General features: G+C 54.5%; 59 protein-coding genes, 1 tRNA gene and 1 pseudogene (1 of these 61 running past the window's edge). 18 read left to right on the top strand and 43 right to left on the bottom strand.

What is annotated here, in order from left to right:
• Window positions 1-434 carry the start of a tRNA (adenosine(37)-N6)-threonylcarbamoyltransferase complex transferase subunit TsaD gene (gene tsaD / locus ABLU88_RS10160; RefSeq protein WP_025105907.1) on the bottom strand. It extends 580 nt beyond the left edge of the window, so 434 of the gene's 1014 nt are visible here — the first part of the coding sequence; it begins with the start codon at window positions 432-434; its stop codon lies off the left edge, out of view.
• Window positions 435-797: 363 nt separating this feature from the next.
• Here tsaD and rpsU point away from each other — a divergent pair, with 363 nt between their 5' ends.
• The 4 genes from rpsU to ABLU88_RS10140 all read left to right on the top strand — a co-directional run bounded on the left by rpsU (window position 798) and on the right by ABLU88_RS10140 (window position 6017).
• On the top strand, window positions 798-1013 hold the full coding sequence (rpsU, locus tag ABLU88_RS10155; protein WP_001144069.1) for a 30S ribosomal protein S21: 216 nt from the start codon (window positions 798-800) through the stop codon (window positions 1011-1013).
• Between the two features lie 233 nt (window positions 1014-1246).
• Window positions 1247-2992: a DNA primase gene (gene dnaG, locus ABLU88_RS10150; RefSeq protein WP_014226898.1), complete on the top strand. Its 1746-nt coding sequence runs from the start codon at window positions 1247-1249 to the stop codon at window positions 2990-2992.
• 273 nt (window positions 2993-3265) lie between these two features.
• The gene (rpoD, locus tag ABLU88_RS10145) at window positions 3266-5110 is read left to right on the top strand and encodes an RNA polymerase sigma factor RpoD (RefSeq protein ID WP_004105908.1); all 1845 of its coding nucleotides are present in this window, start codon (window positions 3266-3268) and stop codon (window positions 5108-5110) included.
• A gap of 244 nt (window positions 5111-5354) precedes the next feature.
• Entirely contained in the window at window positions 5355-6017 is a 663-nt protein-coding gene (locus ABLU88_RS10140) for a TetR/AcrR family transcriptional regulator (RefSeq protein ID WP_064358278.1), read from the top strand.
• Window positions 6018-6086: 69 nt separating this feature from the next.
• Here the strand turns inward: ABLU88_RS10140 and mug are convergent, their stop codons facing one another.
• Window positions 6087-6593 carry a G/U mismatch-specific DNA glycosylase gene (mug, locus tag ABLU88_RS10135; RefSeq protein WP_009651862.1) on the bottom strand — a complete coding sequence of 169 codons (507 nt, stop codon included), beginning with the start codon at window positions 6591-6593 and terminating at the stop codon, window positions 6087-6089.
• A gap of 124 nt (window positions 6594-6717) precedes the next feature.
• On the opposite strand from mug, the gene ABLU88_RS10130 reads away from it, so the two are divergent.
• A tRNA-Ile gene (locus ABLU88_RS10130) sits at window positions 6718-6793 on the top strand.
• A gap of 157 nt (window positions 6794-6950) precedes the next feature.
• Here ABLU88_RS10130 and ABLU88_RS10125 read toward each other — a convergent pair.
• The 15 genes from ABLU88_RS10125 to ABLU88_RS10055 all read right to left on the bottom strand — a co-directional run bounded on the left by ABLU88_RS10125 (window position 6951) and on the right by ABLU88_RS10055 (window position 20361).
• Window positions 6951-7169: a DNA-binding transcriptional regulator gene (locus tag ABLU88_RS10125; protein ID WP_032420109.1), complete on the bottom strand. Its 219-nt coding sequence runs from the start codon at window positions 7167-7169 to the stop codon at window positions 6951-6953.
• 67 nt (window positions 7170-7236) lie between these two features.
• Window positions 7237-8403: a phage late control D family protein gene (locus tag ABLU88_RS10120; RefSeq protein ID WP_348836454.1), complete on the bottom strand. Its 1167-nt coding sequence runs from the start codon at window positions 8401-8403 to the stop codon at window positions 7237-7239.
• Window positions 8403-8882 (bottom strand): phage tail protein, encoded by a 480-nt coding sequence (locus ABLU88_RS10115; protein WP_064141807.1) that lies wholly within the window; start codon window positions 8880-8882, stop codon window positions 8403-8405. The genes ABLU88_RS10120 and ABLU88_RS10115 overlap by 1 nt, the downstream gene beginning before the upstream one ends.
• Before the next feature lie 11 nt (window positions 8883-8893).
• Complete coding sequence (locus ABLU88_RS10110; protein WP_348836453.1) at window positions 8894-11332, bottom strand: phage tail tape measure protein; 2439 nt, start codon at window positions 11330-11332, stop codon at window positions 8894-8896.
• Window positions 11325-11444: a GpE family phage tail protein gene (locus ABLU88_RS10105; protein WP_075205861.1), complete on the bottom strand. Its 120-nt coding sequence runs from the start codon at window positions 11442-11444 to the stop codon at window positions 11325-11327. The genes ABLU88_RS10110 and ABLU88_RS10105 overlap by 8 nt, the downstream gene beginning before the upstream one ends.
• Window positions 11445-11476: 32 nt before the next feature.
• The gene (locus ABLU88_RS10100) at window positions 11477-11752 is read right to left on the bottom strand and encodes a phage tail assembly protein (protein ID WP_014838983.1); all 276 of its coding nucleotides are present in this window, start codon (window positions 11750-11752) and stop codon (window positions 11477-11479) included.
• Window positions 11753-11812: 60 nt separating this feature from the next.
• On the bottom strand, window positions 11813-12328 hold the full coding sequence (locus ABLU88_RS10095; RefSeq protein ID WP_014838984.1) for a phage major tail tube protein: 516 nt from the start codon (window positions 12326-12328) through the stop codon (window positions 11813-11815).
• 13 nt (window positions 12329-12341) lie between these two features.
• Complete coding sequence (locus tag ABLU88_RS10090; RefSeq protein WP_348836451.1) at window positions 12342-13523, bottom strand: phage tail sheath protein; 1182 nt, start codon at window positions 13521-13523, stop codon at window positions 12342-12344.
• Window positions 13524-13633: 110 nt separating this feature from the next.
• Complete coding sequence (locus tag ABLU88_RS10085) at window positions 13634-14713, bottom strand: phage tail protein (protein ID WP_348836449.1); 1080 nt, start codon at window positions 14711-14713, stop codon at window positions 13634-13636.
• A gap of 51 nt (window positions 14714-14764) precedes the next feature.
• Window positions 14765-15883 (bottom strand): hypothetical protein, encoded by a 1119-nt coding sequence (locus ABLU88_RS10080; protein ID WP_348836448.1) that lies wholly within the window; start codon window positions 15881-15883, stop codon window positions 14765-14767.
• Window positions 15884-15892: 9 nt separating this feature from the next.
• Window positions 15893-17842 carry a CotH kinase family protein gene (locus ABLU88_RS10075; protein WP_224256655.1) on the bottom strand — a complete coding sequence of 650 codons (1950 nt, stop codon included), beginning with the start codon at window positions 17840-17842 and terminating at the stop codon, window positions 15893-15895.
• 1 nt (window position 17843) lies between these two features.
• Complete coding sequence (locus ABLU88_RS10070) at window positions 17844-18503, bottom strand: phage tail protein I (RefSeq protein WP_348836537.1); 660 nt, start codon at window positions 18501-18503, stop codon at window positions 17844-17846.
• A 7-nt stretch (window positions 18504-18510) separates the two neighbouring features.
• Window positions 18511-19419 carry a baseplate assembly protein gene (locus ABLU88_RS10065; RefSeq protein WP_100680657.1) on the bottom strand — a complete coding sequence of 303 codons (909 nt, stop codon included), beginning with the start codon at window positions 19417-19419 and terminating at the stop codon, window positions 18511-18513.
• A 4-nt stretch (window positions 19420-19423) separates the two neighbouring features.
• A complete protein-coding gene (locus ABLU88_RS10060; RefSeq protein ID WP_348836447.1) occupies window positions 19424-19771 on the bottom strand; it encodes a GPW/gp25 family protein in 348 nt (115 codons plus the stop codon).
• Window positions 19768-20361, bottom strand: coding sequence for a phage baseplate assembly protein V (locus ABLU88_RS10055; RefSeq protein WP_343466636.1), 594 nt, complete (start codon window positions 20359-20361; stop codon window positions 19768-19770). The genes ABLU88_RS10060 and ABLU88_RS10055 overlap by 4 nt, the downstream gene beginning before the upstream one ends.
• Window positions 20362-20777: 416 nt before the next feature.
• Here ABLU88_RS10055 and ABLU88_RS10050 point away from each other — a divergent pair, with 416 nt between their 5' ends.
• Complete coding sequence (locus ABLU88_RS10050; protein WP_343466617.1) at window positions 20778-21692, top strand: hypothetical protein; 915 nt, start codon at window positions 20778-20780, stop codon at window positions 21690-21692.
• Window positions 21693-21858: 166 nt separating this feature from the next.
• On the opposite strand, the gene ABLU88_RS10045 is transcribed toward ABLU88_RS10050, so the two are convergent.
• The 11 genes from ABLU88_RS10045 to ABLU88_RS09995 form a co-directional block, all read right to left on the bottom strand.
• Window positions 21859-22308, bottom strand: a complete 450-nt coding sequence (locus tag ABLU88_RS10045; protein ID WP_163467606.1) for a phage virion morphogenesis protein — start codon at window positions 22306-22308, stop codon at window positions 21859-21861.
• The gene (locus tag ABLU88_RS10040) at window positions 22301-22768 is read right to left on the bottom strand and encodes a phage tail protein (protein WP_348836446.1); all 468 of its coding nucleotides are present in this window, start codon (window positions 22766-22768) and stop codon (window positions 22301-22303) included. Before ABLU88_RS10040 ends, ABLU88_RS10045 begins: the two co-directional genes overlap by 8 nt.
• A complete protein-coding gene (gene lysC / locus ABLU88_RS10035) occupies window positions 22731-22982 on the bottom strand; it encodes an Rz1-like lysis system protein LysC (RefSeq protein WP_343466611.1) in 252 nt (83 codons plus the stop codon). Before lysC ends, ABLU88_RS10040 begins: the two co-directional genes overlap by 38 nt.
• Entirely contained in the window at window positions 22864-23295 is a 432-nt protein-coding gene (gene lysB, locus ABLU88_RS10030) for an Rz-like lysis system protein LysB (protein ID WP_343466610.1), read from the bottom strand. The genes lysC and lysB overlap by 119 nt, the downstream gene beginning before the upstream one ends.
• A complete protein-coding gene (locus ABLU88_RS10025) occupies window positions 23292-23789 on the bottom strand; it encodes a glycoside hydrolase family 104 protein (RefSeq protein ID WP_348836445.1) in 498 nt (165 codons plus the stop codon). Before ABLU88_RS10025 ends, lysB begins: the two co-directional genes overlap by 4 nt.
• Window positions 23776-24066, bottom strand: a complete 291-nt coding sequence (locus ABLU88_RS10020) for a phage holin family protein (RefSeq protein ID WP_009309693.1) — start codon at window positions 24064-24066, stop codon at window positions 23776-23778. The genes ABLU88_RS10025 and ABLU88_RS10020 overlap by 14 nt, the downstream gene beginning before the upstream one ends.
• Window positions 24067-24070: 4 nt before the next feature.
• Complete coding sequence (locus ABLU88_RS10015; protein ID WP_343177458.1) at window positions 24071-24274, bottom strand: tail protein X; 204 nt, start codon at window positions 24272-24274, stop codon at window positions 24071-24073.
• Complete coding sequence (locus tag ABLU88_RS10010) at window positions 24274-24780, bottom strand: head completion/stabilization protein (protein ID WP_343466604.1); 507 nt, start codon at window positions 24778-24780, stop codon at window positions 24274-24276. The genes ABLU88_RS10015 and ABLU88_RS10010 overlap by 1 nt, the downstream gene beginning before the upstream one ends.
• A gap of 96 nt (window positions 24781-24876) precedes the next feature.
• Window positions 24877-25620 carry a terminase endonuclease subunit gene (locus ABLU88_RS10005; protein ID WP_343466602.1) on the bottom strand — a complete coding sequence of 248 codons (744 nt, stop codon included), beginning with the start codon at window positions 25618-25620 and terminating at the stop codon, window positions 24877-24879.
• 3 nt (window positions 25621-25623) lie between these two features.
• Window positions 25624-26682 carry a phage major capsid protein, P2 family gene (locus tag ABLU88_RS10000; RefSeq protein WP_348836443.1) on the bottom strand — a complete coding sequence of 353 codons (1059 nt, stop codon included), beginning with the start codon at window positions 26680-26682 and terminating at the stop codon, window positions 25624-25626.
• A 73-nt stretch (window positions 26683-26755) separates the two neighbouring features.
• The gene (locus tag ABLU88_RS09995; protein ID WP_343466600.1) at window positions 26756-27610 is read right to left on the bottom strand and encodes a GPO family capsid scaffolding protein; all 855 of its coding nucleotides are present in this window, start codon (window positions 27608-27610) and stop codon (window positions 26756-26758) included.
• 165 nt (window positions 27611-27775) lie between these two features.
• Between ABLU88_RS09995 and ABLU88_RS09990 the strand changes: the two genes are divergently transcribed.
• The 3 genes from ABLU88_RS09990 to ABLU88_RS09980 all read left to right on the top strand — a co-directional run bounded on the left by ABLU88_RS09990 (window position 27776) and on the right by ABLU88_RS09980 (window position 31954).
• Window positions 27776-29545, top strand: a complete 1770-nt coding sequence (locus ABLU88_RS09990; RefSeq protein WP_348836441.1) for a terminase ATPase subunit family protein — start codon at window positions 27776-27778, stop codon at window positions 29543-29545.
• On the top strand, window positions 29545-30588 hold the full coding sequence (locus tag ABLU88_RS09985; protein ID WP_348836439.1) for a phage portal protein: 1044 nt from the start codon (window positions 29545-29547) through the stop codon (window positions 30586-30588). Before ABLU88_RS09990 ends, ABLU88_RS09985 begins: the two co-directional genes overlap by 1 nt.
• 424 nt (window positions 30589-31012) lie before the next feature.
• Complete coding sequence (locus ABLU88_RS09980; protein WP_348836438.1) at window positions 31013-31954, top strand: hypothetical protein; 942 nt, start codon at window positions 31013-31015, stop codon at window positions 31952-31954.
• Between the two features lie 85 nt (window positions 31955-32039).
• Here the strand turns inward: ABLU88_RS09980 and ABLU88_RS09975 are convergent, their stop codons facing one another.
• The 9 genes and pseudogenes from ABLU88_RS09975 to ABLU88_RS09935 all read right to left on the bottom strand — a co-directional run bounded on the left by ABLU88_RS09975 (window position 32040) and on the right by ABLU88_RS09935 (window position 37457).
• Window positions 32040-32771 carry a hypothetical protein gene (locus tag ABLU88_RS09975; protein ID WP_348836436.1) on the bottom strand — a complete coding sequence of 244 codons (732 nt, stop codon included), beginning with the start codon at window positions 32769-32771 and terminating at the stop codon, window positions 32040-32042.
• 84 nt (window positions 32772-32855) lie between these two features.
• Window positions 32856-33295, bottom strand: a pseudogene (locus ABLU88_RS09970) (DinI-like family protein).
• A 117-nt stretch (window positions 33296-33412) separates the two neighbouring features.
• Window positions 33413-35479 (bottom strand): replication endonuclease, encoded by a 2067-nt coding sequence (locus ABLU88_RS09965; protein WP_348836536.1) that lies wholly within the window; start codon window positions 35477-35479, stop codon window positions 33413-33415.
• A gap of 148 nt (window positions 35480-35627) precedes the next feature.
• Complete coding sequence (locus ABLU88_RS09960; protein ID WP_058655900.1) at window positions 35628-35849, bottom strand: TraR/DksA family transcriptional regulator; 222 nt, start codon at window positions 35847-35849, stop codon at window positions 35628-35630.
• Window positions 35849-36055: a DUF2732 family protein gene (locus tag ABLU88_RS09955; protein ID WP_348836535.1), complete on the bottom strand. Its 207-nt coding sequence runs from the start codon at window positions 36053-36055 to the stop codon at window positions 35849-35851. The genes ABLU88_RS09960 and ABLU88_RS09955 overlap by 1 nt, the downstream gene beginning before the upstream one ends.
• Before the next feature lie 88 nt (window positions 36056-36143).
• Window positions 36144-36482, bottom strand: coding sequence for a DUF5347 domain-containing protein (locus tag ABLU88_RS09950; RefSeq protein ID WP_000963463.1), 339 nt, complete (start codon window positions 36480-36482; stop codon window positions 36144-36146).
• Window positions 36446-36646: a phage filamentation protein Fil family protein gene (locus ABLU88_RS09945; protein WP_348836435.1), complete on the bottom strand. Its 201-nt coding sequence runs from the start codon at window positions 36644-36646 to the stop codon at window positions 36446-36448. The genes ABLU88_RS09950 and ABLU88_RS09945 overlap by 37 nt, the downstream gene beginning before the upstream one ends.
• A gap of 7 nt (window positions 36647-36653) precedes the next feature.
• Window positions 36654-37163 (bottom strand): phage regulatory CII family protein, encoded by a 510-nt coding sequence (locus ABLU88_RS09940; RefSeq protein ID WP_348836433.1) that lies wholly within the window; start codon window positions 37161-37163, stop codon window positions 36654-36656.
• 30 nt (window positions 37164-37193) lie between these two features.
• Window positions 37194-37457, bottom strand: a complete 264-nt coding sequence (locus ABLU88_RS09935; protein ID WP_058655896.1) for a hypothetical protein — start codon at window positions 37455-37457, stop codon at window positions 37194-37196.
• A gap of 140 nt (window positions 37458-37597) precedes the next feature.
• Here ABLU88_RS09935 and ABLU88_RS09930 point away from each other — a divergent pair, with 140 nt between their 5' ends.
• Together ABLU88_RS09930 and ABLU88_RS09925 are read left to right on the top strand one after the other, a co-directional pair.
• A complete protein-coding gene (locus ABLU88_RS09930; protein WP_348836432.1) occupies window positions 37598-38170 on the top strand; it encodes a phage repressor protein CI in 573 nt (190 codons plus the stop codon).
• Entirely contained in the window at window positions 38170-39162 is a 993-nt protein-coding gene (locus tag ABLU88_RS09925) for a tyrosine-type recombinase/integrase (RefSeq protein ID WP_348836431.1), read from the top strand. Before ABLU88_RS09930 ends, ABLU88_RS09925 begins: the two co-directional genes overlap by 1 nt.
• Window positions 39163-39202: 40 nt before the next feature.
• On the opposite strand, the gene ABLU88_RS09920 is transcribed toward ABLU88_RS09925, so the two are convergent.
• The 4 genes from ABLU88_RS09920 to ABLU88_RS09905 form a co-directional block, all read right to left on the bottom strand.
• Window positions 39203-40987, bottom strand: a complete 1785-nt coding sequence (locus tag ABLU88_RS09920; RefSeq protein WP_348836429.1) for an AIPR family protein — start codon at window positions 40985-40987, stop codon at window positions 39203-39205.
• A gap of 359 nt (window positions 40988-41346) precedes the next feature.
• On the bottom strand, window positions 41347-41670 hold the full coding sequence (locus tag ABLU88_RS09915; protein WP_071532228.1) for a DUF1889 family protein: 324 nt from the start codon (window positions 41668-41670) through the stop codon (window positions 41347-41349).
• Between the two features lie 139 nt (window positions 41671-41809).
• Window positions 41810-43723 (bottom strand): dihydroxyacetone kinase operon transcriptional regulator DhaR, encoded by a 1914-nt coding sequence (dhaR, locus tag ABLU88_RS09910; RefSeq protein ID WP_257198666.1) that lies wholly within the window; start codon window positions 43721-43723, stop codon window positions 41810-41812.
• Window positions 43724-43828: 105 nt separating this feature from the next.
• Window positions 43829-44926, bottom strand: a complete 1098-nt coding sequence (locus tag ABLU88_RS09905) for a glycerol dehydrogenase (RefSeq protein WP_009651847.1) — start codon at window positions 44924-44926, stop codon at window positions 43829-43831.
• 596 nt (window positions 44927-45522) lie between these two features.
• Between ABLU88_RS09905 and dhaK the strand changes: the two genes are divergently transcribed.
• The 4 genes from dhaK (at window position 45523) to ABLU88_RS09885 (ending at window position 50383) form a co-directional block, all read left to right on the top strand.
• The gene (gene dhaK / locus ABLU88_RS09900) at window positions 45523-46593 is read left to right on the top strand and encodes a dihydroxyacetone kinase subunit DhaK (RefSeq protein WP_009651831.1); all 1071 of its coding nucleotides are present in this window, start codon (window positions 45523-45525) and stop codon (window positions 46591-46593) included.
• An 11-nt stretch (window positions 46594-46604) separates the two neighbouring features.
• Entirely contained in the window at window positions 46605-47237 is a 633-nt protein-coding gene (gene dhaL, locus ABLU88_RS09895; protein ID WP_014226902.1) for a dihydroxyacetone kinase subunit DhaL, read from the top strand.
• 10 nt (window positions 47238-47247) lie between these two features.
• Window positions 47248-48666 carry a dihydroxyacetone kinase phosphoryl donor subunit DhaM gene (dhaM, locus tag ABLU88_RS09890; protein ID WP_064375095.1) on the top strand — a complete coding sequence of 473 codons (1419 nt, stop codon included), beginning with the start codon at window positions 47248-47250 and terminating at the stop codon, window positions 48664-48666.
• A gap of 67 nt (window positions 48667-48733) precedes the next feature.
• Window positions 48734-50383: a glycerone kinase gene (locus ABLU88_RS09885; RefSeq protein ID WP_109241060.1), complete on the top strand. Its 1650-nt coding sequence runs from the start codon at window positions 48734-48736 to the stop codon at window positions 50381-50383.
• A gap of 223 nt (window positions 50384-50606) precedes the next feature.
• On the opposite strand, the gene ABLU88_RS09880 is transcribed toward ABLU88_RS09885, so the two are convergent.
• A complete protein-coding gene (locus ABLU88_RS09880; RefSeq protein ID WP_275050676.1) occupies window positions 50607-51380 on the bottom strand; it encodes a siderophore-interacting protein in 774 nt (257 codons plus the stop codon).
• Window positions 51381-51618: 238 nt separating this feature from the next.
• On the opposite strand from ABLU88_RS09880, the gene ABLU88_RS09875 reads away from it, so the two are divergent.
• Both ABLU88_RS09875 and ygjG read left to right on the top strand, forming a co-directional pair.
• On the top strand, window positions 51619-52173 hold the full coding sequence (locus ABLU88_RS09875; protein WP_004854392.1) for a PadR family transcriptional regulator: 555 nt from the start codon (window positions 51619-51621) through the stop codon (window positions 52171-52173).
• Window positions 52174-52413: 240 nt separating this feature from the next.
• Window positions 52414-53793: a putrescine aminotransferase gene (gene ygjG, locus ABLU88_RS09870; RefSeq protein WP_004854393.1), complete on the top strand. Its 1380-nt coding sequence runs from the start codon at window positions 52414-52416 to the stop codon at window positions 53791-53793.
• 37 nt (window positions 53794-53830) lie between these two features.
• Here the strand turns inward: ygjG and ABLU88_RS09865 are convergent, their stop codons facing one another.
• Window positions 53831-54163 (bottom strand): tRNA-binding protein, encoded by a 333-nt coding sequence (locus ABLU88_RS09865; RefSeq protein WP_014226909.1) that lies wholly within the window; start codon window positions 54161-54163, stop codon window positions 53831-53833.
• A gap of 219 nt (window positions 54164-54382) precedes the next feature.
• Between ABLU88_RS09865 and ebgR the strand changes: the two genes are divergently transcribed.
• A complete protein-coding gene (gene ebgR / locus ABLU88_RS09860; protein WP_032720237.1) occupies window positions 54383-55366 on the top strand; it encodes a transcriptional regulator EbgR in 984 nt (327 codons plus the stop codon).
• Window positions 55367-55442: the final 76 nt, after the last annotated feature.

Raw genomic sequence — 55442 nt, 5'->3', positions numbered from 1 at the left:
ACGCTGATCAGCTGGGTATGGCCGCCGGAAACCAGCAGCGCGACAAAAGGATACTGCGGCGGATTATCTTCCAGCATCGGGGCCAGCAGGTGCCCTTCCATATGGTGTACCGGGATCGCCGGCACGTTCCAGGCGAACGCCAGCGAACGGCCAACCGTTGCGCCGACCAACAGCGCGCCCACCAGGCCGGGGCCCGCCGTATACGCAACGGCATCGATATCCTTTGCCGTCAGCCCGGCTTCCTTGAGCGCCGCCTGAATCAGGGGGACGGTTTTACGTACGTGGTCGCGCGAGGCCAGCTCGGGCACCACGCCGCCGTAGTCAGCGTGCAATTTCACCTGACTATACAGCTGGTTGGCTAACAGACCTTTTTCGTCGTCATAAATGGCGATGCCGGTTTCATCGCAGGATGTTTCAATTCCCAGTACACGCATGGCTAGTTTTACCTCGTTTCAATACCGCGCAGTGTAGGACCAATGCGGGTTGATGTATACCCTAAGAATTTCAGGTCGCGGGAAGGCGGCGACGCAGCGCATCCCCCGGAGCGTACGGAAAGTACGTGACTGGGGTAAGCGAGAAAAGCCAACGCTCCTGCGGGCTGAAAGACGACGGGTATAAAACTTTCCTCACCCCTGGCGTTCACTTCGTGTATACTCCCTGTCCTTATAAAAGTCCCTTTCAAAAATCGCGTCGGTGCTTTACAAAGCAGCAGCAATTGCAGTAAAATTCCGCACCATTTTGAAATAAGCTGGCGCTGATGCCAGCGGCAAACCGAATTTATCAAAGGTGAGAGTTACATGCCGGTAATTAAAGTACGTGAAAACGAGCCGTTCGACGTAGCGCTGCGTCGCTTCAAACGTTCATGCGAAAAAGCAGGTGTTCTGGCGGAAGTTCGTCGTCGTGAGTTCTATGAAAAACCGACTACCGAACGTAAACGCGCTAAAGCTTCCGCAGTGAAACGTCACGCGAAGAAACTGGCTCGCGAAAACGCACGCCGCACTCGTCTGTACTAATCTGTTGGGAGCCACGCTCTCAATTCAGACCGAGTTGTAGTTGTAAGGCCGTGCTTCCGAAAGGAATGCGCGGCTTATTTTCGTTTATGCATTAGCATATACACTCAATCATTCAAGATGCATCAAGGCGGCAAGGGAGTGAGTCCCCGGAGCTTACCGAAGTAAGTGACAGGGTGAACGAGCGAAGCCAACGCAGAGGCAGCTTGAAGGGTAACGTGTATAAAACGGGGCATATGGCTGGACGAATTCCACGAGTATTTATCAATGACCTGCTGGCGCGCACCGATATCGTCGATCTGATCGATGCCCGGGTAAAGCTGAAAAAGCAGGGCAAAAATTTTCACGCGTGCTGTCCGTTCCATAACGAAAAAACCCCCTCTTTCACCGTCAACGGTGAAAAACAGTTTTACCACTGCTTCGGCTGCGGTGCGCACGGCAACGCTATCGACTTCCTGATGAACTACGACAAGCTCGAGTTCGTGGAAACCGTCGAAGAGCTGGCTGCCATGCATAATTTAGACGTGCCGTATGAAGCAGGTAGCGGACCCAGCCAGATTGAGCGCCATCAGCGGCAAAATCTCTATCAGCTGATGGATGGTCTGAACACGTTTTATCAACAGTCTCTGATGCAACCCGCCGCCGGCCCCGCGCGCCAGTATCTGGAAAAACGCGGCTTAAGCAGCGAGGTGATTACGCGCTTCGCGATTGGCTACGCCCCTCCCGGTTGGGACAACGTTTTAAAACGTTTTGGCGGTAATCAAGAAAACCGCCAGTCGCTGATTGATGCGGGCATGCTGGTCACTAACGATCAGGGACGCAGTTACGACCGCTTCCGCGAACGGGTGATGTTCCCCATCCGCGATAAGCGAGGCCGGGTGATTGGTTTTGGTGGTCGCGTGCTGGGTGACGCCATGCCGAAGTATCTGAACTCCCCGGAGACCGATATTTTCCATAAAGGCCGCCAGCTGTACGGTCTTTATGAAGCGCAGCAGGATAACGCTGAACCGCCCCGCCTGCTGGTGGTCGAAGGTTATATGGACGTGGTGGCCCTGGCGCAGTTCGGCATTAACTATGCCGTTGCATCGCTGGGGACGTCGACGACCGCTGACCATATTCAGCTGTTGTTCCGGGTCACCAATCAGGTGGTTTGCTGCTACGACGGCGACCGGGCCGGCCGCGATGCCGCCTGGCGCGCGCTGGAAACGGCGCTGCCGTATATGACCGACGGGCGCCAGCTGCGCTTTATGTTTCTGCCGGATGGCGAAGACCCGGATACGCTGGTGCGCAAAGAAGGGAAAGCCGCATTTGAAGCGCGGATGGAGCAGGCTCAACCGCTCTCCACGTTTTTGTTCAACAGCCTGCTACCGCAGGTGGATTTGAGCACCCCGGACGGCCGCGCGCAGCTGAGTACCTTAGCGCTGCCGCTGATAACGCAGGTGCCGGGTGAAACGCTGCGCATTTACCTGCGCCAGGAGTTAGGCAATAAGCTGGGGATTTTAGATGATGCGCAGCTTGAACGTTTAATGCCAAAACAGTCTGAAAATGGCATCCAGCGCCCTGCTCCGCAGCTAAAACGCACGACCATGCGTATACTGATAGGGTTACTGGTACAAAACCCGGATCTGGCGCCGCTGGTACCGCCCCTGGAAGGGCTGGACCCGCGTAAAATGCCGGGGCTTGGGTTGTTCAACGAACTGGTTAAAACCTGTTTGGCACAGCCGGGCCTGACCACCGGGCTGCTGTTAGAGCAGTATCGCGGCACAAATGAGGCCGCAACCCTTGAAAAACTGTCGATGTGGGACGATATAGCAGATAAGGATATTGCTGAAAAAACCTTCACCGACTCGCTCAACCATATGTTTGATTCACTGCTGGAGCTGCGGCAAGAAGAGTTGATAGCTCGCGACCGCACGCACGGCTTAAGCAGTGAAGAGCGCCGGGAACTCTGGACCATCAGCCAGGAACTGGCCAAAAAATAAACGAAAGACAAACTCATTCAAGTTGTATCAAGGCAGCAAGAGAACGAATCCCCGGGAGTGCGCACAAGCACATGACCAGGATGAGAGAACGTAGCTAACGCAGAGACAACTTGAAAGATAACGCATTGAACGGCTTAAGTGCCGAATATCGTTCGGGAAGACCCCGACAGCCGCTCGAGGCGCAGCGGCAATAATATAAGTACGCCCTCGCTTTAAATGTTGGCAGTTCGCCTGCTTACACCAATCAAACGAATTAAGTGTGGATACCGTCTTATGGAGCAAAACCCGCAGTCACAGCTGAAGCTTCTTGTCCAACGTGGTAAGGAGCAAGGCTATCTGACCTATGCCGAGGTCAATGACCATCTGCCGGAAGATATCGTCGACTCCGACCAGATCGAAGACATCATCCAAATGATCAACGACATGGGCATTCAGGTGATGGAAGAAGCACCGGATGCCGATGATCTTTTGCTTGCTGAAACGAACAACAATACTGACGAAGATGCGGAAGAAGCTGCGGCGCAGGTTCTCTCCAGCGTTGAGTCTGAAATCGGACGCACAACCGACCCGGTGCGCATGTACATGCGTGAAATGGGTACCGTCGAACTGCTGACGCGCGAAGGCGAAATCGACATCGCTAAACGTATCGAAGACGGCATTAACCAGGTTCAGTGCTCGGTGGCTGAATACCCTGAAGCGATCACCTATCTGCTGGAGCAGTACGATCGCGTTGAAGCGGAAGAAGCGCGTCTGTCCGATCTGATCACCGGTTTTGTCGACCCGAACGCCGAAGAAGATATGGCGCCAACGGCGACGCACGTCGGTTCTGAACTCTCTCAGGAAGAGATGGATGACGACGAAGACGAAGATGAAGAAGAAGACGACGACAGCAGCGATGACGACAACAGCATCGACCCCGAGCTGGCGCGCGAGAAATTCGCCGAGCTGCGTACGCAGTACGAACTGACCCGCGACACCATCAAAGCGAAAGGTCGTAGCCACGCCGCAGCGCAGGAAGAGATCCTCAAGCTGTCCGAAGTGTTCAAACAGTTCCGTCTGGTACCGAAGCAGTTCGATTACCTGGTTAACAGCATGCGTATCATGATGGATCGCGTTCGTACTCAAGAACGTATCATCATGAAGCTGTGCGTTGAGCAGTGCAAAATGCCGAAGAAAAACTTCATCACTCTGTTCACCGGCAACGAAACCAGCGAAACCTGGTTCAATGCGGCCATCGCCATGAACAAGCCGTGGTCAGAGAAGCTGCTTGACGTGAAAGAAGACGTTCAGCGCGGCCTGATGAAACTGCAGCAGATTGAACAAGAGACCGGCCTGACCATCGAGCAGGTAAAAGATATCAACCGTCGTATGTCCATCGGTGAAGCGAAAGCGCGCCGTGCGAAGAAAGAGATGGTTGAAGCGAACCTGCGTCTGGTTATCTCGATCGCCAAGAAATACACCAACCGCGGTCTGCAGTTCCTCGATCTGATCCAGGAAGGCAACATCGGTCTGATGAAGGCGGTTGATAAGTTTGAATACCGCCGCGGCTACAAGTTCTCCACCTACGCAACCTGGTGGATCCGTCAGGCGATCACCCGCTCTATCGCAGACCAGGCGCGCACCATCCGTATTCCGGTGCATATGATTGAGACTATCAACAAGCTCAACCGTATTTCCCGCCAGATGCTGCAGGAGATGGGTCGCGAGCCGACGCCGGAAGAACTGGCAGAACGCATGCTGATGCCGGAAGACAAAATTCGTAAGGTGCTGAAAATCGCCAAAGAGCCTATCTCCATGGAAACGCCGATTGGCGACGATGAAGATTCGCATCTGGGAGATTTTATCGAGGATAACACCCTCGAGCTGCCGCTGGACTCTGCCACCACCGAGAGCCTGCGCGCCGCCACCCACGACGTTCTGGCTGGCCTGACCGCCCGTGAAGCGAAAGTCCTGCGTATGCGCTTTGGTATCGACATGAATACCGATCACACGCTGGAAGAAGTGGGTAAACAGTTTGACGTAACCCGCGAACGTATTCGTCAGATCGAAGCGAAGGCGCTGCGTAAACTGCGCCATCCGAGCCGTTCTGAAGTGCTGCGTAGCTTCCTCGACGATTAATTATCGCCGCGTCCCCTGAAAAGCCAGTCACATGACTGGCTTTTTTTATGTCTAAGCAGAAACTATTTATTTAATAAATATTAAAACCCCAATATAAAACCCATCAATATATATCCAGGTCTTATTCTTATTATTTATTTATGTGCCATTAAACCGCTGGACTCATAGTTTTACAATTGTACTATTGGTTGGTTGATGGGGCGTATTTACGCCTAAAACCGCAGGCAAATCATAGGGAAATGAAATGAATAGCAAGCGTAAAATTCAGCTGGCTGATTTTAATAGAACGGTTATTTTAACCACCGCTAATACATTATTTCTAAGCCGTGGAATAGAAAGTACCACCATGGATGAGATCGCACATGAAGCCGGTTTTAGTAAAACCACGCTTTATACCTATTTCGACAATAAAAAGGATATTCTGGATCATCTTATCCTGGAGGTAATGGCGCGTTTCTATCAGGAGCTCATACCAATCGCCAATCGGCAAAATTCATTTCGCGAATTTTATCGCGAGCTGTGCCATGCGCTGATGGCTCTCCACGAAACAAGCCTTGCCTACTTTTCCGCGATAGCCGGGAAGATCGCCTGTTCTGAAAAAATCACTAAAAACAATAAGGCGTTGAAAAATATCGCAATGACTGGAGAACAGATCCACCAGATTATCGCAAAGCGAATCACAGACGCCGCCGAAAAAAAAGAGATTGGATTAAATGCTCCCGTCGCAGACGTCATGATGCTGTTCTGGCTCTGCCTGACCGGGCTAGTGGAAAAGTCCTCGTACAGAGAAGAATGTCTTTTACGTCACCTTGAGAAAGACCGTAAAGCCTTTCTCGACTTCGCTTTTGACGCCCTCTTATTCATGATAGAAAAAGGGAATATTAGTGATTGCGAAAAAGCTGACTAAAGCCTCAGGCTTAAGCCAGCCGCCGACGACCGGGGTGAAAGCCGTAACCCTTTTGTCGTCGGAAATGCATTAAAGCCCTCGCGTGGCCAGCGCCTCGTCAAGCTCCCGGTAGGCCTCCACCAGTTTATCCAGCGTCGCCCGGTTGAGGCCGCTGGGATTCGGCAGCACCCAAACTTCCGTCGCCCCAATGGTCACCTGCTGCTTGCCCCATTTTACGCCGCGCACCTGAAACGCTTTCTCGAAGGCCTGTTTACCCAGGATCGCCAGCGCGCGCGGCTGATACTCTTCCATTTTTCTGACCAGTTCACGGCCACCGTCGCGGAGCTCCAGCAGCTCAACCTCGCTGGCCTGCACCGTCGGGCGTTCGACTAGCATCGTAATCCCGCAGCGAGTATCCAGCAGCTGGAGTTCCTCCTCGGGTTTCAGAAGACGGTCGGTAAAGCCGGCCTGGTGAATCACTTTCCAGAAGCGATTGCCCGGATGGGCGAAATGAAAACCGGTATGGGCGGAAGACTTCCCCGGATTGATACCGCAAAAGACCACCCGCAGGTCCGGCGCCAGAATATCGTTAATCATGTTTTCCCCAGCTCAATGCCTAAAAGGTAATTATAAAGGATTGAAAATGCGTTGTTTATAAAAACAGCAGGCGTGATTTTTAGGCTGGATTGCGGGGAACAGTTACTTTATAATCCCTCGCCACGGCCCCTTAGCTCAGTGGTTAGAGCAGGCGACTCATAATCGCTTGGTCGCTGGTTCAAGTCCAGCAGGGGCCACCATATTTTAGCTTTAAAATCATATAATTAAGCCACTCAAAAGAGTGGCTTTTTTGTTGTCTTGTTTTTGAGTGGCGATAGAATGGCGGTGGATTTTTTACCGCCACTAAACTGAGGGCATAAAAAAACCCGCACGCGGCGGGCATTTAGCAGAAATTTATCAGAGCCACAATGGCCGCTGACCACCAACAGTCGGGTGCGGTGGGGCCGGAACTATCGTACCAGGTGTAACAATAAAACGTTCCACCGATTCCATCGTTACAAACGTACAACTGCAATTTATGTTCGTGCATTGATGGTAACGCTCTTTGGTATTCTCACTAAGATAGCGACTGGTGCGCGCATGTGCCGCGTGCTGACATTTCGGACAATGGAACATTTCACACCCAATAAATTCACATAAAGTGAATAAATGATACTCACATTTTCACCATTTGAGAATAACTTTATTCTTCTGCCTCTTCAGAACCGTAATCTACATCCAACAATCTAACCTCAAGCTCCATGCTCGTCGTGAAGCCGATATTACTTAGAGAATGAGTAACCTTCGTGATTGTCCATGATTGCTCGTCTATGACGCGCTTAAACCCCGACACTTGCACCGGCGTTTCAGGGTAGAGGTCTGCGCGCCCCATCGCCAGTCTGATAGAAAACTCAGCCACCCCACGTTGCAGTTTGTCCCATTTGGCCTGGGCGGCTCGCATCGCCTGTGCTTTGGTTGAAAAAATGGTCGTCAGGGCGAACACGTTGTCATCCTCGCCGACCATGTATTCACCTTCCCTGGCTTCCGGCGTCTTCTGCGTTTTTTTCTTCGTTACCGGTTTGGCTTTGGGATGCTGTAGCGCGCGTAAATGCTGCTCTTTAGGTATGCGTTTTAGTGCGACCTTTTGCTTTTGTGGCTTCGGGTCTTTGGTGTGCAACCATTTTGCCGTAACGCCGGTATACGCCCCACGGTCAGCAATGGAAAACTGATGGCGGTCGCCATCGCTGCGGGTGATCGTGACCTGCGGAATGGCTTTTCCGCTGGCTGTAACCCCGCGCCCGCCTTTCAGAAAAAGTAATTTTCCGGCTTTTACCGAAACCTCACCGCCGTTTCGCTCGGCGAGGCGTGTCAAAAATTTGGCGTCCGATTCCTGTGACTGATCGATATGCGGAATTTTTATTCCAGCCAGCTCCGGTATAACACTTGACGTCAGTTTGTTACGTGCCGCTATCGCCGCCACAATTTCGCCGAGCGTCTTGTCATGCCATGACTCTTCCCGACGTGAGTTCAGCGTTCCGCGAAAATCGGCGCTACGGGCGCGGATTGTCACCGTATCCGGCGCGCCATGATGTTCAACCTCATCGACGGTAAAACTTCCCTTACCCGTCAACGCAAAGCCTTTCCACCCGAGGTACAGCGTCAGTACGGCACCGCGTAACGGCAGCTCGACAAGCCCGTCAGCATCATCGAGCTCAATATCGAGCTGATCGGCCTCAAATCCCCGATTGTCGGTCATCGTCAGACTCATCAACCGGTTACTGATATTGCCGGTTATATCTTTGCTGTCGAGCATCAGCATAAAATCGGGTGTAAGTACGCCACCCGCATTCAGATTCAGCATATCGAGCATCAGCTGATCCCCACCATGCCAGCCACTGACGAGGCCATATTTCCCGCCTTGCCAATCAGTGATTTTGCCTGTTCGCCGATATCGCCATACAGCGCCGCAAGGGATTCATCCACGCGGGTGAGCGTCAGCGTAAAATCAATTTTGCGCGCCGTGCCGTCAGCAAAAAACAGGCTTCCTGTCTCGCTGATATTATTGATGACGTACATACCGTAAATCGTGCCGGTGCCATCCAGTAACGGCCAGGCGCGCCCCTGGTCAGCCATCAGGCGGATAGCCGTCATCGTCAACTTTCCGCCAGTGAGCTCCGGGTAAAGCGTTCCGGCCAGGGTGATTTTTTCCTCTCCCGGCCCTAAAAACTGAAACGAATCCCGCTTACCAACGCGGGAATTTGATGGCCATCGATACTCTGCATCGCGTTGAAGCGTCTGGTGGGGCAGCGTCTGACGCATGAAAACAAACATTCCAAGAGCAAGCATCATCATCAGCCTCCTTAATCGTGCATCATGCTGGCTCGGGCTCTGGCCCGCTTATCGCGTTCATATTTTTCTAACGCGTCCTGCAACTGGTTCCCGAGTTGACCACCCGGCGCACCACCCGGCATGTTGATTTGATAAGTCGGGCTGCTCTGGTCAATGTAGGTACGACCGGCGGGAGCCGTCACAGGCTGATAAGCCTGATAACCGCCATAAGTGCTGGTCGCGGGAATATAAGAGTTACCCTGCGTGGCGGCACTGGCTTTCGCGGCAGTCTGGTCAAGCGTGCTGGACTCTTTATTGATAACGCCGAGCTTCTCAAGCACCCAGTCAATACCGCTGCGCAGCTTATTAAATGCTGTCAGTGGCAACGTTAAGGCATCTGCCAGTCGCTGGCCGAACAACACACCGGCATCACGAAAACGGTTTAACGTCTCCTGCGAGGATTTGACCGGCGCGATAAGGTTGTTAAACCAGTCCCATGCGGCTTTAAGCTTTCCGCCCAGCCAGTCAAACATCGGTTTAAGTGGCGCAAACAGGTCAGCTACGGGCGCAAAGGCGGCCCGCAAGCCGTCAATTACACCGCCGAAAAATGCGCTGACAGGTTCCCAGTATTTACGGATGAGCAATGCCCCGGCGACAATCGCAGCCACGACCGCAACAACCGGCCAGGAAATCGCGCCGATAGCGGTAATGATGCCGCCGGCCACCGTAGTAAATACGGCACCGAGCGCCGTCGCAGCGGCGATGATGACATTCACGCCTGTTATCACCGGCCAGGCAATCAGCCCAATGGTCCCGATCATACCCACGACACCGATAGCCACGGCGGTAATGACGCCAAGGGTCTGCGCGAGCGCTTTATTACGCTGGATCCAATTATCAAGTTTGAGCACGTAGCCAGTCGTCGTTTGCACCAGTTTGCGTAAGGAGGATTCCTGCTGGTCAAACAGGTCAGTCCCCACGGCCTCATAAGCAGACTGAAATTCTTTAAAGTCACCGCCGAGGTTATCCTGCATGACCTTAACCAGTTCCTCCGTCTTGCCGTCCGAGGCTTTAAATGCCGCAGTGAGTTGGTCCAGCTTTCCCGATTGCGCTGCGTTCATCAGAACAGCGGCGGCCGAGCTGGCCTCTTCACCGAATATCGTTTTCATGTATTCGGCGCGCTGACCGGTACCCAGCTTATTTTTTTCAAAACTGGCCTGCATTTCCTTCAGGATGGTAAATACAGGGCGGGTATTCCCTTTACTGTCTGCTGTTTTAATCCCGAGCTCTTTAATCGCCGTATATGCCTGCCCGGTGGGTGCCTGGAGTCGACTTAAAATGGCACGACTCCCCGTCCCCGCCATTGAACCTGTAATTTTCGCATCATGAAGTGCGCCAACCATTGCAGCGGCTTCCTCAATACTGACACCGGCATTTTTCGCCACCGGCGCGGTATAGGTCAGTGCATCACTCAACCCGTCAAAATCTGCGGCGGTTTTATTCATTGTCATCGACAGGACATCACCGATGTGAGAGACCTGATCGTTAGTAAGCTGGAAAGCTGATTTCATCCCCATCAGCAAACCGGCGTTCTCCTCCATCGTCCGACGGTTAGCAAGCGCCATATTAAGCGTGACGGGGGTCGCCGCCTGGATTGCTGCCGCATCGCCGCCCGCTTTCGCGATAATAATCTGAGCACCGGCCGCATCATCGGCAGAGGCGGCAGTATTGTCACCCAGCAGCCGGGCTTGTTTTCGCAACGCTGACATTTCTGCCGAGTCTTTTGCCACACCGAGCACCGCCTGTAACTCAGCGTTTTTCTGCGCAAAATCATAACCGGGCTTCATTAGCGCCACCCCGGCAAGCGTGCCGGTTGTCGCCATACCAATACCGGCGGCCCCCATTGTCGCTGCGTTTCCGGCAAGCGCTTTACCGGCCTGATATCGCTGCTTAACCACGTTGAGCTTCGCCTGTTGCGCGCTGACGCGCGCCAGTGCCTCCCGCTGGCGATTAAGCTGCGCCGTCGTTTCACTTATCCGGTTTTTTAGCCCTTTTTCATCGTTAGCAAGATTGCGGGTATTAATGCCCACAGCACCGAGTTCGCGCTGTTGCCGTTTCACTGACTCGGTAAGGCTGTTGTATTTCTTCTGTAACCCTTCCACAGAACGTTTAGCGGATTCCAGTGCCTGCGCCTGTGCCCGGGTCGGGCGCTCAGTATTTTTAAACTGAGTGCCTAACGCCTCTGCCTCTGCTTTGGCTTTCTCAAGCGCATGACCGGTAACGGCGAGCTGCGCGCTGGCCTTGCGAAACCCGTCAATACGGGATGCCTGGCCATTCAGTTCACGCAGTGATTTTTGAGTCTCCCGGATATCACCAGACAGCGCTTTGCTCGCTGTCTGGATGGTTTTAAACGGGCGGGTCGCCTGGTCAACAGCCTTGAGTAAAACCTGTAATTTAACGTCGCTACTCATTCGTGTGTCCGCTTCGTTGAATGGCCTTTTCTCGCCAGGTGGTAAGTTCGGTCAGGCTCATGGGATACAACTCTGATGGCGGCCAGTGAAAAATCACCGCGATATCCGCCATCAGGTCATCAACCGACAGATTTTTCGGGAAATTTAATCCACCAAATTCGGCGACAAAAAACCGATCACCTTCGTTGCCAGCGCCATCAGGTCGGGCAAATCCATCATGACGACATCCGACTCGGTCAGTGACGGGCTGGTCATACGCGGCAGCACCTTAATCAGGGCGTCGACTTCAGAGCGGGCGACATCGGCCAGGCTGACGCCGCGCAGGGTTCCGGCGTTGGGTTTCATCAGGGTGATGGTTTCGATGACCTGCTCGCCGCGTTTGATGGGGTTTTCCAGGGTGACGATATTTTCTTTGCTCATAAGTTTCTCGCTGTTTACGGATTCGGGGTTAACCGGCCAGCCGTGCTGACCGGGGAAAAATTACAGGCCGATATTGCGGCGGTGCTGGTCGAGCCGGTCGACGCCGTTCACCTTCTCAATCATGTTGAGGACGTCGATTTCAACCAGCTCTTTACCGTTCATGGTCAGCCTGTAGTACGTGCAGACCAGCGATAACTTGCTGCTGGTATCCTCTCCCTGTTTGCTCTCGCCGTTATCGACTTCCTTCACCTTGAAACGGGTCTCAACTTCCACCGCGACGGTTTCGCCGGTATCGTCCCGCTGGTACGAGCCTGCATAGCGCAGCAGCGTCCCGGTACCGACGGCACCGTAAAGCGACCAGATAGCATCGTCAGGGAAGCCGCCGAGGGAGATTTCCATCGTCAGCGCATCATCGTCGAGGCCGAAATCGACCGGAGCCGAGCCGGACATCCCGCCGCCCCGGTAGTTTTCCAGCTTACGGGTCAGTTTTGGCAGAGTGACGGACTCGATAACGCCGAGGTAGCTGACGCCATCCAGAAATGTGTTCAGGAATTTAAGTTTTCGCGGCATTGCCATGGGTTAAGGCTCCTTAATTGCTGTTCACCAATGACACCAGATTCGCCAGGTATTTATCGGTAATACGCTGGCGCAGCGTCAGGTTTTCGAGAGGGGGAACCGGCGTATAGTCGTAATCGATATACAATTTCCCGGCTTTGAGGGTCGCCGCGTCGTTGGCCGCTTCATCAAACCAGCAGGTCGCATCGACGATGTAGCCCGCCGTTTTCATCTCGCGGAATTTCGCATTGATACCCGCAACGATGTCACGGATCAGGGTGGCGGTGATGGGCTTGTCGACTGCCCACATGTGACCCGCGGCCATGGTGTCGGCGATAACCTGCGCAGTGCGGGTGTAGTTCTCGAACAGGAACAGCGGGTCATCGGAGCAACAGCGGTTACCCCAGAAGCGGAAACCGTCTTTGCGAATAAGTGTGGTGACGCCAGCCTCGTTCAGCAGGTCGGCATCGGTGCCGGACTCCTGCAAATCCCAGAAGACCGACGCGCTGATGCCGGTGACGCCATTCACGCCAACGTTTGACAGGGTTTTATGCCAGCCTGTTTCCTGGTCGATTCTGGCGCGCAGGCCCAGCGCGCGGGCGGTCGCCCAGGCGGTTTCGGTCGCGTTCGCCGTGGTATCCCATGCCAGAAAATCCGGCCAGATAACCATCAGCTCGCGCTGGCTGAAATTCTTACGATAAAGCATGGCCTCGGAAAGGGTCTGACAGTTCCAGGCGCTGATATAGCCAAAGGCGCGCAGCTTCTGACAAACCGGCGCGAGCGCGGTCGCCACTTCGAGGGAGTCGAGACCCGGCACGCCGAGGATGCGCGGTTTAACGCCGGTGACGGCCTCAGCCGTGAGCAGCGCTTTGAGCCCGGTGTAATTGCCGCTCTCGTCAGTGCCGCCGATGATATTAGAGACAGTCTGCGCTTCGGCATCGTTGCCCGCCCCTTCAGCAACGCGCACGACAACAATGACCGGTTTTGACTGGTCGGCGATGGCCTGGAGGGAGGCGGCCAGGGTGCCTTTGGTACCCGCTTTCGCAATGGCGCTTTGCACGCTGGTGATCAGTACGGGCTTGTTGAGCGGGAAGGTGGCGGCATCGGCATCGCTGGCCGTGCAGACCATACCGATAATCGCTGTGGATACGGTGGAAATGACGCGGGTGCCGTCGTTAATCTCGACAACCTGGACGCCGTGATGAAAATCGCTCATCCGTTTAACTCCGTGGTTAAGGGTGAGCATTATTTTCAGTCGTGGGGGAAGGAGTGACGAGTCATCCCCGCTGTAGCAGGGACAGTACAACAGGAATGACCGTCAGAGAGTCAGGCAACGCGGCTCCAGCACATCAGCAAAGTATGGGCCTCAACAACACTGACTGCCTGACCGTTACCGAGGTTTTCTGTCTTACCGCTGACCGTGTGACCGTGACCCGGCACCGTGTATTCATGATTGTGCTCACCGTCGGTGCTTGTATAGTTTCGCGTCCGGCGGCTGTCATTATCAGAGCCAACGACATAATTCGTATCCCACGCCTCACCCGGTGCAAGCATACCGCCCTGGTGCCGGTGCCCGCCGCCGCTTCCTGTTAAGAGTTTCTGCTCTTCCACATTCGATGCGGTGCCGCTGATGTTTATCTGCTCCGCTGGCAGGTTAGCACGCTGGATGTTAACGGTATCGCTGCCACCGGTGGTGCCGACATTCGAGCCGTCCGCTTTTGCCACGCGAATGGTTCTGTTTTCACCGGTATAGGTCCACGTTGACCACGGATAGCGTTCATTCGGGTCCACATGCTGGCTGTAAAACCGGACCGTGCCGACGGGGTTTTCCGCTTCCCAGAACTCACGGATAGCGGTGCTGACCGCTGAGGTGATGGCCTCCCTTGTCTCATTCTCCAGGGTGGAAACAATGTCATCAGCATAATCTTTGGCGTTGTTCCCCGCCCGGCGGACTTCTTCCACCGTCGCCAGGATGACTGACGGGTCCGCAATCATCTGCACATCGGCAGTCTGGCTTACCATCAGCCAGATATTAATCACCTGAAAACGTCCCGACCCTTCCGCCAGAAGCGGCTTGTAGGATTCGGGCAGGTTCGCCACCGCCAGGCAGATACCGGTCTCGTCAAAGAGTGCGGCCTCGCGTATCCAGAAGCCCCCGGCCTGCGGCGGCATTATCATTTCGGCGCGGATAACATTTGCCGCCTGGTCGGCGATAACCAGCCGGTTTAACGGTGCGCGGTACTGCTCGTTAATCAGGGCGGTCTGGCCCGGGGACGGCACCGGCAGGACGCCACCCCCGTCACCGACGGCCATGTGAGTGATACCCAGGGGGATACCCTTCACCGCCGCAGCGGCCAGGCGTTCAGCCCCCTGCGCGGTCAGTATGGCGCTGAATTTTTTACTCATAAGGCAGTCCGTAATAGCGGGCTTCCCCGCCGGAGCGGGGCGGCCTCGGGATTAACTCAGGGGCGCGTAATACACCGGGCGCAGACCCATCTCGGAATTCAGCACCTCGATATTGTTGGCAAAGCCAAACTGGAAAATATCGTTCTTACCGCGCACCGGATGCATGCAGCTTGTCGCGCCTGCGTTGTAGTTGACGGTGGACCCTGCCGGGATAATCGCCTTGCCGGTCAGGGACGGCCACACGCCATACAGCTCCAGAAGATTTTTTACCGCTTCCGGCAGCGTGTTCTGCGGCTGAACGAAGGTCCCGCCCCAGGCCGGGTGATAAAACTCGTTGTCAGCCAGCCCGGTGGTCTTTGTCACCGCCCTCACGCTGTTGGGGGTGGTGGCCACATAGTCCGCCGTGGTGGTGTTCCCGGTGTGCGTCGGGGTGATAAAAGCCCCGGTCACCGCATGGATGGCGTACCAGCCCGGCACATCAGCGCCGTGCGCACTGAACACAGCGGAGGCGGCGAGCGCGGCCTCATTGCCGGTCCCGTAGAGCTGGATTTCGCCACCCACCACACGTGCGCCGTAGGTACGCTCCCAGACGTTTCCGGCAAGGTCGCTGATGCCGTTGTATTTTTTGTCCTGGCGGTAAGAGACCGGACCGGAGCCGGTATAAATGCGCGGAGACTGTGAGGACAAATCGCCTGCCTCTTTGCCGTCGATACGGCGTCCGGTCTGGGTCGCATCCAGCGTGGACTTGCCGTACACATCGGCACCCAGGGGACTGTACCGGCTTTTCACGGCCATCGCCTGCATCAGCGCCCACTCGACCGACGTCATACCGTGCCAGGTGCTGCCCATCGCTTTCAGTAACGGGATAAGAGTGGCGCTGGTTGCGTTACAGGCATTCGCATCCACACTGGGCAGACTCAGGACCTCGCCGTTCAGCACGCATCCCTGATAGGTTCCGACATACAGATACGGGATTTCCCTGTCGCCCTGCTTAAAGGCCGGGTGTACGCCGGAAATCCCCAGCGCCGGGTTCAGGCTTTCGATACTGACCTTCGGGATAATATTCACAAAGGTCGGCTGCCCCTTCGGGGTATACAGCACCGTCTGTTTTCCGCCCGAAGCTGCCTCAACGGAGGTCCGCAGCGCATCTTTGACTAAAATCGTGGTCATGGTGGGTCCTTACTGGTGGTAGCTGAAAAAAGTGTCCAGGTATGCAATACGCTGTCGGGTCCAGTCCATCATCTGGTCCAGACTGGTGATGCTCAGGGAGGGCACATTCGGCCATTTTTCATATTCAGCCTGCATCAGTTCCGGGGTGTAGCGTCCCAGCAGGTCGCGGGCCAGCTCCAGCACGCCGCGCTGTGAAAACAGACCGTTATCCCGCAGTTCCGCATAGCGGGCATTCATTTCCGCCTGGAAGGTGGTACGGACCTTCTTCCAGAAGGTGCGGTTGACCTGCATGGCGAGACCGTTATCAAACAGATTCAGGTCTGGCGGATAGGCAATGGACGTCCCGGCGTAATGCAGACCAAAGGTGGTATCCAGGTCATAGGGCATGAAAAACCATTTCGTGCCGTCCCAGGTGATAAACGTGGTGTTCTTCTGCACGCAGTCCGGGGCGCAGATAAAGCTGAGGAAGACGTAGAAATCCACCACGTTGTTTTTATCCAGATGCGTACCGGCAGCGGCGGTAAACGCGTCCTGCGCGGACTGCGCGAAGTCCCGCCAGCGGTCGAGGCAGGCAGCCGTTTCCGCCGTGGGTTTCGAGGGTGAGTCCATCACCCAGGTGCCGTTATCCGTGAGCGCCGGGATGTTAATCGCCCCGTCCCAGATAATCATGATTTGCTCCGGGCTGTTTTTGGCGATGTTGTAATCCTTGCGGGACGAGTTGTAGAGAAAATCCCCTATCCCGTAAAACTCACCGTTGATATACAGCACGCAGGCGTACCCCTTCGGGCAGCCGATGGCACCGGTATCAATGGCGCTGGCCCCCAGTTTCCCCACGTAGCTGTTATCAATATCCCGGCGCGGCCAGCCGCTGCGGGTCGCCATCACCTTCTGCCACAGGTTGTAGCAGAGCACATTGCGCAGATGGGTCGAGTCAATCCAGTTCGCCTTGAAAATCCATTTGTCCTTCGGCACCACATCACCGATTTTCAGGCTGACGTTTTCGGTATGTGCCGCGTCGGCAAACAGCTCGAATTTCATGTTCTTTTTCGGATATCCCGCAGACGAGGCCCCCTGAACCTTGAAGGACACGTATGCCGTGAACATCTCCCCGTCGACGTCCACCTTTAAGATGCCGTTAACCGGGTTGTCCTTGCTGGTCGGTGCGCCGCTGTCGGAGGTCACGTCCAGGCGAATCAGACCGCGCGGCTCACCGAAGGCAAACACGCCCGGATATTTCGCCTGTGCCTCCCGGTTTCCCGTGCCGCTGCCTGCCGCTGAGGGGTCGAAGCCGTCGAGCGGGAGCAGTTGACGGGCCAGCACCTGGAAGGCATAGAGGTTACTCAGCTGATGACTTTCCACCTCTTCGGGGGTGGCCTCCACCAGAGCCAGCGCCCGCATACCGGACTGAAACGCCAGCATCAGCGCCTGAATCTGGTCTGACTGGCTTTTTTGTGAAGCGGCCATGCTGGTCACCTGCGCGGCCATCTCATCAAGACCGAGCTGCATCAGGGCGGCCGTCAGCGACTGGAGACCGGACTGCAATGCGGTCAGGCCATCCAGCGCAGCGCCGGTGTCCTGCTCCAGCTGCTGTCGCAGGGACGTAATCGCCTGCTGGCTTGCCAGCGCATTCAGCCGGTTCGCCTGGCCGTTGCGCTTCTGGTAATAGATAAAGGCCAGCAGTTGCCCCTCGCTGTCAGGCACCACCACGCGAAAGAGTTTCCCCTCCGGCGTACCGGCAAGCCCCGCAACAGTGCCGTCCGGGTCATCCGGAGTCATGAAGAAGGTGTAATCCCGGTAGTCCTGCAGCGACTCAACGGCGGTTTTTAAATAGCGGGTACGGTTCGCCAGTTGCCTGGCCTGTTTGTTTGACGGACCATAAATGCCGCCCTCCACCCGGTCTTCACGCGCCAGCAGGTAAACCTCATCTTCCCATTTCGTCTGTTCGTTAATTGCACTCATGTTATTCTCCTGCGTAAACGCTACGGCCATCGTGAAAAGTGCGACCGTCATAGCGGTGAGGGTCTTCTCCCCGCTGGTTTTCGGTATAGGTGACCGAGCCGGAATGGAACCCGCCGCCGTCATAACGGGCAGCCTCATCCGGCGTGTATTCCGGCGGATACACGCTGATGACCTCCCCACCGCACGAAGCCGCGCCGGTATACACCGGGCCGGTGGTCCCCGCCGACAGTGACAGGCGGGCAATATGGCGACTGACCGGTCGCGCATCGCCAATAATCCGCTCCAGCTCCTTAATCATCGTCTCGGTAATACCGATATCATTCAGGTCAATCTCAAGGCGGAATGTCCCGGCGGGGTCGGCTACCTCCCACCACTCCTGAAGCGTCATGCTGTAGCCGAGGTTTTCAATCACCCGGCGAACCGCCGCCACCGTTCCCTTGCGTTGGTGGATCCAGAACGCATCGCTGACCGCCTGGCGCTTTTCCCTCTCTGACCAGGTTTCCTCCCAGCGGTCGACGGAAAACGCCCACGCCAGATACGGCAGGAATTTCACCGGGCATTTCCACGGATCCCACAGGTCACGCAAGGGGACATTCAGGTCACTGATGACGGCACACGCGGCGGCAGCGCGCTGTTCCAGCTGTGATGACCCGGTCGCCATCAGTGAATTACTCATCCGAGCCCCCAATCACCACGCGGGTGTCGGTGCAGTACGCGGCCTGAGTTTTATCGAGCACCACATCCGCCCGTGGCTGAAGCAGCTCAACGCGCTGGACACCCTGCACATGCAGCGCGGCGTATATCGCTGACATCCGGATGTCACGACCGAGGCGACGCTGCTCAGTGATATAGGCGGTTAACTGCGTTCTGGCGGCGGCCAGAATCGGCTCGGTCGCCGGGCCGGGGTACACGTACAGCACGGCGTCGACCGCATAAGGGATAATCTCAGCCGAGACGACTGTCAGGCGGTCACCGACCGGGCGTACCGTCTCATCATTCAGCGCCGTACTGACGGCCAGCAGCAAATCATTCGATGCCGTGCCGTCACCTTCCCGCGACAACACCGCGACAGTGACTTCTGCGGGGGCGGGACTGTTCGCCGAGGCATCCGCCACACGACCATCGGCGCTCATGGCGTGAAATTCATAGGCACCGGCTGGCCCGGCAACGCTCATGCCTTCAAAGGCCGCCGGGATGCGCTGACGTAAATCGCTGTCGGACTCCATGACCGCCGCCACCGGCGGGATTTGGGTGTCGTCTGCGGCGGTGATGACCAGGCGTTCAACGTTATTATTTGCCGCAAGCTGGTCGAGGTCGTTTTTGATGGCATAGGCCACCATGCCGGCCTGTGCCGCCTCGTTAATACGCTGGCGTAAAATCACCTCCCGGTAGGCATTCTCTTCCAGATATTTCACCAGTGGCTCTGACTCCAGCGTCAGCGCTCTGGCGACCGCCTCCTGCTCATCCTCCGGGTAGAGCGAAACCAGCGTAGCCTTACGCTCTGCGAGGATGGTTTCAAAATCCAGCGTTTCCACCACATCTGGCGCGGGGAGCTGGCTCAGGTCGATAACTGCCATAGATTCAACTCACAGGAATGGTTAAGGAAAGGCTCTCGCCGGTATCGGTGATTTGTCCGGTCACCTCGACGACCATCAGGCCGTTAAACTGCCGCGCCGTGGTGATACTGGTCAGCCTGACGCGCGGTTCCCACTTCAGGATCGCCATGTAGCACGCCGCCATAATTTGCAGCTCAAGCGCCGGGGTCTGAGGCTGGTCAGTCATCTGCGACAACAGCGAGCCGTACTCACGACGCATGACGCGGGAACCGACGGGCGTGCGCAGAATATCCCCGATGCTCTGGCTGATATGGTCCACGTCTGAAATACGTTCGCCGGTCGCGCGGTTCATACCAAGATAACGGGCTGTCATTGGGTGCCCTCCGTCCATTCATCGCCGCGTCTGATGCCACCGTGACCGTGTTTATCCACCTGGACACCGTTTGATGTGAAAGCGCCGCCACTGTGCTCAATATCGCCGGACATCCTGCCGCCTTGCTTCACCTCCAGCGTACCGGTGGTCAGCTTGTTGGTGCAGACCACCTCCGGGGTATCGAGGGTGACGCGGGTGGAGGCTTTGACCCGCACCACCGGCACGCTGACGGCAACCGAATCGGATGCGGTCACATCGGCGGTTTTAATGCCGGTGACGGTCAGCGCGCCGGTTTCCGGCTCATAACTCATAACGGCACCGTCGGGAAACTCAACGTGCCACGCATCCGCCGAGGCAGACGGAGCGGGGTTGTCGTCGGAATAAATACCCGGCAGCACAAACGCTGTATCGAGCTCACCGCCCACGGCCAGAATCATCACCTGCTCGCCAACAGAGGGAGCCCACCATGTGCGCGAGCGCCCGGCCCGGTGCGTCAGCCACTGGAGCCAGTCTGTATAAATGCCGCCGGTCTGTACGCGACAGCGCCCGGAGTCGAGGTCAGTTTCGACGACGATGCCGGTGCGGATCATGTTGCGTATCGCGCGGGCGAGTTCCTGGATAGATGCGAGAGTATTCATAGGGGAAAGGATGCCGCCGGGGTGTTCCGGCGGCAATCTGCGGGCGTTTTGCCCTGGCTGGCACAACGGTATCAATATTAGCCCGGATTTGACCTGACACATCCGTGGCACGGAGCCAGACCCAATCTGACGGCCTGCTCCGTGAAGCAGTGTTCCGTCAGGGTTACTTCAGCTTAGAATGGTCAAGCTACAGTAATCGCTGCCCTAAAGCATTTTGTATAGATTTCTAGCTGAGCTAATTAGGCTGGTCTACAGATAGGGCTCAATGAGTATCAAGTATTGTCGGACAAGTTTACACTATGCTTGAAATCAACTGTTAAAGTCGGCATTTTTAGTCAATAAACTATCACTGGCTCAAAGGATATTGGATGCAAAAAACAACAATTGTAGATCAATTTGGTGCTCCACTTTATAGGAAGCCACAACTAGTTATTGCGAGCTTGAATAATGACGGCAGCATTGATCTATCAAATATCCAGCCACTTAATGACTGGAATTTCGGGATGCGAAACAGCGGCTTGGTAGCACACGCCCATGGTTATGACTTGATGACTATATTGTCTGAAGAGTTGGGTTTAGTTGACGTAAATGATGAAGGATTTTTATATGCTAAAATCATTGTCACGTCAGATCCAAACGTTTCGGTTATGCGTCTACTCGGCAAAATTGCAGAAGCAATGGTGGTAAAAGAATGCAATGAAAGCGTAGTAGCAAACCGCTTATGGGGAATGTATGCTCGAAAAGGAAAAATCCCACATAAGAGTTTGGATTCCTTTAGAGCAATTGGAACAGGATTGAATTCAACCCAGAGGCTATATCCGACAAAATATAACCCGACAGATCCGCAGCGTGATGTTATATGGATAAACAAGGAGAATGAAAAAGAGGAGCTATTACAGATAACTAACAGTTCGAATTGCGCTATCATTGCAGGTATTCAACTAAAAGTTAGCACGGATGGCTTCAGGTATATTTTTAAATCAGATATAGCAAGAGGAAAATATGAGGTGCCACTCGTGTATTTCGATTTATCAAATGATTACTACAAGTTGACTAACGCGATTTATGATCAAGAATTTAATGTGGGGATCGGTACGGATATAGTTCGTGGGCGAGATATTTCCATTTCTATTCATGAACTTTTATTATCGTATTACTCTGTAATACATGACTTGGTAATGGGAAAAATGACTATAGACCAAATCATTAAAGATGAGCTCCTTTTCGATGTTTTCAAAAAAGAAGTACAAGAGCAAAAAGGCATGAAAATCATATCAATATAATCACTAACAAGCGGCTGCTATCTGGCAGGGTAAGGATTCTGTTTCACTTTCATTTTGACCCGACGTAGAGTTAATCGTCAATGTCCGATTCGCTCAAAGCAGACTGCCAGAGTTGATTGTGTGCTGCCAGTAAAAACTGTCAGCACAAAATCCGAGCTGATACAGTTCAATCAGCGAGGTAGTCGATAATGACGCTTTCCACAAGCTGCCGGTCATCGTCGGTAAAGCCCATGAGCTGGCGCTGTGGGTACTCGACGGCGGCGCTTTTTGGGGATGGCTTATCCTTGAGCCCGAGCTGATGCACGCGGGCGATGCGCTGCACTTTTCCGGTAAATTCCACCACTGCCGCGCTGTCGTTACCGGTCGCTTTCATATAGCGGTTGGTTCGCAGTTTCGCGAACATCTCGCGCTTAATACGGCCTTTCTTTGCCCTGACGGGCTGGCGTTTACGCGGGACGAACGGGGAACCGTCCGGCGCTTTCTGCGATTTAATGCGCTGCTGTTGCCGCTGGCGCAGTTTCTTCGCAATGTCGGCGGTCATCCGACGCCGCCCGGCAGGAGAAAGGGCCGCTATCAACCCGGCGAGCTTGTCCTCAAAGGGTTTGAAGTCATTCATCCCATTTACTCACCCGTTCGCCATTACTCCACATCTCGACAGGGCGCGTCACCGGCTCTGGCGGGGGCGGCTCCGGGATGTTCTCCACGTACAGCGCGCCGTCGGCCTCTTTGACCAGCGTGCGTTCGGTCAGCAACAGGCTGATGCTGACATCGAGGCTGCTGTCGTTGTTAATGTCTGCATACCAGATAAAGCCCTTTTTTCTGCCCTCATCGGTTGTCATCATGTCCGGTTGATTGACGCGAAGCCAGGCCATAATCGGCACAAACAGCAGGTCAATATCGTCGGTAAAATCCGTCACCACGATGTTAAGCGTGTACCGCTTTTCAAACGACAGGGAGCGCGCCAGCGTCGCCGTATTGTTGCCATCGTCCAGGCGGAGGCAAAGCATATCGGGGTTGGTACGCAGTACCGGCACCGCATCAGTTAAGGCTTTTCGCAGACTGTTGGGCTTTTGCATCGATTTCATCCTGGCATTGTTTAACCGTATCGACCTGGATTGCGCAGCTTTTCAGGGCGTTTTCCAGTTGGCGAATATCCGCACTCAGGTCGCCATTAGTCAGCGGGTCGCTGCCCGGCATCGGGCAGGGGCTGACCTTCGGACAGGCGTTGTAAACAATCACCGGCGGCGGCATTGGTACAGGCGGCTCGCTGGTGCAACCGGCGCACAGCATCAGGTAAATCAGCGCGATACCAGCGGCGAAACGCGTCATTTTCATTGAGTAACCTCGTGATAGTTTGTTCACGCCGGAAGGCCAGCAGGTTAGCCGCAGTGAGTTTGTCCCGCATGGCAACCTGCGCCCACTCTTTGCGCTGCGACTGCTCTGCGGCAACGTTGAGCTGATTTTTCAGCATGGTGATTGTCGTTTTGCGTTCACCGGCGACCCGGTTCGCACGTTCAAAAGAGGCGCGCAAATTGCTGTTATCGTGTCGCATCCACAGCAGACCCGCGCAGGCCAGTGCCAGCAGGATAATGAATATTTTCATGCGGATACCCCTCTGGCCTTGCGCCACACGGCGACCAGCCTGTCGAGGCTGTGCTCACGCTGACCATACCCCGCGCCTGGCAATGACGCCCAGATATTGCGACAGCGGGAAATCGCGCGCTCGATGCGCCCCTGCTGCAAATCTTCCAGCGCGCCACGCTCCCGAATAAGCTGAATGGCGAGCCTGTCCTGTGATGCCGGACTGAAATCTGGCAACGCGAGCTGTTTCTGATAATGCGGCCAGAACAGGTAAAGCTGCTGGTAACGCCCGGATGCCGTGGATTTTTCCCCGCGACGATTGAAGACTTTCGCCGGGCGCCCACCGGCAAACGGGTGATCGCGATAGTCGGTAAAAATCTCCGGCCTGCCATCGAAGCCGGTGACAATGACGTCGTACCCGTTGTTTTTTGTCAGCGGGTGCGTCGCCGTACCCTCTGAAAACGCCAGCGTATCGAGGAATGCCGCGACGTTGGGGTGTGTCTTAATGACCGCCATCGCTTTCCCCTTTTTTAATCCTGCGCTGAATCGCAATTTCCACCGCCTGATAACCGGCGATACCCAGCATGGATCCAAATCCGCACACGGCAGCAGGCGGCAGGTCGGGAAACTGCACCAGTGCCACCCCGGCCACCATTGAGACAAAGCCGCCCAGCAGCATACGGCCAATAAAAAGCCGGGCGGTGATGGGCTCGCCACCGGCCAGCACTTTCCCGACGACAATCAGCACGCCTATCAAAAACAGTGACAGGACGCTTTTTTCACCTTCCGTCATGTGTTTACTCCCACAGATTAATTGTTTCAGTTACGGGGGATGACTGGACGTCGGGCAGTTCGACCGCCGTACCATGTGGCAGCACTGCGCCGAGTTCCGCCAGCCCCGGATTTGCGGCGAGCACCGACTCGAACACCCCCTCAGTGCGCCCGTAATACCGGGCGCAAATCATGTCGAGCGTGTCGCCCTGTTGCGCGATGGCCTGCATCAGATTTGGCTCACGATGCAGCGGGGTTTGTCCTGGACGCGTGATACGGCCCAGCGCATATCCCGCCACAGCTCGTCGACAGTGATATCGATGCTGTCGGCTTTTTTGTCGCCTCTGGCGCTGGCGTCCACACCGCGATAACGCTCATAGAGCGTGGCGGTCGCCATTGAGGTGACGGCGCGCAGATAATAGAAAACGCGCACGCTTTCGCCGTCGAGGTCATCAGCCGGCACGTCGGCCAGCTTGCTAAAACCCCCGGCAATCTGCTGTTCCCGCCACAAAAACAGCTCGGCATTGGTTTCGGCGATGCCGGTTTTGATGGCCTCACGCAGCCGGGCCGGTGCGACGGTCTGCTCAAGGCGCATCCCTTCACGCACGCGTTTCGGGTCGATGTCAGGAAAGAAAAACGTATTTTTTATCACCGGCTCATCGCTGGCAGGCGGCGGGATGACCACCACACCGCCCGGCTGCGGCTCATCGTTCTTTTTAATAATCAGCGTCGTCATGACTACCTCTGAATAGGTGGGCGGTGGACGCCGGTCTCAGGTCGGGTAAAACACCCTCATCGACCGGCGTGCCGCCCTGGCGCGGGGCGCATTCTGTTAACCGGGGTTCTTTTTCGGTCGGCCACGTTTAGCCGGTGCCGTGGTTTTCACGGCGCGCGGCGCGCTTACCGGGGCTTTAACGACCATTGCCGGTCTGGGCTTCAGCTCTCGCTCAAGCCGTTCAATGTCTTTTTTGACGCCTGCCTGACAGTCGAGCTGCATCGCTCGCCTGAGGTGGGCCAGCGCATCGGCGGGCTGTTTGTTATCCCGCAACACCTGGCCGGTGATTTTGTGCAGCTTTGCGCGCACCTCGTCCGGCATATCGGCAGCGGCGGTCAGCGCCAGCGTGTCGAGTAGCTGGCTGATGACGACCGGTTCACCGGCGGCATGGGCGCGCATGGCGGCGAGTGCCACCTCTTCGGTGAACATGTACTGCGGCGGCCGGCGGTGCCTGCCTGGCATGGTCAGACCGTACTTGAAGGCGTAGCGGGCGATGTCCATCGCGCCGCCGATATCGCCGACATCAAGACGCCACAGCATGACGGTCATCACGATGTCATCCTGCGCGCCTTTGCCCTGTTCCAGTACGCCACTGATCCACGGCAGATAGAACGGCAGCAGCTCGCGCTTTTTCCTGGCTTTCAGCTCTTTACCAAAGATGGCTTTTAACGTGCGTTGGTCTGCGGCCAGCTTAACCAGCATCTGCTCGTAGGCAGTGGCATGCCGCAGCGGGTTGTTTTCCCGCTGCGCGGTTTCAATGGCCGAGACCCGCATCATGTGACGCTGTGCGGGGCTCGTCATCGGTTAGCCCTCCGGTTGCGCGGCAGAGAAATCGCCCAGCTTGATATTTTCAATGAAGCACCCGGCGGCGTAGGTTTCGACCACGTAATCGATGTTCATCGATTCGTAGTTTTCCACCTGGTCGAGTCTCGGGTTTTCGATGATGGAGCGCCGGTGACTTTCGTCCATGAAATAGATGGACAGGTTATCGAGACGCGTCACCATAATTGCGTTCGGCGGGAAATACGGCACACGCACGGCAGGCAGGTTGCCGATGCGTTTCTGGCTGATGATGATGTCAGCCGCGAGCGCCTCACTGTTGGGCTGGTCTTTGTTGACGATCGGGAAATATTTGTCGGCCAGCAGCTTACGGCCCACAATCGCCACGAGCTCCGAGTCTTCCTGATAAATCTCGTCAATCAGGTTGTCGGTGGCATCCATGACCAGCGCATCGAGATTGACGTAATCGCCGTTTTTACCCACACGGATCACAGAGGAAACCACGTTCCCTTCCTCGTCGACGACTTTGCTCATCACACGGGTCGGCGCTTCATTGCGGTATTTCTGCGGCCAGCCCACGGCGACATCCTGCAGCATCGGATGGGCTTTGCGGTCAGAGGTTTCGGCACGCTCAACGCCGTTGAACCCGGCCATGATGAAATCAAGCGCCTGACGCTGGATAATGGCATCGCGAATACGGCGCTGGAAGTCCTGGAAGCGCGCCCACAAATCCAGCTTTTTATATTTGAAATGGAAGTCAAAGTTGACCTGGTCGCATTCGTACTTTCTGGACTCCAGCGCGGTAAAGTCGGCGGTTTTACGCTCCTGGCCGCTGTTGGTGTCCGTGGTGCTGGCGATGGTGCCATTGACGCCGACGCCAATTTTTTCACCCTTCAGCTCATCCACCGGCACGATATTAATTTTCTGCAAAAAGGCCGAGGACATCTGCACGGTGTTCATCATGGTTTGCGTGACGGACGGCTCGACGGAGAATTTTTTACTCACATCGTCCGGATCGATGCCGTTCAGCTCGGCAACGCGGGACAGATAGCCATTGAATTTAAAACGGGTTTCCTGACGCATAGTCTTTCCTGTTGGGTTAAATCGGGTTGTCTGACCGGGCAAAGCTGTTGCCCGGCGATAAATTCATGACCGTTTAGCAGTCAGTCAGCAGCTCATCACCACCGCCGCCGGTGGAGAGCTTTCGGCGGGGCTGCGTGGTGCTTTCGGTGTTATCCAGCGTGGTTTTTAACTGGCTGAATGCCTGGCGGGTCTGGTCGGCTTTACTGGTGACGTCCTGTTTCAGCGTCGCAAAGGCATTTTCCAGCGTGGCAAGACGTTGCTCAGTAGCGGTGAGGTTGTCCTGCACATGCTCGCTGACGGTCGTCACGGCTTCATGCACATCCTGAAAACGGGCGTCATCGCTGGCCTGTTTGCGGCTGAAAATCGTCTTCACCTTGTCGCTCAGGGCGGTGAACACATTTTCCGGCAGGTCTTCGAACTCGAGCTCGGCGAGGGTGGCGACAGAAATCAGGTTGCCCGGCGCGGCTTTGAAGCGGTTAAGGGGGTTGAATTTGGCCCCCCGGCAAAATTCGAGGTATTCGGTGCCGAGGCTGGCCGGGTCATCGGTCACGGCGAGGCCGACCAGGTAGCATTTGCCGCTATTGGCAAAATTCGGCTGGATTTCCATGGAGGTGTAAACCTTCTGCAATTTTTTATTCATTGCGATCAGGTCATCGGTCGGGGTGATTTTAGCGAACAGCGCCAGCTTACCTTTCAGTACCGAGTCGTCGTCAATTTTTTCAGACTTCAGCTCAACCACATCGCCGTAACGGCTGAACGGACCCTCCGGCAGGATGCCTTTCAGGTGTTCGAGGTTAATGCGGCAACCGTAGACGCGGGGGTCAAAGGTCTCAGCCATTTCCTGAATATCCGTCGCGCTGATAACGCGGCCGTCACAGGTATCGCCTTCGACGCCGATGCGAAACCATTTTGAAACTTTTTTTGCCATTGTCAGGAGTCCTGATGTCGGGTTAACGGGTCGGGGCTAGTTTCCCGACGTCGCCACTCTCCCGCCATCAGTCCCGGATGGCTTATCCCTCACACAACAGCACCTTAGCGATTCACATCCCCCGTTTCTTTAGCCTTGCCCTGTATCAATCACGGCGAGGCATCCATGACCATCACCACCGACACCACTTTGTTAAACGACCCGCGACGCCAGGCGGCCTTGCTGTACTGGCAGGGGTTCTCCGTGCCGCAGATTGCCGACATGTTGCAGACCAAACGCCCCACGGTGCAAAGCTGGAAACAGCGCGACCACTGGGAGGAAACGGCACCGCTGAACCGGGTCGAAAGCACCCTGGAGGCCCGGCTGATCCAGCTTTATGCGAAACCCAGCCTGACGCCCCATGATTTCAAGGTCGCCGATTTTCTGGCCCGGCAGATGGAGCGCTTCGCGCGGATTAACCGCTATGGCCAGACCGGAAACGAGGCTGACCTGAATCCCCGCGTGGCCAACCGCAACAAAGGCGAACGTAAAAAGCCGACAAAGAACTTTTTCAGTGACGAGGCTATCGAAAAACTGGAAGAGATTTTTTTCGCGGAGTCTTTCGAATATCAGCTCCGCTGGCACCGCGCGGGGCTTGAGCACCGCATTCGCGACATCCTGAAATCACGCCAGATTGGGGCGACGTTCTACTTTTCCCGCGAGGCGCTGCTGCACGCGCTGAAAACCGGCCATAACCAGATTTTTCTGTCGGCGAGTAAAACGCAGGCGTATGTATTCCGCGAGTACATCATCCAGTTTGCCCGCCGGGTTGATGTTGAGCTGACCGGCGACCCGATTGTTATCGGCAACAACGGCGCAAAACTGATTTTTCTCGGCACCAACTCCAACACCGCGCAGAGCCATAACGGCGACCTGTATGTCGATGAAATATTCTGGATCCCCAACTTCCAGAAACTGCGCAAAGTGTCGTCGGGCATGGCGTCACAAAGCCACCTGCGCAGCACCTACTTTTCGACACCGTCCACCCTGGCACACGGCGCTTACCCGTTCTGGTCGGGGGAATTGTTCAACCGTGGCCGCGCCCGCGTCAGTGAACGCGTCGACATTGATATCAGCCATGACGCCCTCGCCGCTGGCGTGGCATGTCCTGACGGCCAGTGGCGGCAGATAGTCACCATTGAGGATGCGCTCGCCGGGGGCTGTACGCTGTTTAACCTTGAGCAGCTTCGGCAGGAAAACAGCATCGATGACTTCCGTAACCTGTTTATGTGCGAGTTCGTTGACGACAAGGCGTCGGTGTTCCCCTTCGAGGATTTGCAACGCTGCATGGTCGACAGCCTGGAAGAGTGGGAGGACTTTGCCCCGTTCGCCGACAACCCATTCGGCTCCCGCCCGGTCTGGATTGGCTACGACCCCTCGCACAGCGGCGACAGCGCCGGGTGCGTGGTGCTCGCGCCGCCGGTTGTCGCCGGGGGCAAGTTCCGCATTCTGGAGCGTCACCAGTGGAAAGGCATGGACTTTGCGACGCAGGCCGAATCCATTCGTCAGCTCACCGAAAAATACAAGGTCGAGTATATCGGTATCGATGCAACCGGCCTCGGCATTGGTGTTTTCCAGCTTGTTCGCTCGTTTTATCCCGCCGCCCGCGATATCCGCTACACGCCGGAAATGAAAACCGCGATGGTGCTGAAAGCAAAAGACGTGATTCGCCGTGGCTGTCTCGAATATGACGTCAGCGCCACCGACATCACCACCTCGTTTATGGCTATCCGCAAGACCATGACCAGCAGCGGGCGCAGCGCCACCTATGAGGCCAGCCGCACCGAGGAAGCCAGTCACGCGGACGTCGCCTGGGCGACCATGCACGCGCTGTTAAATGAACCGCTTACCGCTGGCAGCGGCCAGGCCACATCGTCCATTCTGGAGTTCAACTGATGAGTAAATACAAAGGCCGCAAGCCACAGCCACAAAAGCGCCCGCGCAACATGAACGACACCGCGCCCCAAAAAGTAGAGGCGTTTACTTTTGGTGAACCGAGCGCGGTGCTCGACCGCCGCGATATTCTGGATTACGTGGAATGCGTCAATAATGGCCGCTGGTTCGAACCGCCGGTCAGCTTTAACGGGCTGGCGAAAAGCCTGCGTGCCGCCGTTCATCACAGCTCGCCGATTTACGTTAAGCGCAATATTCTGGCCTCTACGTTTATTCCGCACCCGCTACTGTCACAACAGGACTTCAGCCGCTTCGCGCTTGATTTCCTGGTGTTTGGCAACGCGTTTTTAGAGCGCCGAAAGAGTGTCACTGGTCGCCCGCTGAAGCTGGAAGCGTCACCGGCAAAATACACGCGGCGCGGTATTGAGGAGGATGTCTACTGGTGGGTGCCGTCATTTGACCAGCCGCACCCGTTCGCGCCGGGCTCCGTGTTTCACCTGCTGGAGCCTGACATCAATCAGGAGCTGTACGGCATGCCGGAATATCTCAGCGCGCTCAACTCCGCCTGGCTGAATGAGGCGGCGACGCTGTTCCGTCGCAAGTATTACCAGAACGGGGCGCATGCGGGTTACATCATGTATGTGACAGACGCCGCGCAAAGCGGTACCGATGTTGAGGCGCTGCGTGATGCGATGCGCAGCTCGAAGGGGCTCGGCAACTTCAAAAACCTGTTTTTCTACGCACCGCACGGAAAACCGGACGGCATTAAAATTGTGCCGCTCAGTGAGGTGGCCACGAAAGACGACTTTTTCAATATCAAGAAAGTCAGCGCCGCCGACCTGCTCGACGCGCACCGCATCCCGTTCCAGTTGATGGGCGGCAAGCCGGAAAACGTCGGTTCGCTCGGTGACATCGAGAAGGTGGCAAAAGTGTTTGTCCGTAACGAGCTTATACCGCTGCAGGACCGGATGCGCGAGGTCAACGCATGGGCCGGTCAGGAGGTGATCCGTTTCAAAAGCTACAACCTCGATACCGAAAGTGACTGATTTCTGCCGCCTCCGGGCGGCTTTTTCTTACCCTCACCTCTGACAGTCTCAGAAGCTCGCTAAGCCCTCAAACGCCCCCGCATCACCCACCAACACCCTCACGAACCCGCGCGGCTCAGCGACGCGCTCTGGCTGCGAAAATAAATGCGTAAATGTAGTCTGGCGCGCAGTGCTTTCCCCGCCTCGCCTGCACGCTTAACGGGTCGCTTTTAATGCAAGTGCATTACCACTCTGGATCCGCGTCAGCTCTGGCTGTGCACTGCCAGAACAGGCAAGTCTGACGCATGCAATACCATGCACCTAATGCATGCACAGCGTATTCATTGATAAAACAGCTTAAATTTACAAAATCACGGGTATTGATTCTTTCCAAACATGATAGCCTCTTAATAATTATCGAGCCTATTTTTGAGCGGAGAAAGATATGCAAGGTGAAGTTAACGCACAGCAACCCAATGAGATTATGTCTGAGTTGGGATACTATCCAGTAGAAGTTAACATTGAGACTGAACAATTTTCTTTGCTTACTTTACCCGGTCTCATTGAGAAAGTAGAGCGTGTTAGCAACGACAAAAATGTTGTTAAAGGTTGGATATACCCTGGAAACCAAGAGGTAAATAACTTTAATGGTGGAATATCCATAATGCCTTATAGTCACCGAGTATTCGGCATGCCAAAAACGCACCTACTAAAATTAAAAAATACATCCTCGTTAGAAACTCTCAATTTTGTTGTGTGGTGTCTGTCATTTTTCATGGGAATAAGATTAACAACCACTGACGCTGGTTTTTTAGATGCAACCCCCATCAAACCCACTAAGTTAACCGACTTTACTCTCGTTGGATGCTCAGAAAAAGAAGTCATAGAACTGGCTCTTAATTACATAACCAGCAAACAAAAGGATGAGCATTCACCTAAAAGAATTGCGGCTGTGGTGCATGCACTATTCCTATCTCAAACCCCACAATATCTTTCATTTGAAAAATTCCAGTACCTGTATATGGCACTTGATGGTTGCTTTGCTTTGTCGTGGGCTGAGCATGACAAGGATCCTGATAAATCCCCGCCGAATCATTCCAAGAGATTAAAGTGGATGTGCAAAATTTATGGGTTATCATTCCCCACATGGGTATCCGGAAAAAAAAACATTGCTGTCATCCGCAATGATAACTTCCATGAGGCTATTTTTTTTGGTCAACCGCTTGGTTTCTCCAGTATTAACGACAATCAGTATGGTGACGATATATTGATTCAAATGCAGGCGCTGGTATGTCGTCTATTAGCGGCAATACTCTCGGTAAATGATTGCAGTTATCTCAAATCCACGGTCAACTCACGAGAGTACCATTCATTAAAAATTAATTAATGCTAGCGCCTCACTTCGCTCGTTGCTCAACCCCGCCAGCACTGACAGCAAGTTTCAGCGCCAGCGGCGTTTGTCACTATATTGTTTAATTGTCGAGTATCGATTCGACCTCACCCGTTCGCACGTCGACGCGTGCCGCTACGGTTTGTTTGACCACGCCACCATAAGCATTAGTGCCGCGAAAGGTGGTTTTTACAACAGCATGAGGGTCTTTATTCAAAATCAGATGATAGACCGTTGAATCATGCTTATAAGAAGAATCATCATTCATGCTGGCTTTTATTAGTTTCTCTAGCGGACGATAAGAGCCATCCCAACCACTAAAATTACTCTGAAATGCGTCAAGGTCGATTCTTTTGTTTAGAGATTGTGGATCTTTCTCGAAGTCGTTGAAACACCATCCCAACACATCACCGAGCTTTAACGTATCATCTTTAGTAAAAGTGTATTCGCTCATACAAGCATAAAAATCATCAGCGGAGCTGGCCGGTACACTTTTGAAGTCAACATATTCTTTAACGATATTGTGCCGGTTTTCTTTTGACTCGTTACGATATTCTTTGAGAGTTTTATCTGCGTCCTCAAATGTTTTCTTAACCGGTTCCGCTTTAGCCGCCGGTGCATCAGTTTTTGCTGCAAGCTGACTTTTCTCAGTCGGCCATAAAATTGAGCCAATGAAAGTCAACGCCAGAAAAGCACCGAGATAAACCGCACTTGAGCGCTTACGATTTGGCATCTTTACCAGCGATGGCTTGATGAGGCCAACGATAAAAGCAATAAAAAGAACAAACGATATAAAGGCGATTATAGTGTCCATGATTTTCCTTTCCGTGAGTAATTCCTATAAAAAACAGCCCTATGCTATCAAACACAGGGCTGAAATTCGTACGTTTTTTATAGACTACCGCCAGCTTTCATCCTCCCACACTTCTTGAAGAATGTTGTCGAGAAGTTCCCTATCAGAGTCCTTTTCAAAACCCATAAGCTCAACGCCAGTCATAGCCCCCTTTTTCACGATAACGCGGCTGACAGGGAAAAAGGTTTTCACTCTTCAAGTAAGCTCATCCTGAAAGGCGTCCACGACCTGTTGCGCGACCTGCTGGTCTTTATCCAGCGTGATATTTATTCGTACCTCACCCTCTTTTTTTAATCGTTGTTTAAGAGGCTGCTTGGCAAAACAACGGAAAATGAGCTGTTTTTGAGGAGGTTTCCCCGCGCAATTTCAGCAATCAAATTCAATGCAATTTCACGATCCCTTTCCTGACAAACGCCATCTGCCGTTAGTCTGGCAATCATTTCTACTCGCTCAAGCATAACTAGCTCGCTCAGTTCTCTATTCACACATCCTCCGTCACGAGATACTGTATAAACATACAGTATCACGCATTGATAAAACTATGGAAGTAAAAAAACAATCAAGCACTGTGTATGTACATGATATAGATGTGAATTAAACGATTACGCTTTAGACAAACTCTTTAGCTCAGCGACTCGTTTCATTATTTTTTTCGCTTGAGATTGGAACGATGGTGATGCAGCAAATACGTCTCCAATGGACGAACCTCTGCACCATTTCCCGTTAAAACAACTTTTCCCGCCAGCCATAAGGTGCAGAGCTTCGCCCCGGCTGATCGTGATGCCGGTGTTTACATGTACTTCGTCAATAGTTCTGTCAATTATGGCCTGCTGATCCGCTGTTCCATGAGTATAACGCCGCCTCACTGTGGGCTTTTGCTCTCTCAGACGATTGGTTAATAGCCGCCTTTCACGCCTGCTAAGAGGTTTGGATAAATCCGACTCAGGCAGATCACTTTCGTTCCCCGTACAGTTATTGACAGAACTCCGAGAGGGCGCAGGAGCGCCCTTAACGTCAACGGCCAAATCAACGGCACGCTTCGGCACAATTTTCCATTGCGTGAGACGGGTTAAAATAGGGGTTCCAGCACCAGTAGCGGAATCATACACGCCACGGATGCAGACGGTTTCCTCGCCATACTGGTTAAACTCGGCGCGCGGTTCATACAGCGTGCGCACCTGCAAATCATCGCGACGGACGAACGGACCACCCTGCGCATTAACGTAACCAGCCCAATCACCGGCGTCAGCGGCATCATGGACGGCTGCAAACTCAACGCTCAGGCCGTGTGCGGTCTCTGTATCAGCGAGGCGGCGCAACTCACGGTAGACCGTAACCGGCGCACCGCCGATAAACTGGAATTGACGGATGTGCCAGCGCGCCGCCCATGCTGAAACGGCTGGAGCGGTCTCTTTCAGCAGTTCACCGCTTTCGTCATCGGTTTCACCATCCAGAGCATAGCCGTCAATATTTTTTGAAATGTATTTAGCCACATAGCCGGTAGCGCTGCCCTTTTCCTGGTCAATGGCCTCGGCATGAAAACGCGCCTTTTTGGCTTTGTCGCTTCTCAACTCGTGGTGGTCTTCCTCCCACGCGTAATCGCGAATGATGAAGCGCACGCGCTCAACGTCTTCCGGCAGCATAAACATAAGCATGTGCCAGTGAGGCGTCCCGTCGTGATGAGGTTCAGCAACACGGATACCGAAAATGCGGATTTCTTCCCGGTGCAGCTTGGCACGAATGCGCGCCCAAAGGCCGGTGAGATAACTCTGCGTATCTGACGGGCTGGCTCCTTTCCATTTGGTGTTACGGTATCCCGCCTTAGTTGTGGCGTGATATTTTGACGGCGCGGTCAGGGTATAAAACTCACCGACATAACCGAGCTCATTGCATATATTTTCAAACCCACGGATGCGGGTCATCAGCTCGCAGCGACGTATCGCAGGGTTAGCGACCGAACCATCGTATTTTTCAATCAGGCTGATGCGGTTACCGTCTTCATCTTCGAGATCCAGCCCCTTGAGAAATTCTCGCGTGCGGCGCCTCTGCTCGCGCCAGTCGGTCACGCAGTTTTTACTCGCGTAGGCATGTTTTTTCTTGCTGACGTTGCCAGCGGCAATGAGCAGGTGTTCGCGCCATGCAGCCGCTATGCGTCGTAAGCGGCCACGCCACCAAACCTCATTAAACATGCGGGTGATGGCCGGGGCGATCTCATCCTCACCGACATATTTCTTTGTGACCCGCTCCCAATGCGGCGGGGTAACGTTGAATTGCAGGGAAATAATCCCAGCGCGCATATACCAAGTGTACAGTGTTTTGAGCTCACTAAATCCGGTGTCATCAATGTTAGCCAGTTCAGCGCGAATGAAATTAGCGATATCTGCGGCCAGCAGGTCAATATCGGCGCGCGCCATATCCGGGAGCCGGTTATATCTGGCGACCATATTGACCATGCGTGATGCCAGATATTGCATAAGCTCGGTATCAAAATGGCCACCGAAAACAGCGGCTGATGCGTTGCTGTTGATACCCGCACACTCGTATTTTTTTGCGACCAGCTCCAGACGTGGCAATGCCTTTTTGCAGAAGCTGATTAAAAAGACATTGGCTCGTTGACTGCCCTGATTTTGCTCAAGCACTGCGGCCGTGCGATAAATATCAAAACGCACACACTCAGGCTGGAGAGAAAGCATCTTTCTCGCATGCAGCAAAGCCGCGAACATACGATCGCGGCGATGCTGTTGGTCATAGGTAAGATATGGGCTGGCTGTTGCCGACCGTGGAGCATTCCACGGAAAAGCGAATTGAACAGCCAATTCATACCCCCCGATAGTGTTTTAGTTTGAGCTCGGCGATTTGCTGGCAGGTCACGCAAAAGGCCACGCCCGGAATAGCAATACGGCGAGCTTCGGGGATTGGCGCGTCACATTGTTCGCACAGGAAACGGGAAGGTATAGCGATACGGCTGCGCGCGTTGTTGATGTGGCGTTCGCGGTCTTCCTGCTCGCGCTGTTGCGCTAAATCCATTGCATCGGCCATTAGTGCAGCTCCTGTGATTCGTTTTCATAACGGGTGGCCTCACGGCGCAGCAGTTCAGCCGCTTCAATACCGTTTAACCCTTTGTTAGTGATATGGGTTGCCAGTACCTCAAGGCGGATTGAAACTGCGAGCGCGCGACCTTTACGCTCCTCACGTTTGGCAATATCAATTACCGCCATAAGCGGGTCGGTTTCGGCCACAAACATTTTTGGTAATTCTTTCTGCATTGTTCTTTCTCCTGTATTTGGGCAAAAGAATGCCCGGCGGGGTTACGCCATTTATTTCTGATGTGTGTTAATTCGGCATTGTTAGCCGTTTGGGAAATAAGCTCACCACTGCACGAAAATGATTCATTGCCGTAATAAGCGCTTTTTTCTCGTCAGTAGTCAGCTCACTTAATTCGAGCTCATGACGAGCCGCAGGTATTTTTGCCAGAAAAAAAATAGCGGCCAACGCCCGATTATTTTCTTCAAATTGTGGGTCGCGTTTATCGCGCATATCATCGACAAAACGCTCAACTTCTTTCCAGCTATCGCCCCAATATCTCGCACGCAACTCGGCCACATGATTAAGACCGGCCAAACGTTCACCCGCTTTTAGCGGAACAGTCGCGGAAACAGCTTCGATAGCCATGATTCCCCCTGCTTTTGAGTAGAGAGACCAGCCAGTAAATCAGACTGTGAGCGGCTCGGGTGCCAGCGCTTGCCGTCCTTACCTGCGATCCAGCCGTGGCCGTAGTGCATGCCGGGGCTTTGCTTAACGAGCAGAGATGCGAATGATGGTTCACTATTCAACATATGCACCTCAAATCAGCCCAAATGACGCGCCAATACCGCTCATGGTATCGACCACGCTCGACATAGCTGGATTAGTCTGTAAGCGCGCATGGAGCGCCAATGCCGACAAAGACAACATGCGAATACCTGAGTTAACGCTTTCAATCATGTTGTGCTTGCGAGCAGAGGTTAGACGTTTATCAGATACTGCACCGCTCGCCAGTTCGCCGAGTTCACTCATTGCGCGCATGACATAAGACTGCAATTTGTCTTTAGCCAGCTCATTAACCGGCACGCATGGCAGGCAATGAATCTGCGCCAGAAAACCATCAACAAGGGTTGAGTCTTCTGTCAGGTCAGTCAGTAGCCACAATTCAGGCGGCGTGAACTGGTGAGGCTGTTCCGGGTTTAGCTTGTTACGTAACGTCTGAACATTCATACCCGCACGCTCGGCCAGCTTCGCCATATTGTGACGCTGCGCAAAAACCCGGCACGCTTCGTCATAGTGGGGATGTTTGGAAATCTGAAAATCAAACATGTTGCATCCTTAAAATTCACATAAAGTGAATTACGCACCTATGACAAGTTGAAATCGGGAATGACCCAACACCTTACGCAACTGCTCTTCTTTCCATCGCGCGTAATAAATGCGAACAGGACCGCCAGCTTTCTTGCAGCCTTTACGGATTTTGCGAGGTTCGATTGGTACACATGGATTATCACCCGTAGTCCAACGGTAAGCGGTGCGCTCTGAAACCCCCTCAAGCTCTGCGAACTGTTGCAGGGAAACCACAGGGGCTGGGATTTTGAAGATTGCGATTTCGGAAGCCATGTTGCATCATTTCCTCTTTGCCAATATTTGCCATATGGTTGCCAACGTTTGCCAACGTTTGCCAATGTTTGCCACCAACCACCACCAACAATCGAATCCTAATGCGATAATTCGCATTGGTCAACATGAGAATGCGATTTATGGACTTTGAAAGCCAAATTTCAAACGAGGAAGTATTAGATAGAATTTGCCAGGTCTACGGGTTCACACAGAAAATTCAGCTCGCAAACCACTTCAATATCGCAGCCAGTACGCTACAAAACCGCTATACACGCGGTAATGTCTCCTATGATTTCGCTGCTTTCTGCGCCCTTGAGACTGGCGTCAATATCCAATGGATTCTTACCGGAAAAGGACCAAAAAAATCTGACGAACACTCAAAATCGTCTTACGAACTCAAATCATTCACATTAAGTGAAGGTCGCCTAACTGATAATGGGGTTTTGAATATCGACCCTGAGCTTTTCGAAAAGTCCTTGAAAAGTGCTATCTGCGTTAAAAACGAGAGCAAAAGCTACATCGCTGAGAAAGATGCTCCTTTGGCTGACGGTCTTTGGATTGTCGATGTTGAGGGCGCAATCAGCCTCCGAGAGTTAACGGTTCTACCCGGTAAAAGGTTGCATGTGGCAGGAGGTAAAGTACCGTTTGAGTGCGGGATTGATGAGATTAAAACGATTGGCCGGGTAGTAGGTGTATACAGCGAGGTTAACTGATGGCCGTTCGTAAAAATCCGGCTGGGGGGTGGATTTGTGAAATCTACCCGAATGGGGCAAAAGGCAAACGCATCAGAAGGAAGTTTGCCACCAAAGGTGAGGCGCTCGCCTTCGAACAGCACACTATACATAAACCATGGCAAGAAGAAAAAGAAGATCGCCGCACACTAAAAGAATTGGTTGATGCATGGTATAGCGCCCACGGCATCACTTTGAAAGATGGGTTGAAACGCCAGTTATCAATGCACCATGCCTTTGAGTGTATGGGTGAACCTCTTGTACGCGATTTCGACGCCCAGATGTTTTCCCGCTACAGAGAAAAGCGACTTAAAGGAGAGTACGCCCGTTCTAACAGGGTTAAAGAAGTATCTCCCCGCACACTTAACCTAGAGTTGGCCTACTTTCGTGCAGTGTTTAATGAGCTTAATCGTCTTGGAGAGTGGAAGGAGGAAAATCCCCTGAAAAATATGCGCCCTTTCCGCACTGAAGAAATGGAAATGGCCTGGCTAACTCAAGATCAAATTGCGTTGCTGCTTGGAGAATGCAAGCGACATGATCACCAAGATTTAGAAACCGTTGTAAAAATATGTCTTGCTACTGGCGCTCGATGGTCTGAGGCCGAAAGCCTGAAAAAAAGCCAGCTTACAAAATACAAAATCACGTACACCAACACGAAGGGCAGAAGAAACCGAACTGTACCAATCAGCAAAGCTCTCTACGAGTCACTTCCTAGTGATAAAAAAGGTCGGTTATTTAGTGATTGTTATGGTGCTTTTCGGTCAGCACTGGAAAGAACTGGCATTGAGCTTCCGGCAGGGCAGTTAACTCACGTACTGCGCCACACTTTCGCCAGCCACTTTATGATGAATGGTGGTAATATTCTGGTTTTGCAACGCGTTCTTGGCCATACCGATATAAAAATGACGATGCGTTATGCACACTTTGCACCTGACCATTTGGAAGATGCAGTAAAACTAAATCCGCTAGCTTGAGAATATAGAGGGATTACCCTCTATATTCTTACCTTATCATTTAAATTTTATTGTCAATTTTACTAATGAAAAACTCGTAAGGATTGCCACTAGGAAAATCTCTCATAACCTCTGCGATAGTACCCGCCGCACGAATGAATTCATTTTTGGCGCTAGTTATCTCTCCTTTATTTGAAAGTCTTCCAGAAACTCCAGACTTGAGCATTGGTATATATCTCGCGAATAATTTCAAAAGATCTTTCCAAAGAAAGCAGGCTTCTTCCTTATGAATAGTTGTTTTAAATCCAATTTGATATGGAGAAAGAATTTTTTCATTGAGCAATGTTTCAAGCAGACCACTCACAGCATGAACAGTCATGAATGCACTCCCCCTTTCATTGAGGAATGATAACAAGTTTTCATCATCTACTTTCAATTGTCCTTGCTTACTGCTTTCCTGAAGTTCGGCCTTTAAAATATTAGCAGCCTCATTCAATGAATAAACAAAAAGTATGTGAGGAGCTGAAATTGTCTCATTAAAAGCTGTCTTATAATGCTCATCCAGATCCCATATTTGCATTTTATTATGATAACTATCATAAGGACTGCCATGCCAAGCTGTTAAAGCCTGTGCCGCGGTATGTGAATCTATTTTGTTTTTCTTATTTGTGAAAACATGACCACGTAGACTTCCGTCATATTCAGCAATATTCAATCTTTTAAAATCATCCCTCAGCCGTGTCTGAATATTATCGTTAGCACGAAAATCAGACTGGATAACTTTGTTTTGACTGTTGTTATATTTAGTAATAGACCTTACAGTCTCTTTATTTCCGCATTTGATAAATCTAACACCGACTTGAATTTTTGACAAATCAACAGATTGGTCCAATTCCCCAAGAGAGCCTGTTGTTTGAGCACCATTTACAATGCCTATACCTGTAATAGATTTTATGGCCGCATTATTCTCCAGCTCAAAGTCATGAACTAAGGCTGTAATTCCATTATTGAAAACAAAAAAATCATGTGGTGCCGACTGAGCGGACATTTGTATTCCAGCATTAATAACCTTGTCTGAGTCTTTATTGTTTGCCCCCATAAAACCTCGAACATTAGGGTTATAAAGTCCTAAATCCACATATTCCCTATAAAGTTTTGCTAGCCACTCACCGTTTACTGTGGTTATAAATGTTTCCCAAGCAGCATCCTGCATCAAGAATCCTTTACGAGGTTCTTGGAATTCGAATTTGTCCGCAACAGTGATTGCTTGTGATGACGATCGATAGAAGCTATCTAAAGTTTCTAAACCTACTTCTCTAAATTGCAATGAGATACTTTTAGCAGCCTCACCATATTGATCCAATTGAGTACGGACAGCAGCTACACAAAGCCCCATGTCTTTCTGTATCGTTACACTCTCAGGACAATTGTGAACATACCAGACATGGATTGCGCGTATAACACCATCACGAATAGCTTCTCTTGCTTCTAGAATGTGCGGTGAAACTCCCGCCGGCAACTGTGCTTCGTCAGTGGAGAGAATAACTGCCATTGCATGCCCTAGATCAGTTCCTTTATTACCTTTAGCGCTAGGTCTAAGAGCTTGAGATTGATAGGCTTGGCAGACAACAATAATGCCCATGTCCCTATTAACATAGAGAACATCTATCTTAGCATCACCGCCACCGCCAGTTACAGCAGGCATTAAAGTTGCTATCGGATCATCAATTCCAAAACAAAGCTCTATTCCAAAAGCCGCGATTTTGTTTTCCAGAAATGGGTCAAGATCATCACGCTGCTTTAAGGCCTGCATGAATTGACTGTCATCAAAAGATGAGTACGGCATACTGTATGATATCCTTATGAACATGCGGTAAATTAGTTTAGTTTCAATCCATAACGCACATCGACGCAACCTCAAAAAAACGATCTGCTTCACGAATTTTCTGAATGGCGATGAAGTGGCGGTGTAGATGGCAATTATTGGCAAACAAAGGCAAACATTGGCAAACTATGTCAATGATAAATAACGCAAACTATTGATTTCCTGTTGTTCTGTTAGGAACTCATAATCGCTTGGTCGCTGGTTCAAGTCCAGCAGGGGCCACCAGATACAGCAAGGGCCGGAGAGAAATCTCCGGCCCTTTTGCATTGTGCGGCCCCCTCGGGGCGCCGCAGCTTAACGTGAGGTTCGCGACAGGCGGCTTACACCAGCGCCTGCAGCTGTTCGCGCATATAGACGGTGAAGAATTCCGGGTTTTTAATGACGATCCGGTTACCGGAGGCAATTTTTTCCGCCCAGCCGGCCACTTTTTCCGTGAACCCGGCATCCCATCCCTCCTTTTCACCCCGGGCCATGACGTCGGCAGGATTTGCCGGTACGCCTAGTTCATGCAAATACTTCAAAATTCCCTTAGCGGTACTTTCATCCATAGTATTCGGCACCGACAACGATGTGTTCATACCACCAATAAAATCCAGGGCTTTATCGATTGCTGTTGGCATACTCTTATCCTTAAAATTAACCACGTAATGAACATGATGACACTATGGACCCATCTTCGCCGGGATATCAAAGAGATCGTTGCCTTTCTTTGATTCAGACCGCAGCTAAACGCTTGCGTGGTGCTTTTCTGCTCGACTATTCCGTACTACTCCCCACAGGAAACTACTCCATACGTCCGCGCTTAAACTGGCCGGCATCGATATCGTACTGTTTCATTTTTCGCCACAGCGTGGTGCGGCCAATATTCAGCAGCTGCGCCATCTCCTGCACACGCCCGCTGGTCACGCGGGCGGCATGGATAATCGCTTCTTTCTCAATGGCGCTAAAGGTCAGGCTGGCGGGCAGCAGCGAGGAGCCCGCGTCGGCGCCGGGCCGCTCGGCAAACAGATATTCCGGCAAATTACTCAGCCGGATATGGCCGTTATCGCTGCTAATGGCGATATTTTCAATCACGCTGTTCAGCTCAAAATCGTTGCCCGGCCAGGAGTAGGCCACCAGCTGCGCCAGCGCATCTTCATCCATTTTCAGCCGCGAGGAAAAGCGCTTTTCCAGGCTCTTAAGGCGATTGTGCACCAGCGAAGGAATACTGTTACGCCGCGCGCGCAGCGGTGGGATAACGATTTCAAAGGAGTGCAGCGCGTAGTAAAGCTGGCGGCTAAAGCGGTTTTGCTCCACCAGATTGGCCAGATCGACGGTGGTGGTGGCGATCACTTTAACGTCTACCGGAATCAAGCGGCGGGCATCCAGACGGGTTAAAACCCCCTGTTTGATCACCTGCAGCAGCGCGGACTGCAGCTCCGGCGCCAGGTATTCGATTTTTTCCAGAAACAGCGTCCCGCCGTTGGCCAGCTCAAGACGGCTAAGGCGGCCGTTTTCATCGTCCGTCGGCGCGCTGCCCATAAAATCCTGGCCCAGGACGCTGTCGGCATACAGCTGACAGTTGACCGCGATATACGGCCCGCCGCCCCGCTCGCTCTCATTGTGAATCGCCTGGCTGAGCAGCTCCTTACCCACCCCCTCTTCACCGCACAGCAGCACCGGAAAAGTGCCGCGCGCCGCCTGGCGGCCAAAGTGAATCAGCCGCCGGGTTTCCGGGTCGTCCGCCGACATCTGTTCAAAGGTATGGCTCACTTTGCCAAGCTGGCTGGTCATCAGCTGGCGCATCTGCTCGACCGGATGCAGCAGCAGAATGAAACTGTTGCCCTGCTCTTCAACGATTGGCTTGAGCGTAATCACGGCGTCGACAAACTGATGCTGGCTTTCGAAGGTGACCTCCACATGGTTCAGCCCGCGCGCGTGCTTAATGGCCCGACGCAGCAGGGCCGGCAGCGTCACCAGCTCATTAATATTTTTCCCCTGGCTGGCCTGGGCATCAAGATGAAGCAGCGTCGCCGCCTGCACGTTAAGAAACTGCAAAATCCCCTGCTCGTTCCACGCCATCACCCCGTCATCCATGCTCTCCAGCAGACCGTACATCTGGTTAAGATGGCGATTCGACTCGGCCAGCAGGCTATCAGTGAGCAGCGAGTTGCCGACTTCCCGGGCGATAGCCAGGGTCAGGGAGAGGTCAGGCGAAGCCTGTTCTTCCGTCAAGCAGCACAGGGAAATGGAACCGAACAGGCGCCCGTGGTTATCAAACACCGGCGTGGAGCTAAACGACCATCCGTGCAGGGCATGTTTAAAATGCTCCTCGCCCATCGTTTTGACCGGCTGCCCGAGCATGGAGGCCAGCGAAAGCGCGCAGCTGCCGATAATGCTTTCCGCGCAGTAGCTGCCGTCACGAAATCCCAGCGCCGCCAGCTGGTCGAGGGTCTGCGGATCGCCGCAGCGGCTAAGAATACAGGCGGACTCATCGAGGATGAACAGCGCGCAGGGGCGGTTATCCATAAACTCCCAGGCATCCTCCAGCGCCGCCTGACCAATCGTCAACAGCGCGGTCTTGCGCCGACAAATCGATTCAAACGTCAGCCCCTGCGCCTGATGCGGCGTCTGCCAGGTTTCCCGCTGCATAAACTTGCTGCAGCGATGCCACGACTGGGTTATCACCAAAGGAAAGCTCTGAGTCTGCGCAGTCATATCCCTATCCGCTGTTTCATAAACGACAACCCCTCCGGCGGCTACCGCCAGAGGGGGAGAAAACGTCTCATCGCTTAAATGAGACGGGGCAGGTCGACGCTAATATTAGCGCGCCAGCCACTGCTGTCCGAGCAGGTCGGCGGTCAGAATCGCCGCATGCACGCTCTGCGCGCTGACCGGGAACGGCATGTTATGAATGGTTTCACCTTCCGCGCAGGTCGCTTTGGCGACTGCCTGAATTTTCTCATCGATGCCCTCTTTAACGCCCATTTGCGCCAGCGTAACCGGCAGCCCGACGGTATGGCAGAAGTTCAGCACCGTTTCGATCTCTTCCATCGGGCTATTTTGCAGCACCAGCTGCGCCAGAGTACCAAACGCCACTTTCTCGCCATGGTACAGATGGTGGCACTCTTCGAGGATGGTGAAACCGTTGTGAATGGCGTGCGCGGCGGCCAGACCGCTACTTTCAAAGCCGATACCGCTGAGGTAGGTATTCGCTTCAACGATGCGTTCCAGCGCATCGGTCACCACGCCAGCCTGGGCGGCGAGGCGGGCTTTTTCGCCTTCCGCCAGCAGCGTATCATAGCACAGGCGCGCCAGGCTCAGCGCCGCTGCCGTCGACTGGCCGCCGGCCATGCTGGTGGCTCTGGCATCATAGCAGGCCCTGGCTTCAAACCAGGTTGAAAGCGCATCCCCCATCCCGGCCACCAGCAGGCGCACCGGAGCTTTAGCGATAATCGCCGTATCCATCACCACCATGTCCGGGTTTTTCGGGTAGATCAGATACTCTTCAAACTCGCCGGCTTCGGTGTAGATAACTGACAGCGCGCTGGTTGGCGCATCGGTGGAGGCGATCGTCGGGATCACCACCACCGGTAGCTTCTGGTAGTAGCCAATGGCTTTCGCCGTATCGAGCGTCTTGCCGCCGCCGATGCCCACCACGCCGCGGCAGCCGTGCTGTTTCAGAATGGCGATCAGGCGATTGATCTCAACGTGGCTGCATTCGCCGTTGAAGCGCTCCGCATGGCAGCTGATGTTGTGGCTGTGCAAACCTTCCAGCACTTTCTCTCCCGCCAGCTTCATCACGAAGTCATCGGCAATCACGAAAAAGCTGTCCGCCAGGTTTTTGGCGTATTGCCCAAACAGCGTGGATGCATCTGGTCCCTGGAGATATTTGGCTGGAGATTGAATAACTTTTAGCATTCCGTTCACCCTCAAATAAGTGCATGTTTTGACATGATGAGCCCCGGTGTTTCTCCGTCCGGCCTTACATCAAAGGCGGGGACGAAAGCGCTACCTGAGCGATGCCATCACTGTAGGGCGAGCCGCGGGCAAAAAAATCTTTCCCCTTTTTGTCCCGATATGAAACAGGACATAAATTATATTGTTTCATATTGAAACATGAATTCATGTGAAACGATGGGATTGCGATCTCGATCCGCCCCTTTGGCGCAAAAGAAGGTCACCAGCCGGACGATCGTCGACGTTTTTCACCACCACGGGCGGCAAGAAGGGGCAAAATTATTTCTCTGAGCGGGCTTTCCACGCTGATGAAGCGAGGTGAAAGAGGCGCCTTACTTCGCATTTTTCCCTTTCCTTGCGCAAAAATGTTTCATTAAGGAACAACAATTAATAATTACGTTTCGTAATGAAACTCATTTTATGGCGATTTTTTTTCCCGCCAACTCAGCCAGAATCAATACATCGCCCGATATCGCATATCGTCAGGCGGTACCCCTACACGATGATCGCCTCCGTCAGCAGAGAGGCCGCATCGAAACTCCGACGGAGCATAAACAATGAAAAAACTGATTAACCGTGTCGAAGATGTCCTGAGTGAACAACTGGCTGGCCTGGCAAAAGCCCACCCTGAACTGACGCTGCACCAGGATCCGGTCTACGTCACCCGCGCCGATGCGCCGGTGGCCGGGAAAGTGGCGCTGCTCTCCGGCGGCGGCAGCGGCCACGAGCCGATGCACTGCGGCTATATTGGCCAGGGCATGCTTTCCGGGGCCTGCCCGGGAGAAATTTTCACCTCCCCGACGCCGGATAAAATGTTTGAGTGCGCCATGACCATCGACGGCGGCGAAGGCGTGCTGCTGATTATCAAAAACTACACCGGCGATATTCTTAACTTCGAAACCGCCACCGAGCTGCTGCACGAAAGCGGCGTCAAGGTTACCACCGTGGTAGTCGATGACGACGTGGCGGTGAAAGACAGCCTCTATACCGCCGGGCGGCGCGGCGTGGCGAATACCGTGCTGATTGAAAAACTGGTGGGCGCGGCCGCCGAACGCGGCGACTCGCTGGAAGCCTGCGCCGAACTGGGGCGCAAGCTCAACAACCTCGGCCACTCTATCGGCATCGCGCTCGGCGCCTGCACCGTTCCGGCCGCCGGGCAACCCTCATTCGAACTGCAGGACGATGAGATGGAGTTCGGCGTCGGCATTCACGGCGAACCGGGCATCGACCGCCGCCGCTTCACCTCTCTCGATCGCACCGTTGACGAAATGTTCGATACCCTGCTGGAAAACGGCGCCTATAGCCGCACGCTGCGCCACTGGGACAACGTGAAAGGCGCGTGGCAGGAGGTCACGCAGACCAAGCAGGCGCTGCAAAAAGGCGATCGGGTTATCGCGCTGGTCAACAACCTCGGCGCCACGCCGCTGTCCGAACTCTACGGCGTCTATAACCGTCTGACGCAGCGCTGCGAGGAGGCCGGTATCGTTATCGCGCGCAACCTTATCGGCAGCTACTGTACCTCTCTGGATATGGTGGGCTTTTCCATCACCCTGTTAAAGGCCGATGAAGAGACGCTGGCATTATGGGACGCCCCGGTCCACACCCCGGCGCTGAACTGGGGCAAATAAGGAGCAACGACATGTCATTAAGCAGAACGCAAATCGTAGACTGGCTCTATCGCTGCGGCGATATCTTCACCAAAGAGAGCGATTTTTTGACCGGTCTGGACCGGGAAATCGGCGATGCCGACCACGGCCTGAATATGCATCGTGGTTTTAGCAAGGTGGTGGAAAAGCTGCCGTCGATTGCCGATAAAGACATTGGTTTTATTCTTAAAAATACCGGTATGACGCTGCTCTCCAACGTCGGCGGGGCCAGCGGCCCGCTGTTCGGTACCTTCTTTATTCGCGCCGCTCAGGTGACCCAGGCCCACCAGAGCCTGACCCTTGAGGAGCTCTATCAGACCTTTCGCGAAGGCGCGGAAGGGGTGGTGAATCGCGGCAAAGCCGAGCCTGGCGATAAAACCATGTGCGACGTCTGGCTGCCGGTGGTGGAATCGTTGCGCCAGTCCAGCGAACAGCACCTGTCGATACCAGGCGCCCTTGATGCTGCCTGCGAACAGGCGCAAGCCGCCGTCCACGCCACGATCGCCATGCAGGCTCGCAAAGGGCGGGCCAGCTACCTGGGCGAACGCAGCATCGGACATCAGGATCCGGGCGCAACCTCGGTGATGTTGATGGTTCAGATGCTGGCCGCAGCGGCCAAAGAGTAAGGAAAACGCGATGGTAAACCTGGTTATTGTTTCTCATAGCGCCCGTCTGGGCGAAGGTGTCGGAGAACTGGCCCGGCAGATGTTAATGAACGATGGCTGTAAGCTGGCGATCGCCGCCGGAATTGACGATCCCGCCAGTCCGATCGGCACCGATCCCATTAAGGTTATGGAAGCCATCGAGTCCGTCGCCGACGCCGATCATATCCTGGTGATGATGGATATCGGCAGCGCCCTGCTGAGCGCCGAAACCGCGCTGGATCTCCTCGATCCGGCCATTGCGGCGAAGGTTCGCCTGTGCGCGGCGCCGCTGGTGGAAGGGACTCTGGCGGCGACGGTGAGCGCCGCCGCCGGAGCCGGCATCGACAAGGTGATCGAAGACGCCATGAACGCGCTGGAGGCAAAACGCGTACAGCTGGGGTTACCATCGCAACCGCAACACGCTTCGCTGGCCGCCGCGCCGGTCGACGACCGCGACGCGCGCTCGGTTTCCGTGGTGATTCAAAACCACAACGGCCTGCACGTTCGTCCGGCGTCAAAGCTGGTCGCCGCGCTGGCGGGATTCAATGCCGACCTGGTGCTGGAGAAAGGGGGTAAATGCGTCACGCCGGACAGCCTCAACCAAATCGCCCTGCTTCAGGTGCGCCGGAACGATACCTTAAGGCTGCTTGCCCGCGGCCCGGACGCCGACGCCGCGCTGGCGGCGTTCCAGGCGCTGGCGGCGGAGAACTTCGGCGAGCCAACCGAGGCGGCGCCCGCGCGTCGGCCCGCCAGCGCCGACCGCGTTGAGGGTAAGGTCGTGCTTTATCCCCAGCCGCAGGACAGGATCTCGCGGGAAACGAGCGCCGCCATCGGCCAGCAGCAGCTGCGGCTGAAACGGGCCATCGACCGGACGCTGGAAGACCTTAGCGCGCTGACGACTCTGGCAGAGGCGACGTTTTCCGCCGACATCGCGGCGATCTTCTCCGGGCATCATACCCTGCTCGATGACCCTGATTTATACGCAGCGGCGTGCGACATCATACGCGACGAGCAGTGCAGCGCGGCGTGGGCCTGGCAACAGGTGCTGAGCGATTTAAGCCAACAATATCGCCATCTCGACGATGCTTACCTGCAGGCGCGCTATATTGATATTGAAGATATTTTGCACCGCACGCTGCGTCACCTTAACGAGCGCGATGAAGCGCTGCCGCAGTTTAGCGCGCCTTCGATCCTCGTTGCCGACGATATCTTCCCTTCAACCGTCCTGCAGCTTAACGCAGAGCAGGTGAAGGGGATCTGCCTGCAGGCCGGCAGCGAGCTCTCTCACGGCGCCATTATCGCCCGCCAGGCGGGTATCGCGATGCTGTGCCAGCAGAGCGGTGCCCTGACGCTGCAAGATGGCGAGAACGTCATCCTTGATATTCCCGGCAAACGCGTGATTCGCGGCTAACCTGCCCTAACCTTTCCGCCCCGGAGGCTGTCCCCTCCGGGAACTCGCTTAACTTTCAGGATCCGTTATGTCTCAATTCTTTTTTAATCAGCGCGCCAACCTCGTCAACGAAGTGATTGAAGGGACCATTATCGCCAGCCCGTGGAATAACCTGGCGCGGCTGGAGAGCGATCCCGCCATTCGCGTGGTGGTGCGTCGCGATCTCGACAAAAACAACGTGGCGGTAATCTCCGGCGGCGGTTCCGGTCACGAACCGGCCCACGCGGGCTTTGTCGGTAAAGGCATGCTGACCGCCGCCGTCTGCGGCGATCTGTTTGCCTCGCCGAGCGTCGATGCGGTGCTGACCGCCATCCAGGCCGTGACCGGCGATGCCGGATGCCTGCTGATCGTCAAGAACTACACCGGCGATCGTCTGAACTTCGGCCTCGCCGCGGAGAAAGCGCGCCGTATGGGCTATAACGTCGAAATGCTGATCGTCGGCGATGATATTTCGCTGCCGGATAACAAACATCCGCGCGGTATTGCCGGGACGATTCTGGTGCATAAAGTGGCCGGCTACTTCGCCGAACGCGGCCACAATCTGGCAACCGTGCTGCGCGAGGCGCAGTATGCCGCCAGACACACCTTCAGCCTCGGTCTGGCCCTTTCCAGCTGTCATCTGCCGCAGGATGCGGAAACGACTCCGCGCCATCATCCGGATCAGGCCGAGCTGGGGATGGGGATCCACGGCGAACCGGGCGCTTCGGTTATCGCCACGCAGAACAGCGCGGAAATCGTTACGCTGATGGTAGAGAAGCTCAGCGCCGCCCTGCCGGAAACCGGCCGCCTGGCGGTGATGATCAATAATCTCGGCGGCGTGTCGATTGCCGAAATGGCGATTTTGACCCGCGAGCTGGCCAATACTCCGCTGCATCAGCGTATCGACTGGCTGATAGGCCCGGCGTCGCTGGTCACCGCGCTGGATATGAAAGGTTTCTCCCTCACCGCCATCGTGCTGGAAGAGAGCATTGAGAAGGCGCTGCTTTCCGCGGTAGAAACCGCCGGCTGGCAGACGCCGGTACAGCCGCGCGCGGTCAGCGTGATGCCATCATCGCTGCGCAGTACGCGGGTGGAGTTTGCGCCCTCGGAGAACAGCGAAGTTGCGGGCTACGTGGAACGTGTGACCGGCACGCTGTGCGGGCTGGAAGCAGACCTTAACGCGCTGGATGCGAAAGTCGGCGACGGCGATACCGGCTCCACCTTCGCCGCCGGCGCACGCGACATCGCCGACTTACTTCAGCGTCGTCAGCTGCCGCTGGCTAACCTCGCCACGCTGTTTGCCCTGATTGGCGAGCGTCTGACGGTTGTGATGGGCGGCTCCAGCGGCGTGCTGATGTCGATTTTCTTTACCGCCGCCGGGCAGAAGCTGGAACAGGGGGCAAGCGTCGCCGAAGCATTAAACGCCGGTCTGGCGCAGATGAAGTTTTACGGCGGTGCGGATGAAGGCGACCGAACTATGATTGACGCCCTGCAGCCGGCGCTAACGGCGCTGCTGGCCGAACCGGATAACCTGCAGGCGGCTTTCGCCGCGGCGCAGGCGGGCGCGGATCGTACGCTTCACGCCAGCAAAGCGGGCGCCGGGCGCGCATCGTATCTGAACAGCGATAGCCTGCGCGGCAATATGGACCCCGGCGCCCACGCGGTGGCCATGGTATTTAAAGCGCTGGCGCAGAAATAGTCTCCCCTGCTCGCGCTGCGCTTAGCAGGGCTACGGGTTCGCAGCCGTCTGCGGGCCGGTCACCCGGACTGATGCGCAGCATCGCCTCCGGGAAAATCAGCCACTCTGCGCGCTGCTCCCGGGGGCGGCGCTTAACGCGCCTTGCCCGGGCTACGGGTTCACCACCGCCTGCGGGCCGGTAGCCCGGGTAAGGCGCCAGCCGCAACCCGGGGTTTCTCCGCGCTTATTTGCTGTGCCAGTAGGCCTGCGAACGCACCAGCTGCGGATCAATCTCCGGGCCTTCAAAGCGCGCCAGCAGCGATTTCACCACCGCGCCTTCCCCGGTCAGCCAGATAAAATAATCCTCAGCCGGCACCGCTATTCGCGCCAGGCGCTCGGCCACGGCAGAGGAGTGATGTCCCACCACCCACTCGATATGAAAACCATCGAGATCGGCCAGATAATCTTGATAAGATTCATCGCCAATGGTGACGATCGCCGTGACCTGCGGGCGCGTCGGAAGCTGCTGCAATCCCAGCAGACGGCGGCGCAGCGCGGGCATGCCTGACTCATCGGTCACATACAGCTGCCAGGCGTAATCTTCCGGCACCACCAGCGAACCGCGCGGCCCGCCGACCACCAGCTTATCGCCCGTTTTCGCCGCCAGCGCCCAGTTGCTGGCAATACCGCCATCGTGAATAAAAAAGTCGTACGCCAGCTCATGACGCCCGGCGTCGTACAGCGGCGTATAGTCGCGGGTCGCCGGACGCACGCCATCGCCCCAGTTAATGCCTTCATCCGTCACCTCCGGCGGCGTGAACGCAGCGCCCGCGGCCGGGAAAAAGAGCTTGGTGTGGTCGTCAAAACCCTGGGAAACAAAGCCTTCCAGAGCCTCTCCGCCCAGCACGACACGCTGGAATGCGCTGCCGATACGCTCGACGCGCAATACGGTTAACTCACGGAAGCGCAGTTCATTACGTACGCGCTGCGGGTATTTGGGGTGTCTGGTCGTTGTCATCTTTCATCGCCTTCGTGAACGGAATAGATATATCTAAAAATCTTGCAAATGATAATGATTGCCATTAAAAAAGAATGCAAGCGTTTTTTGATATAGTCATAGAAAAACGCCACAAAAGCCAAAATCAAAAATTAAAACGTTAAATATCAATTAAATAAAAAATACATTCACTACTTTGTTGCTACTTTATTATTTTTAGATATAAATTAGATATATCAAATAATCACAGGAGAAAAACATGAGACACCATCACGAAGAAGGCCGTGGCCCACGCGGACGCCACGGGGAACATAGCGAACACGGCGAGCACGGTCGCAGAGGTGGCGGACGCCGGCAGCGCTTCTTTGGTCACGGCGAGCTGCGCCTGGTGATTCTGGACATCCTCACCCGCAATGCCAGCCACGGTTACGAACTGATTAAAGAGATCGAAACCCTGACCCAGGGCAACTACAGCCCGAGCCCCGGCGTCATCTACCCGACGCTCGATTTACTTCAGGATCAGGGATTAATCAGCGTGGCTGACGAAAACGGCCGCAAAAAAATCGCCATTACCGCCGAAGGCAGTCAGCTGCACGCGGAGAACCTGGAGCAGCTGGAGCATATTCAGACCAGGCTGCAGGCGCGCATGGTGGGCTGTGAACTGCGTAAAAATCCGCAGATGAAGCGCGCGCTGGAGAATTTTAAGGCGGTACTGGATTTAAGGGTTAACCAGCAGGAAATAACCGAAGCTCAGCTAAAGCAGATCGTCGGCGTCATTGACCGCGCGGCAATGGAAATCTCCCAGCTCGACTAGCCCTCTGCCCCATCGCCGGGCAGCCTGCACCGCCGCGAAGCACGCGGCGGGACCCCTTCTGCGCATGGTTTCACGCCTTCAGGAGTAAAACATGCCAATAATTTCGCGATAAGATTAAATTTTGCTCAACCGCAATTTCACGTTGCGTTTATCCCGATTTTCCTGGCCCGCGCCGAAGTGGCGTAATCCCTGCAATACTTAATTCAGTATCATGTGATACGCCCCGCCCAGGAGCATATTTTGAACAGGTTACCTTCCAGCGCATCGGCTCTGGCCTGCAGCGCACACGCACTGAATCTCATTGAGAAGCGAACGCTCGATCATGAGGAGATGAAATCACTTAACCAGGAGGTCAGGGAATACTTTAAAGAGCATGTGAACCCGGGGTTTTTAGCGTATCGAAAATCGGTCACTGCTGGCGGGGATTACGGAGCCGTAGAGTGGCAAGCGGGAGGGTTAAATACGCTTGTCGACACTCAGGGACAGGAGTTTATCGACTGCCTGGGTGGGTTTGGGATTTTTAATGTAGGGCACCGTAATCCAGTTGTCGTTTCCGCCGTCGAAAATCAGCTCGCTAAACAACCCCTTCATAGTCAGGAACTGCTGGACCCGCTGCGGGCCATGCTGGCTAAAACCCTGGCGGCCTTAACGCCGGGCAAACTGAAATACAGCTTCTTTAGCAACAGCGGTACCGAATCGGTCGAAGCGGCGTTAAAGCTGGCGAAGGCTTATCAGTCTCCGCGCGGCAAGTTTACCTTCGTCGCCACCAGCGGCGCGTTTCACGGTAAGTCGCTGGGCGCGCTTTCGGCCACCGCGAAATCGACTTTCCGTAAGCCTTTTATGCCGCTGCTGCCGGGATTCCGTCACGTGCCTTTTGGCGATATCAACGCGATGCGCACCCTGCTGAGCGAGTGCAAAAAGACCGGCGATGACGTCGCGGCGGTGATCCTTGAGCCTATTCAGGGCGAAGGCGGGGTGATTCTGCCGCCGCCGGGCTATCTGCCCGCGGTGCGCAAGCTGTGCGACGAGTTTGGCGCGCTGCTGATCCTCGATGAAGTGCAAACCGGCATGGGGCGCACCGGCAAGATGTTCGCCTGCGAGCATGAAAACGTCCAGCCGGACATTCTGTGCCTTGCCAAAGCGCTGGGCGGCGGCGTCATGCCGATTGGCGCAACGGTCGCCACCGAAGAGGTATTCTCGGTGCTGTTCGATAACCCGTTCCTGCATACCACCACGTTCGGCGGCAACCCGCTGGCCTGCGCGGCGGCGCTGGCGACCATCAACGTGCTGCTGACGCAAAACCTGCCCGCGCAGGCGGAGCAGAAAGGCGACATGCTGCTGGACGGCTTCCGCCAGCTGGCCCGCGAATATCCGGATCTGGTGAATGACGTGCGCGGCAAAGGTATGCTGATGGCCATTGAGTTTGTCGATAACGAAATCGGCTATGACTTTGCCAGCGAGATGTTCCGCCAGCGCGTACTGGTGGCCGGAACGCTCAACAACGCAAGGACGATCCGCATTGAACCGCCGCTGACGCTGACCCCTGAGCAGTGTGAACAGGTGCTAAAAGCGGCCCGCCTGGCGCTGGCGGCGCTGCGGGTTTCGGTGGAAGAGGCGTAGTGACCTGCCCTCTCCCTCACTGGGAGAGGGCATTGCGTTATACCACCCGCACGCCAGCAGGCATCGCCCTTTCCGGCGTAAGCAGTACGCTTTCGCTGCCATCGTCGGTTTCGGCGCAAAGCAGCATGCACTCCGAGGTTTCACCGCGCATTTTGGCTTTCGCCAGATTACACAGGACCACGACCGTTTTTCCCAGCAGCTCTTCTTCGCTGTAGTACGGCACGAGGCTGGTTACCGTCTGCAGCGTGCGATCGCCAACATCAATCCGGGCAATATAGAGCTTGTCGGCATTCTCATGTCGTTTTATCGCCACAATTTTTCCCGTACGCATTTCCAGTCTGGCAAAATCAGCATAAAGCACCGTTTCCATCTTGCACCTCCCAAGTAAAATTTTAGTAAAATATAACAAATGTCGGCGAGGTTTCCGCATAATAGTGCGAAGAATGTTAGATTCATCACTCTTTTGCGCGGTGGAAACGCTGCGGCGGGGATGAATAATACGGCGGAAATTTACTGAAAAGAGATGCAGCTGCCCGCGCTTGCTTTACAATGGTTTGCGTCGATGGGGCAACGTCAGATAAGGAAAACAATGGCCACACTAAAAGATATCGCGACCGAAGCAGGCGTTTCACTGGCGACGGTTTCCCGCGTTTTAAACGACGACCCCACTCTCAACGTGAAAGAAGAGACAAAACATCGCATTCTTGAGGTGGCGGAAAAGCTGGAATATAAAAGTACCAGCTCGCGTAAGGCTCAGGTTCACACCGTCGGCCACCACCATATTCTGGCCATCTACAGCTACCAGCAGGATCTGGAAATCAACGATCCTTACTATCTGGCGATCCGCCACGGCATCGAAACGCAATGCGAAAAGCTCGGTATCGAGTTGACCAACTGCTACTTTAACAACGCGCTACCCGAGCTGAAAAAAGTGACCGGCGTTCTGATTGTCGGCCAGCCTTCGCGGGCGATTCGCGACGCCGCCACGGCGTTAACCGACAACGTCTGCTTTATTGATTTCCATGAACCCGGCAGCAGCTATGACGCCGTCGACATCGATCTGGTGCGCATCGCCAAAGAAGTTATCGACTTTTTTATCGCCCAGGGCGCGCGGCGCATCGGCTTTATTGGTGGCCAGGATGAGCCGGGTAAAGCCGACATCCGCGAAGTGGCCTTCGTCGAATATGGCCGCCTGAAGGGAGTGGTTTCGGAAGAAGATATCTGGCGCGGCGGGTTTTCCAGCTCCTCCGGCTATGAGCTGGCAAAAACGATGCTGGCAAAGGCGGATTTCCCCACCGCGCTGTTCGTCGCGTCAGACTCTATCGCCATCGGCGTGCTGCGCGCCATTCATGAACGCGGTCTCTCGATCCCGGAAGATATTTCGCTCATTAGCGTTAACGATATCCCCACCGCGCGTTTTACCTTTCCGCCGCTCTCCACGGTGCGCATTCATTCAGAAATGATGGGCAGCCAGGGCGTCAACCTGCTGGTTGAGAAAGCCCGCGATGGCCGCGCGCTGCCGCTAAACGTCTTTGTCCCCAGCGTGCTGAAGCTGCGCGGCACCACCCGCTAATCCCGTTTCTGACGCTAAATCCTCTGCGCCCGGCTCCCGGGGGCGGCGCTTGACGCGCCTTGCCCGGGCTACGGGT

It is taken from the genome of Klebsiella sp. GW_Kp182 (assembly GCF_040062275.1).
GTDB lineage: Bacteria > Pseudomonadota > Gammaproteobacteria > Enterobacterales > Enterobacteriaceae > Klebsiella > Klebsiella michiganensis.
This window is presented reverse-complemented; position numbering and strand designations above follow the sequence as displayed.

What these genes read in the sequence shown, in the direction of transcription:
- ABLU88_RS10105 (WP_075205861.1), bottom strand. Translation starts at nt 11,444, where the DNA reads ATGGCGGATATCGCGGTGATTTTTCACTGGCCGCCATCAGAGTTGTAT.
- ABLU88_RS10045 (WP_163467606.1), bottom strand. Translation starts at nt 22,308, where the DNA reads ATGAATGACTTCAAACCCTTTGAGGACAAGCTCGCCGGGTTGATAGCG.
- ABLU88_RS10025 (WP_348836445.1), bottom strand. Translation starts at nt 23,789, where the DNA reads ATGGCGGTCATTAAGACACACCCCAACGTCGCGGCATTCCTCGATACG.
- ABLU88_RS09945 (WP_348836435.1), bottom strand. Translation starts at nt 36,646, where the DNA reads ATGTTGAATAGTGAACCATCATTCGCATCTCTGCTCGTTAAGCAAAGC.
- ABLU88_RS09975 (WP_348836436.1), bottom strand. Translation starts at nt 32,771, where the DNA reads ATGGACACTATAATCGCCTTTATATCGTTTGTTCTTTTTATTGCTTTT.
- ABLU88_RS10000 (WP_348836443.1), bottom strand. Translation starts at nt 26,682, where the DNA reads ATGCGTCAGGAAACCCGTTTTAAATTCAATGGCTATCTGTCCCGCGTT.
- ABLU88_RS09885 (WP_109241060.1), top strand. Translation starts at nt 48,734, where the DNA reads ATGTCTCAATTCTTTTTTAATCAGCGCGCCAACCTCGTCAACGAAGTG.
- ABLU88_RS10120 (WP_348836454.1), bottom strand. Translation starts at nt 8,403, where the DNA reads ATGCTCGATATGCTGAATCTGAATGCGGGTGGCGTACTTACACCCGAT.
- ABLU88_RS09935 (WP_058655896.1), bottom strand. Translation starts at nt 37,457, where the DNA reads ATGGCTTCCGAAATCGCAATCTTCAAAATCCCAGCCCCTGTGGTTTCC.
- ABLU88_RS10055 (WP_343466636.1), bottom strand. Translation starts at nt 20,361, where the DNA reads ATGATCCGCACCGGCATCGTCGTCGAAACTGACCTCGACTCCGGGCGC.
- dhaL (WP_014226902.1), top strand. Translation starts at nt 46,605, where the DNA reads ATGTCATTAAGCAGAACGCAAATCGTAGACTGGCTCTATCGCTGCGGC.
- ABLU88_RS10065 (WP_100680657.1), bottom strand. Translation starts at nt 19,419, where the DNA reads ATGGCAGTTATCGACCTGAGCCAGCTCCCCGCGCCAGATGTGGTGGAA.
- dhaK (WP_009651831.1), top strand. Translation starts at nt 45,523, where the DNA reads ATGAAAAAACTGATTAACCGTGTCGAAGATGTCCTGAGTGAACAACTG.
- dhaM (WP_064375095.1), top strand. Translation starts at nt 47,248, where the DNA reads ATGGTAAACCTGGTTATTGTTTCTCATAGCGCCCGTCTGGGCGAAGGT.
- ABLU88_RS10015 (WP_343177458.1), bottom strand. Translation starts at nt 24,274, where the DNA reads ATGCAGGCCATCGCGCAACAGGGCGACACGCTCGACATGATTTGCGCC.
- ABLU88_RS09930 (WP_348836432.1), top strand. Translation starts at nt 37,598, where the DNA reads ATGGACTTTGAAAGCCAAATTTCAAACGAGGAAGTATTAGATAGAATT.
- ABLU88_RS10050 (WP_343466617.1), top strand. Translation starts at nt 20,778, where the DNA reads ATGCAAAAAACAACAATTGTAGATCAATTTGGTGCTCCACTTTATAGG.
- ABLU88_RS10080 (WP_348836448.1), bottom strand. Translation starts at nt 15,883, where the DNA reads ATGACCACGATTTTAGTCAAAGATGCGCTGCGGACCTCCGTTGAGGCA.
- ABLU88_RS09865 (WP_014226909.1), bottom strand. Translation starts at nt 54,163, where the DNA reads ATGGAAACGGTGCTTTATGCTGATTTTGCCAGACTGGAAATGCGTACG.
- ABLU88_RS10060 (WP_348836447.1), bottom strand. Translation starts at nt 19,771, where the DNA reads ATGACAGCCCGTTATCTTGGTATGAACCGCGCGACCGGCGAACGTATT.
- lysC (WP_343466611.1), bottom strand. Translation starts at nt 22,982, where the DNA reads ATGCTGTGCGCCGGTTGCACCAGCGAGCCGCCTGTACCAATGCCGCCG.
- ABLU88_RS09985 (WP_348836439.1), top strand. Translation starts at nt 29,545, where the DNA reads ATGAGTAAATACAAAGGCCGCAAGCCACAGCCACAAAAGCGCCCGCGC.
- ABLU88_RS09875 (WP_004854392.1), top strand. Translation starts at nt 51,619, where the DNA reads ATGAGACACCATCACGAAGAAGGCCGTGGCCCACGCGGACGCCACGGG.
- ABLU88_RS09905 (WP_009651847.1), bottom strand. Translation starts at nt 44,926, where the DNA reads ATGCTAAAAGTTATTCAATCTCCAGCCAAATATCTCCAGGGACCAGAT.
- ABLU88_RS10020 (WP_009309693.1), bottom strand. Translation starts at nt 24,066, where the DNA reads ATGACGGAAGGTGAAAAAAGCGTCCTGTCACTGTTTTTGATAGGCGTG.
- rpoD (WP_004105908.1), top strand. Translation starts at nt 3,266, where the DNA reads ATGGAGCAAAACCCGCAGTCACAGCTGAAGCTTCTTGTCCAACGTGGT.
- ABLU88_RS10040 (WP_348836446.1), bottom strand. Translation starts at nt 22,768, where the DNA reads ATGCAAAAGCCCAACAGTCTGCGAAAAGCCTTAACTGATGCGGTGCCG.
- mug (WP_009651862.1), bottom strand. Translation starts at nt 6,593, where the DNA reads ATGATTAACGATATTCTGGCGCCGGACCTGCGGGTGGTCTTTTGCGGT.
- ABLU88_RS10095 (WP_014838984.1), bottom strand. Translation starts at nt 12,328, where the DNA reads ATGGCAATGCCGCGAAAACTTAAATTCCTGAACACATTTCTGGATGGC.
- lysB (WP_343466610.1), bottom strand. Translation starts at nt 23,295, where the DNA reads ATGAAAATATTCATTATCCTGCTGGCACTGGCCTGCGCGGGTCTGCTG.
- ABLU88_RS10010 (WP_343466604.1), bottom strand. Translation starts at nt 24,780, where the DNA reads ATGACGACGCTGATTATTAAAAAGAACGATGAGCCGCAGCCGGGCGGT.
- ebgR (WP_032720237.1), top strand. Translation starts at nt 54,383, where the DNA reads ATGGCCACACTAAAAGATATCGCGACCGAAGCAGGCGTTTCACTGGCG.
- ABLU88_RS10075 (WP_224256655.1), bottom strand. Translation starts at nt 17,842, where the DNA reads ATGAGTGCAATTAACGAACAGACGAAATGGGAAGATGAGGTTTACCTG.
- ABLU88_RS09880 (WP_275050676.1), bottom strand. Translation starts at nt 51,380, where the DNA reads ATGACAACGACCAGACACCCCAAATACCCGCAGCGCGTACGTAATGAA.
- ABLU88_RS10005 (WP_343466602.1), bottom strand. Translation starts at nt 25,620, where the DNA reads ATGACGAGCCCCGCACAGCGTCACATGATGCGGGTCTCGGCCATTGAA.
- ABLU88_RS10085 (WP_348836449.1), bottom strand. Translation starts at nt 14,713, where the DNA reads ATGAGTAAAAAATTCAGCGCCATACTGACCGCGCAGGGGGCTGAACGC.
- dnaG (WP_014226898.1), top strand. Translation starts at nt 1,247, where the DNA reads ATGGCTGGACGAATTCCACGAGTATTTATCAATGACCTGCTGGCGCGC.
- ABLU88_RS09990 (WP_348836441.1), top strand. Translation starts at nt 27,776, where the DNA reads ATGACCATCACCACCGACACCACTTTGTTAAACGACCCGCGACGCCAG.
- ABLU88_RS09955 (WP_348836535.1), bottom strand. Translation starts at nt 36,055, where the DNA reads ATGTTTGTGGCCGAAACCGACCCGCTTATGGCGGTAATTGATATTGCC.
- ABLU88_RS09980 (WP_348836438.1), top strand. Translation starts at nt 31,013, where the DNA reads ATGCAAGGTGAAGTTAACGCACAGCAACCCAATGAGATTATGTCTGAG.
- ABLU88_RS09920 (WP_348836429.1), bottom strand. Translation starts at nt 40,987, where the DNA reads ATGCCGTACTCATCTTTTGATGACAGTCAATTCATGCAGGCCTTAAAG.
- ABLU88_RS10110 (WP_348836453.1), bottom strand. Translation starts at nt 11,332, where the DNA reads ATGAGTAGCGACGTTAAATTACAGGTTTTACTCAAGGCTGTTGACCAG.
- ABLU88_RS10070 (WP_348836537.1), bottom strand. Translation starts at nt 18,503, where the DNA reads ATGGCGACCGGGTCATCACAGCTGGAACAGCGCGCTGCCGCCGCGTGT.
- ABLU88_RS09925 (WP_348836431.1), top strand. Translation starts at nt 38,170, where the DNA reads ATGGCCGTTCGTAAAAATCCGGCTGGGGGGTGGATTTGTGAAATCTAC.
- ABLU88_RS09950 (WP_000963463.1), bottom strand. Translation starts at nt 36,482, where the DNA reads ATGGCTATCGAAGCTGTTTCCGCGACTGTTCCGCTAAAAGCGGGTGAA.
- ABLU88_RS10100 (WP_014838983.1), bottom strand. Translation starts at nt 11,752, where the DNA reads ATGAGCAAAGAAAATATCGTCACCCTGGAAAACCCCATCAAACGCGGC.
- ABLU88_RS10125 (WP_032420109.1), bottom strand. Translation starts at nt 7,169, where the DNA reads ATGTTCCATTGTCCGAAATGTCAGCACGCGGCACATGCGCGCACCAGT.
- ABLU88_RS10115 (WP_064141807.1), bottom strand. Translation starts at nt 8,882, where the DNA reads ATGATGCTTGCTCTTGGAATGTTTGTTTTCATGCGTCAGACGCTGCCC.
- dhaR (WP_257198666.1), bottom strand. Translation starts at nt 43,723, where the DNA reads ATGACTGCGCAGACTCAGAGCTTTCCTTTGGTGATAACCCAGTCGTGG.
- ABLU88_RS09940 (WP_348836433.1), bottom strand. Translation starts at nt 37,163, where the DNA reads ATGTTTGATTTTCAGATTTCCAAACATCCCCACTATGACGAAGCGTGC.
- rpsU (WP_001144069.1), top strand. Translation starts at nt 798, where the DNA reads ATGCCGGTAATTAAAGTACGTGAAAACGAGCCGTTCGACGTAGCGCTG.
- ABLU88_RS10090 (WP_348836451.1), bottom strand. Translation starts at nt 13,523, where the DNA reads ATGAGCGATTTTCATCACGGCGTCCAGGTTGTCGAGATTAACGACGGC.
- ABLU88_RS10140 (WP_064358278.1), top strand. Translation starts at nt 5,355, where the DNA reads ATGAATAGCAAGCGTAAAATTCAGCTGGCTGATTTTAATAGAACGGTT.
- ABLU88_RS09995 (WP_343466600.1), bottom strand. Translation starts at nt 27,610, where the DNA reads ATGGCAAAAAAAGTTTCAAAATGGTTTCGCATCGGCGTCGAAGGCGAT.
- ABLU88_RS09960 (WP_058655900.1), bottom strand. Translation starts at nt 35,849, where the DNA reads ATGGCCGATGCAATGGATTTAGCGCAACAGCGCGAGCAGGAAGACCGC.